A 56,587-nucleotide genomic window follows, 5' to 3' on the forward strand; every position below is an offset into this window, starting at 1 on the left:
TGAAACGGGTACCAAAGTCATTTTGGCGAATGCCCATCTTGCTCCTGATTCGTCCATTCCTTCATCGGAAACGGGGATGCGCCATCGGACGGCTGAGAGAGTCGCCAGGCAAACGAATTCATTAGTCATTGCGATTTCACAAAGAAGAAATGTCATTACTTTATATCAGGGAAAGTTCCGTTACGCGCTAAAAGACATTGGAGTCATTTTGACTAAAGCGAATCAAGCCATACAAACTTTGGAAAAATATAAAATGGTCCTCGATCAAGCCATTGCCAATTTGACCATGCTGGAATTTGAGGAATTGGTTACATATAGCGATGTTTTGCAAGTTCTCCATAAAATTGAAATGGTTCTGCGGATTAAAAAAGAATTGTTGGCTTATTTAAACGAGCTTGGTGTGGAGGGGCGTCTGATACAACTGCAGATGAATGAATTGCTGTCTGACATGGAAGACGAGGCCATGCTGATTATTCGCGACTATTCAAAAGACCGTCAAGTTAAACCATTTGAAGTGCTCTCCAAATTTCAAGAGCTGGTGACGAATGAACTGCTGGATGATTCGGTTTTATTAAAGCTTCTTGGTTTTTCGGGCCACGTTCCGATCGAAGAAGGAATATGTCCCAGAGGCTATCGTGCTTTAAGAAAAATTCCGCGCCTTCCTATCGTTATCATCGAAAATTTAATTTCAAAGTTTAAATGGCTGCCGGAAATTGTGAAAGCGGATGTCGATAAACTGGATGACGTAGAAGGGATTGGAGAAGTGCGGGCGCGAAAAATAAAAGAAGGATTAAAGTTAATAAAGGATCAAATGTTAGCTGATCGTCAATTATAGAGAGAGGCATTCATTTAAATTGACAGTTGCATTGTGGGATGTTACTCTCAAGTTACTAAGATTTTCCTGAAATCAGGCGGCAAATTTTTCAAATGTAAAGAAAATTTTTCATCTATGTTATAATAAAAAATTATTCTCTTTGCAAAGGTTATAATAAAAGAAAAGTGTTTATAATGGTAAAGAGGAGGTGAATGTTGTACATGCTAAGACGTATTGTGCAAGCCATTTTTATCATTTTGGGTGGAACATTAGGTCTGTTTGTTTTGCCGGAATTATTTCATTTATTGAAATTGCCTGAGGCAAGATTATTGTACAATCCATACACAACTACTGTTTTAGGAGCCATTATATTTTATTTATTGACTTTCTGGGCTGTGGATTATGTTGTGAATTTTGTAAAATGGATCGAAGACCGGTTGGTTAAAATGCCGGTTGTGGATATGATATCAGGATGTGTTGGGTTGATTGTGGGGTTGATTGTCGCTTATTTATTAGGGATCCCGCTCAACAAAATTGAAATTCCCATCATTAATACAGTTGCCCCGATTTTTTTGACTTTGCTTTTAGGGTATTTAGGTTTTCAAGTGGGTTTTAAGAAAAGAGATGAAATCAAAGCATTATTTACGTCGAATAGAGTAAGCAGAAGAAAGGAAAGCGAGCCCGAATCGCCCGAACGGAAAACATTTAAAATTTTGGATACGAGTGTCATCATTGATGGCAGAATTGCGGATATTTGCCAGACTGGATTTTTGGAAGGTGTGATCGTGATCCCTCAATTTGTTCTCGAAGAGCTTCAGCATATCGCCGATTCGGCGGATGCGCTGAAAAGAAATCGGGGACGAAGAGGGCTGGATGTATTAAACCGAATTCAAAAAGAACTCCCTATTGAAGTTCAGATTTACGAAGGAGATTTTGAAGAAATCCAAGAAGTGGACAGCAAGCTTGTGAAACTGGCAAAAGTAATGAACGGAATCGTTGTCACAAATGACTATAATTTAAACAAAGTATGTGAATTTCAAAAAGTTCCGGTTTTGAATATTAATGATTTAGCTAATGCCGTGAAGCCAATTGTTCTTCCGGGTGAAGAAATAAACGTTCAAGTGATTAAAGATGGGAAAGAACATAATCAAGGCGTTGCTTATTTAGATGACGGAACCATGATTGTGGTAGAGGAAGGAAAAGACTTTATCGGAAAACAAATTGACGTTCTAGTCACAAGCGTTTTGCAAACATCTGCGGGACGAATGATTTTTGCCAAACCTAAATTATTAGAAAAAGCATTATAAGCGATAATGGAGTTGGATAAGTATGAATTATCAAGTAGTCATTCCGGCAGCCGGGCAAGGAAAACGGATGAGAGCCAAAAAGAACAAATTATTGATGGAATTGCGCGGCTTGCCGGTGATTGTTCATACTTTAAAAGTTTTTGAAAGCGATCCTTGGTGTGAAGGGATTATTTTAGCCACTCAACCAGAGGAAAAGGAAATATTTTTATCATTGGTGAAACAACACGGAATTACAAAGGTTCAGTCCATCGTTGCGGGCGGGCGAGAACGACAGCATAGTGTTCGAAGCGGCTTGAATATGTTAAAAAACTGCAAGGCTGTTCTTGTCCATGATGGAGCCCGTCCTTTTATCACCATCAACGTCATTCATCGATTAGTGGATCGGTTAACGGAGTTTCCTGCTGCGATCGCTGCTGTTCCTGTGAAAGATACGATCAAAAAAGGGGCAGATGGTTTGGTGTCTGAAACGATTGATCGATCAAGCTTGTGGTCAGTACAAACGCCACAAGCTTTTCGTGTGCCAATTTTGTTAGAGGCACACGAAGCGGCAGAACGGGATTCTTTTCTAGGCACGGATGACTCTTCCTTAGTAGAAAGGCTTGGAATTCCGGTTCAAATTGTCGAAGGAGATTATGATAATATTAAATTGACGACTCCAGAAGATTTATTTTTTGCTGAAGCTATTTTAAACAAACGTTTGAATGAACAATGACAAAGGAGTTAAAAGAAATGTTTCGAGTGGGACAAGGATTTGATGTTCATCAATTGGTGGAAAACCGGCCTTTGATAATAGGCGGTGTCCATATTCCTTATGAAAAAGGACTGCTGGGTCATTCAGATGCGGATGTTTTGCTGCATGCCATAGCAGACGCCTGTTTAGGGGCTATTGGAGAAGGAGATATAGGATCCCATTTTCCTGATACAGATCCTGCTTTTAAAGATGCTGACTCATCTTTTTTGCTTTCCCATGTATGGAAATTGGTGCAAGAAAAGGGGTTCCGATTGAGCAATGTCGATGGCACTATCATCGCTCAAAAGCCTAAAATGGCCCCTTACATTGGACAAATGCGGGAAAACATTGCAAGAATTTTAGAAGCAGATATCAGCCAAGTAAATATCAAAGCTACGACCACGGAAAAACTGGGATTCCCCGGGAGAGGCGAGGGGATTGCTTCTTTGGCTGTGGTCCTGATTGAGAAAGAATGAGAATAACCTTTATTCAATAAGGCAAAGATGATAAAATACTACAGGAAGAAAACGTATAGAGAATTTTTATTGATCAGGATAGATGGCAGTTTCTGTTTTCTGCTTTTTCAGCAAAAGAGTCGAAACAACGGCGGCAGAAACATACATCGAATCGATTAGCGCTTGAATTCAAGAGGAGGCATTCAAATAATGGCTAGTGAAATACGTGTGCGATATGCTCCGAGCCCGACAGGACATTTGCATATTGGAAATGCACGCACCGCATTGTTTAATTATTTATTCGCCAGAAGCCGAGGCGGAAAGTTTGTGATCCGGATTGAAGATACCGACCAAAAACGGAATATAGAAGGCGGCGAGCAAAGTCAGCTAAAATATCTAAAATGGCTTGGAATGGACTGGGATGAAGGCGTTGATATCGGCGGTCCATATGGGCCATACCGTCAGTCGGAACGCACGGATATATACAAAAAATATTATGAAGACCTGTTGGAAAGAGGTCTTGCTTATAAATGTTATTGTACGGAAGAGGAATTAGAAGCAGAACGGGAAGCTCAGCTTGCCCGAGGAGAAATGCCGAGATATTCGGGTAAATGCCGCCATTTAACAAAAGAACAGCAGGAAGCTTTGGAAGCGGAAGGACGTCAGCCTAGCATTCGTTTTCGCGTGCCAGAAGGAAAAATATATGAATTTGATGATATTGTCAAAGACCATGTGTCTTTTGAATCGGACGGAATCGGCGATTTTGTCATTGTGAAAAAAGACGGAATGCCGACATACAATTTTGCGGTTGCGATCGATGATCATTTAATGGGCATGACTCACGTTCTCCGCGGTGATGACCATATTTCTAATACGCCTAAACAATTGATGATTTACGAAGCTTTTGGTTGGGAACCGCCGAAATTTGGTCATATGACTTTGATCGTCAATGAAAACCGCAAGAAATTGAGCAAACGCGATGAATCCATTATTCAGTTTATCGAACAGTATGAAGAACTTGGCTATCTGCCGGAAGCGTTGTTTAATTTCATTGCATTATTGGGATGGTCTCCAAAAGGAGAAGAAGAAATTTTCTCAAGAGAAGAGTTCATCGAAATTTTTGACCCGGCCCGTCTTTCTAAATCTCCTGCTGTTTTTGACAAGCAAAAGCTTATGTGGATGAATAACCAATATATGAAACAGCTGGAATTGGACAAGGTAGTGGAGTTGTCTCTTCCACATCTTATTAAAGCAGGTCGCGTTTCGGAAAACTTGTCTCCGGATGAAGAACAATGGATAAGAAAATTAATCGCTCTTTATCAAGAACAAATGAGTTATGGAGCGGAAATTGTAGAGCTATCCGAGCTGTTCTTTAAAGATAAAATTGAGTATAATGAAGATGCAAAGGCCATTCTTTCCGAAGAGCAAGTGCCGGAAGTCCTAGAATCCTTTTTAAATAAAATTCGTGAACTCGATGTGTTTGAAGCTGCTGAAATTAAAAAGACGATTAAGGCTGTTCAAAAAGAGACAGGCCATAAAGGGAAAAAGCTGTTCATGCCGATTCGTGTGGCTGTGACAGGGCAAATGCACGGTCCTGAACTTCCGAACACGATTGAGCTTCTCGGAAAAGACAAAGTGGTTGAACGAATTGAAAATCTTCTTCGTTAACATTATTTTTCGAAAAACAATATATTGAATACCATAAAGGATAAAGCGTTGATGAGGAGAAGTAGAAACCGATGTTTGACAGAGAGAACCATCATCGGCTGAAAGTGGTTTAAACCTCTCGGTTTTCGAAATGCACCTCGGAGTCCGCATCTGAAATGCCTGATAGGGTTAAAGTAAGATGCGGCGGCAGCCTCCGTTACAGGAATTGAGTTTGGGGAACAGGTCAGTTGGCTGATGTTCTCAAACAGAGTGGAACCGCGCTGAAAGCGTCTCTGTCTTTTACAGGGACGCTTTTTTGCATAAAGGGAAACCTTTAAATGAGGGGGGTTCTTGTTTGCAGCTGGCTATTTAAAAAGCTGAATGCTTTGCCAAATTAGTCTCCTTTTTTGCATGAAAATAAAAATCGGGATGAAGAAAAAGCACCTAATAAACGAAAATAAAAGTCATAGCCGAATACAGGATCTGCTTTTATTGCCAATCTTGATATAAGGAAGCAAGAGCGGTAATTAGCTGTACAAAATCATGAATGTAAAGGAGGAGAGATGAATGTTTAAAACATTAAAAGAAGATATTGAAGTGGTTTTCGAACAGGATCCAGCTGCAAGAAGCTATCTTGAAGTCATCTTGACTTATTCTGGCTTGCACGCCATTTGGGCTCATCGGATTGCGCATGCCTTGTTTAAAAGAAAATTTTATTTTCTTGCGAGAGTGATTTCGCAAATAAGCCGCTTTTTTACCGGAATTGAAATCCATCCTGGAGCCAAAATTGGCCGCAGATTATTTATAGATCATGGAATGGGAGTTGTGATTGGCGAGACTTGTGAAATTGGTGATAATGTGACACTTTATCAAGGCGTTACTCTCGGCGGCACAGGGAAGGAAAAAGGAAAACGCCATCCAACCGTCAAAGATAATGCGCTGATTGCAACGGGTGCAAAAGTGCTTGGTTCCATTACAATTGGAGAGAATTCAAAAATAGGGGCTGGTTCGGTTGTTTTAAAAGATGTTCCCCCGAATTCTACGGTTGTTGGCATTCCCGGAAGAATTGTCGTACAAAATGGGAAAAAAATCAAAAAGGATTTAAATCACCGCGACTTGCCGGATCCGATTGCAGATCGTTTACGTGAAATGGAACAGGAAATAAAAAGACTTCGAGAGGAAATCGAAAACTTGCGGAAAGGGGAAAAAGAAAATGTCAATTCAACTTTATAATACGCTTACTAGGCGCAAGGAGCCTTTCGTTCCCCTGGAAAAAGGGAAAGTGAAAATGTATGTATGCGGCCCGACTGTATACAATTATATTCATATTGGAAACGCCCGCCCCGCGATCGTCTTTGATACAGTGCGAAGATATCTGGAATTTCGTGGATACGATGTCCAATACGTTTCCAATTTCACAGACGTGGATGATAAATTGATACGGGCGGCAAGAGAACTGGGAGAAGATGTCCCGACACTTGCCAATCGGTTTATCCACGCTTATTTTGAAGATGTAGAAGCCCTCGGTTGCAAACGGGCGGACATTCATCCTCGAGTTACGGAAAATATGGACATCATCATTGAATTTATTCGAACGTTGGAAGAGAAAGGTTATGCTTACGAAGTAGACGGTGATGTTTATTACCGCACGAGAAAGTTTAAAGACTACGGGAAGCTTTCCCATCAATCCATTGATGAATTGAAAGTGGGAGCCCGTATCGAGGTTGGCGAGAAAAAAGAAGACGCTCTTGATTTTGCGTTGTGGAAAGCGGCAAAGGAAGGCGAAATTTCTTGGGATAGCCCGTGGGGAAAAGGACGTCCCGGATGGCATATTGAATGTTCGGCGATGGCTCGCCATTATTTAGGAGATACTATTGATATTCATGCGGGTGGGCAAGATTTAACGTTCCCTCACCACGAAAACGAAATTGCTCAATCAGAAGCTCTTTCCGGCAAGACATTTGCTCGTTATTGGATGCATAACGGTTATATTAATATTAATAATGAGAAGATGTCCAAGTCGCTAGGAAATTTCGTTTTGGTCCATGATATTATTCAAAAGCATGATCCCGACGCGTTGAGGTTTTTTATGCTGTCTGTCCATTACCGCCATCCGATCAATTACAGCGAAGAATTGCTGGAAAACGCTAAAACATCGCTGGAACGGTTGAAAACTTCTTATCAAAATTTAAAACACAGGAAAGAAGCCAGTACCAATTTAACCGAAAATGATCATGAATGGATAGAAAAAATTCAAAAGCTTCACGATGAGTTTGTGAAGGAAATGGATGATGATTTCAACACGGCGAACGCCATTTCGGTTTTGTTTGAACTGTCCCGGCAAGCCAATTACTATTTGATGGAGAAACATACGTCTGAAAAAGTCATTTCCGCATTTATGAAAGAATTCGAAGATCTCTTTTCCGTCTTGGGATTGAAGCTGGAAGTGAATGAGTGGCTGGATGAAGAGATCGAGCAGCTGATTGAAAAGCGGAACCAAGCACGCAAGGAGCGCAATTTTCAGCTGGCGGATGAAATTAGGGATCAATTAAAGAATATGAATATTATTTTGGAAGATACGCCGCAAGGGACGAGATGGAAAAGAGGATAAAAGAATGATGGAATTTGAACAAATGGAGGACGCTGAACAATTAAATGGCCTGGCGCTGGCTTATATGGGCGACGCGATCTATGAAGTATATGTTCGCCGACATCTTTTAGTAAACGGATATGTCAAACCGAATCGTCTGCACAAAGCTGCCACTCATTATGTTTCAGCCAAAGCGCAGGCTATGATTTTGAAAAAATTGATCGATGATCACGTTCTTTCCGAAACGGAGTTGTCTATAGTAAAAAGGGGAAGAAATGCAAAATCCGGCACGGTTCCGAAAAATACCGATGTGCAAACCTATCGCTACAGCACTGCTTTTGAAGCATTGATCGGCTATTTGTTTTTAACGGGGCAGTCATCCCGATTGAATGACATCATCGATCAATCTTTACAAATACCAACAGATTAAAAGGAGGAGGAGCCCCATTGGATAAGGAATTAATTGCCGGCAGGAACACTGTGTTGGAAGCCCTTCGATCCAAGCGGGAGATCAATAAAATATGGATTGCGGATGGTGCTCAAAAAGGATCTATGACGCCGATCATTAAAGAAGCAAAAAAGGCGAACATTCTCGTTCAATTTGTCCCGAAACAAAAGATTGATCAACTAGTGAACGAAAACCATCAAGGTGTTGTCGCACAAGTGGCAGCATACAAGTATGCAGATATAGATAAATTGTTTCAAGTGGCCGCTGAAAGAAAGGAAACGCCTTTTCTTTTAATTTTAGATGAAATCGAAGATCCGCATAATTTAGGCTCTATCATGAGAACGGCCGATGCTGTCGGTGTCCATGGAATTATCATTCCGAAACGAAGAGCGGTAGGGCTAACGACGGCGGTAGCGAAAGCTTCCACCGGTGCCATAGAATATATCCCTGTTGCCCGCGTTACGAACTTGGCCCGGACAGTGGACGAGCTTAAAGAGAGAGGCCTTTGGATTGCGGGGACAGATGCTCAAGGCAATGAGGATTATCGAAGTCTTGACGGAAAGCTTCCGCTTGGTTTAATTATTGGCAGTGAAGGGCGAGGAATGAGCAGGCTGCTAAAAGAAAAATGTGATTTTCTGTATCGCCTTCCGATGAGAGGCCATGTAACCTCATTAAACGCATCGGTTGCAGCCGGATTGCTCATGTATGAGATTTTTAGAAATCGTTATCCTTTAGGGGATTAAGATGAACATCCTATTAGTCGACGGCTACAATATTATCGGAGCCTGGCCGGAACTTCAGGAATTGAAGAAAAAAGATTTAGCGGCAGCAAGGGACCGTTTAATTGAAAAAATGGCAGAATATCAAGGATACAGCGGATTTAAAGTGATCGTCGTGTTTGATGCCCACTATGTAAAGGGGATTGAAAAAAGATATCAAAATTATCAAGTCGAAGTCGTCTTTACGAGAGAAAATGAATCTGCCGATGAATGGATTGAAAAAAAGGCGATTGAATTGACGAATATTCGCAATCAAGTATATGTAGCAACATCCGATTATACGGAACAATGGGCCGTTTTTGGGCAAGGGGCGCTTCGTATTTCAGCACGGGAATTGCTGATCGAGATGAAAGAAATCGAGAAAAAAATAAAAAAGAAAGTGAAGAAAACGCAAGAAGCGAAATCTGTTTCAAAAATCTTTCTTAGTGACGAAGTGGCGGAAATTTTTGAAAAATGGCGCCGTGGTCAAAAATGATTCGTTGACGTTCAAAAAATTTCTACTGTATAATATTTCTAACTATGTTTTTGCGGTCGAGGGGATGGTGTGAGCTTGAATAATCGGAGCTTAAACGGCGGGGTATTGGAAAAGATGGATGACGAAGAAATTATCGAATTGGTTCATCAAGGGAATAGTGAAGCATTGGATTTTCTGATTCACAAGTACAAAAACTTTGTAAGGGCCAAAGCTCGTTCTTATTTCCTGATTGGCGCCGATAAGGAAGATATTGTTCAGGAGGGAATGATTGGCCTTTACAAAGCCATCCGTGATTATAAAGAGGACAAGCTTACAACCTTTAAAGCTTTTGCGGAGCTTTGCATTACAAGACAAATTATAACCGCTATTAAAACAGCTACGAGGCAAAAACATATACCTTTAAATTCTTATGTATCACTTGATAAGCCGATTTATGACGAAGAATCAGACCGGACGCTTATGGACGTCATTTCGGGGACAAAAATGCTTGATCCGGAAGAGCTGTTAATCAACAGAGAAGAATTTGACAGCATCGAGGAAAAAATGAATGAGCTATTGAGCGATCTTGAAAGAAAGGTATTGGCACTGTATTTGGACGGTCAGTCTTATCAAGAGATTTCCGAAGAGCTGAACCGCCACGTCAAATCGATTGATAATGCTTTACAAAGGGTAAAAAGAAAACTTGAGCGCTATCTTGAAATAAAACAATTATCTCAAGTGTGAGTAAAATGTTTGTGGGAGAAATTCTTAGAATTCCCCGATGAGGGGGTTGGGAACGTAGGTTCGCAATCCCCCTCATCGGGGCCACCAAGCGAAGCGCGGTAGGATCCCAAGCAGGAAACATGAAAAAAGGACTCTCTCCCTGGTAAGATGATCATTGCCAAACCATCAAACAGGAGGAGAGAGTCCCATGAATATTCAACAACATCTTACCACAAATTCGTTGTCATGGAAAGAGATCGAACTTGATTTGTTTCGAGCCTTGCAAAACGCCTTCGCCGAACTGTTTACGGCTTTGTTGGAGGACATCGACCGACAATTGGCGGAAACCCGGGACAAGCGCCGGTACCACTTGAAAGACAAACGACGCATCACGATTCAAACCCTGTTTGGCGAAGTTACCTTTGAGCGGAACTACTATTTAGACCGGGAACAAAACCGTTACACGTTTTTGCTTGATTCCTTTTTAGCGTTTGATGGATCGCAGTCAATCAGCCCTTGTCTAGAAGAAACAGCGGTGGGATTGGCGGTGGAGTGCTCTTCTTATCGCAAAGCGGCTCGTACGCTTGCCCAGATGGTCGGGTATCCGGTGATGAGCCATGAGGCGATCCGCCAGTTGGTGCTCGAAGCTGAAGCTCCGCTGCACTGCCCGGTCAACCAGCGATATGGACGGGTGCTGTTTGTGGAGGCCGATGGACTGTTTGTTTCTCGCCAAGGGAAGGGAAAACGGGCCAAGGAAGACAAGATCCTAACCGTTCACGAAGGGTGGAAGCGCAACGGCTCACGGATCGAATTTGTCAATCAGCGCCATTACGTCCATGAGGGCAAGGGGGAGGTGTGGGAAGGCTTCGAGGAATTTTTGATAAATGAATATGCCTATGATCCGTGTCGGGATCTTCTTGTCATCAACGGGGACGGCGCTCCATGGATTACCGCGTGCCGGGAGTATTTCAAGGGACGGGTCTGCTTCCAATTGGATCGATTCCACGTGGCGCGTGAGTTGCGCCAATGCCTCTCGGGCCATCCACGGTGGCAGGCGATTCGGCAAAAGCTGGCGAAGCAGGATGAAGAGAAGCTGCTTGTGGAACTGAACAGCGCCCTCGGCACGCTGGGGGACGAAGCGAAAGAACAACAGCTGGCTGCCTTGATCCACCGGATCGAATCGATGCCGGGATGCATCCGTGATTACCGGGAATGGCTGAAGGAGCAAGGAGTGGACACAACGGGCATGTATCCGATGGGGAGGGCTGAAAGCGTGATGAGCCAGTTGGCGTATCGGGTGAAATACCGCCGCAGTTGGACAGACAAGGGACTTAGGGCGTTTTTCAAGGCAATGATTGCCCGGATGGATGGGATTCGTCTTTTCGGACGTCGTTTAGGAGAAGAATCGTCGCATCCGGCGGAGGAAACGGTGTCGACGGCATCCACCAAACAGACGATCGTGAACAAGGCGAAACAACGCGTCCGCCGTCTTTGGCCGGAGATCACGCGGAATAACGTGCCATATTTACAGCAATCGTCCGGGACACCGATCTATCATGCCCTGTCTGAACTCAAGGGATGGTAAAAAAAGGTATACATATCGGTCTGTCATGGCAAGGGATGAGAGTCCGAAAGCGCTTACGGATGATATTTAAAAAAATGGTTCGCTAACCTATGACTTACACCTGTTTTTTAGCGAACCAAAAAAGTTCCCACAAAATCTTGACTGACTCACGTTTGTTTGACATTTTACAATTATAGTGATATTTTTTTAACATTTCAACGTTATAATCTTATTAGGTGACCAAAAATGAGAAAAAAAGTCGTTTTAGCTTGCTCAAAATGCGGTTCAAGAAATTATTCTGTTAACGGGAGCAACTCGGCTCAGCGTTTAGAAGTGAAAAAGTTTTGCAAATATTGCAATCAACATACGATTCATAAGGAGACGAAATAATCGTAAGAGCAAGCATTATATGGAGGTTTCGACATGTCACGTATTGCCCAATTTTTCCGTAACGTCACATCTGAGATGAGAAAGGTCAGCTGGCCTAATCGGAAAGAATTAACGAACTACACCATAACAGTTATCGCGACCGTCGCGTTTTTGGCCGTTTTTTTCGCGGTCGTGGACTTGGGAATTTCTTCGATCGTTCGCTGGATATTAAAATGATGGTAAAATCTTTTTATTTCCCTTGAATATACCTTCTTCATACATGGTATAATGAAAACAAAATAGTCAAGATGCAGAAAAAGCCCGGGATATTCGGGTTTTTTCATTTGGATAAAAAGAGCGAACTGACCACATGTGTTTTCATCGAAAGTCTAAAACAATGAAAATACAGATATTTCTTTGCGGTTTTCAATCGAACGCACTAATAAGCTAATGTGGCAGGTCTGTAGAAAATGATCTTCCTGCAATGAAAGATGATCCGTGGCTGTCCACAAAGAGCTGTATAACTTGGAGGAGGGAAGGACGCTAAGTCCCTTGGAAATGGAGAAAAATTGGTATGTAGTACACACGTATTCAGGCTACGAAAATAAAGTAAAAGCAAATTTAGAAAAAAGAGTTGAATCAATGGGAATGCAAGACAAAATTTTCCGTGTGATTGTGCCGGAGGAAGAGGAAACGGATGTAAAAAACGGGAAAAAGAAAGTAGTAAAAAGAAAAGTTTTCCCCGGTTATGTACTGGTGGAGCTGGTCATGACTGACGATTCTTGGTATGTAGTACGAAATACTCCTGGTGTCACCGGTTTTGTCGGATCTTCTGGTTCTGGATCCAAGCCGACTCCTCTTTTGCCGGAAGAAGTAGAGGCCATTTTAAAACAAATGGGCATCGAGGAAAAACGCCTTGACGTTCACTTTGAAATTGGTGAAGTGGTAACGGTGAAAGAAGGTCCGTTTGCGAATTTTGCCGGAACCATTGAAGAAATTGACTATGACAAAGGAAAATTGAAAGTTCTTGTGAATATGTTTGGTCGGGAGACGCCAATTGAGCTTGATTTTGATCAAGTAGAGAAATAATTTTGTAACCAACTTGAATTTTCGCTAAAAAAATGGTACTATTTCATAAGTCAGTGTGTCTCTCGATTGGGAGGCTGATTTTGATAGATGACTGCATGAGTGGGAGGAGATTGGATTCTCCAAGTACCACATCACGGACTTAAGGAGGTGTGTCTCGTGGCTAAAAAAGTAATCAAAGTAGTTAAATTGCAAATCCCTGCAGGTAAAGCAAATCCTGCTCCGCCAGTAGGTCCTGCGCTTGGTCAAGCTGGTGTCAATATCATGGGATTCTGTAAGGAATTTAATGCTCGTACAGCAGACCAAGCAGGTTTAATCATTCCGGTTGAAATTACGGTTTTTGAGGACCGTTCATTTACATTCATCACCAAAACACCGCCTGCTGCCGTATTGCTTAAAAAAGCAGCCGGTATCGAATCCGGTTCTGGTGAGCCAAACCGCAACAAAGTAGCAACAATTAAACGCGACAAAGTACGCGAAATCGCTGAATTGAAAATGCCGGACCTTAATGCAGCCAGCGTGGAAGCAGCTATGCGAATGGTTGAAGGTACTGCACGCAGCATGGGCATTGTGATTGAAGACTAACGCTTAAGTGATTGTTGACAAGGTTGCGAAGTTGAATGTATTGGATTACTTTCACTCGCAGCCTTTATTAGTGGGAGGATTTCCGTTAATACCACATAAGGAGGATATTGAAATGGCTAAAAAAGGAAAGAAATATTTAGAAGCTCTTAAGCTTGTTGATCGTTCGAAAGCTTATTCTATTGAAGAAGCAATTGACTTAGTAAAGAAAACGAACTATGCCAAATTCGACGCTACGGTTGAAGCTGCTTTCCGTCTTGGCGTTGATCCGAAGAAAGCGGACCAACAAATTCGCGGAGCTGTTGTACTTCCAAATGGAACTGGTAAAACAGCGAAAGTTCTTGTGTTTGCGAAAGGTGAAAAAGCAAAAGAAGCGGAAGCGGCAGGCGCAGACTACGTTGGCGATACAGAATATATCAACAAAATCAGCGAAGGCTGGTTTGATTTTGACGTGATTGTGGCAACCCCGGACATGATGGGTGAAGTTGGTAAACTAGGTCGTATTTTAGGTCCTAAAGGTTTAATGCCGAACCCTAAAACCGGCACTGTTACTTTTGATGTAACGAAAGCAGTTCAAGAAATTAAAGCCGGTAAAGTAGAATACCGTGTAGATAAAGCTGGAAACATTCATGTTCCTATTGGTAAAGTTTCATTTGATAATGAAAAGCTTGTTGAAAACTTTGCAACGATCTTTGAAACTTTATTAAAAGCAAAACCAGCTGCTGCTAAAGGAACATATATGAAAAATGTTTCCGTTACTTCTACGATGGGACCTGGAATTAAAGTAGATCCAGCTTCCGTTGCTGTAAAATCAAATTGACAATTTGCGTAAGTTATAATATAATCAAACACGTTTGAAAAACGAATAACATTTGTACCGTAGACAGCAGGTGCTTTCTTTGAAGCTTAATTTCCTGCCGAGGTAAGATTGGATAGATGTATGTCCTTTTGACATTGTCTTCTTTGCCTCCGTGTCTACGCATGGAGGTTTTTTATTGGCTCGCGCGGTATAAATGTTCATCTGCCATATATAGGAGGTGTAAAGATGAGCACTGCAATCGAAAAAAAGAAACAAATTGTGGAAGAAATTACGGAAAAATTTAAAAACAGCGTTTCGACCGTTGTGGTAGATTACCGTGGATTAAACGTTGCGGAAATTACAGAACTTCGTAAACAACTTCGTGAAGCAGGTGTGGAATTTAAAGTATATAAAAATACTTTAACACGCCGTGCTGCTGAAGCGGCTGAATTGGCGGAAATCAACGATGTGTTGACAGGTCCGAACGCCATCGCTTTCAGCAACGATGATGTTGTAGCTCCGGCTAAAATTTTAAACAACTTCGCTAAAGAAAACGAAGCGCTTGAAATTAAAGTTGGGGTCATCGAAGGAAAAGTTGTTTCCGTAGAAGAAATCAAAGCGTTGGCTGAACTTCCGTCTCGCGAAGGTCTGCTTTCAATGCTGCTTAGCGTGCTTCAAGCACCAATCCGCAACTTTGCTCTTGCGGCTAAAGCTGTGGCTGAACAAAAAGAAGAACAAGGCGCATAATCCTTATTGCTATGATTATATGACTGCATTGTGATAAAATAATTTAAGGAGGAAAATAAAGATGACGAAAGAACAAATCATCGACGCTATCAAAGAAATGAGCGTTCTTGAATTAAACGACTTAGTAAAAGCTATTGAAGAAGAATTTGGCGTAACGGCTGCTGCTCCTGTGGCTATCGCTGGTGCTGCTGCTGGTGGCGCTGACGCTGCTGAAAAAACAGAATTCGATGTAATTCTGACTGATGCAGGTTCACAAAAAATCAAAGTTATTAAAGTGGTTCGTGAAATCACAGGTCTTGGACTTAAAGAAGCAAAAGAACTTGTTGACAATACTCCAAAACCAATTAAAGAAGGCGCTTCTAAAGAAGAAGCTGAAGAAATCAAAGCGAAACTTGAAGAAGTTGGAGCTGGCGTTGAAGTTAAGTAATTACAATTTTATGAAAAAGCTCGCTGAATCAGCGGGCTTTTTTGCACTTTTTCTTCTTAAACCAATTCTTCGCAATCACTCCTTTGGAGGGGATACAATTTGGCAGATCATTATTTTTCGCGTTCCCCCGAAATCAAAAGCAACCCGATTTACTGGGATTATCAATTAAAAAATCACTCCTTTCATTTTAAAAGCGATGCCGGAGTTTTTTCTAAAAAGGAAGTCGATTTTGGTTCGCGTTTACTAATCGAAAGTTTTCGAGCGCCTCGTTTAGAAGGTCCGGTACTCGACGTCGGATGCGGCTACGGTCCTATCGGGTTGGCGGTTGCTGCTTATTGTCCCGAAAGAACGGTGCATATGGTCGATATCAATTTGCGCGCTTTGTCGCTCGCGAAGGAAAACGCAGATATGAATGGCATTGAAAATGTACAGATTTATGAAAGCGATGGTTTGGATAACGTAAAAGAGTACGGCTTTGCTGCTATACTGACCAATCCCCCGATAAGAGCGGGCAAGGCGATTGTCCATAAAATTTTTTCGCAAAGCTATGATAAACTTCAACCCGGAGGAGAGTTTTGGGCGGTGATCCAAAAAAAACAAGGCGCCCCATCAGCAATGAGAAAACTGGAGGAACTGTTTCAATCCGTTTCCGTTGAAGAGAAAAAGAAAGGTTATTACGTTTTAAAAGCAGAAAAACATTGACGACAAATAATGGTTGTGTTAATATTATAAAATGCCAATATATTATCCAAGTCTTAATTGAAAAAATAAGCTGATGGTTAAATTTTGGGTATTATGGAAAAGATAATATAATAACTAGTTCATGTGAATTTGAGGTTTTCTAAGAAAAAACCTTTTTCTTTTTGCCTTAGTTGTTAGGGGCTATCCCCGACATAAAAGGATAGATGCAACTAAAACGCTTGATTTGAGGGGTGAATCAGTTGACAGGTCAACTAGTTCAATACGGACGACACCGCCAACGCAGAAGTTATGCACGTATCAGTGAAATTTTAGAATTGCCGAATCTTATTGAAATTCAAACATCCTCTTATCAATGGTTTCTTGATGAGGGACTAAGAGAAATGTTCCAGGATATTTCGCCGATCGAGGATTTCACTGGAAACTTATCTTTGGAATTTATCGACTATAGTCTCGGTGAACCAAAGTATTCGGTGGAAGAAGCGAAACAGCGAGATGCAACTTACTCTGCTCCTCTTCGAGTAAAGGTGCGTTTAGTCAATAAAGAAACAGGCGAAGTGAAAGATCAAGAAGTATTCATGGGTGACTTCCCGCTTATGACGGAAACGGGAACGTTTATCATTAACGGTGCTGAACGGGTCATTGTTTCCCAATTGGTCCGCTCGCCAAGCGTTTACTTCAACGGTAAAATGGACAAAAACGGAAAACAGGGATTTACAGCAACTGTTATACCGAACCGCGGAGCTTGGCTTGAATACGAAACAGATGCCAAAGATATCGTATATGTACGTATTGATCGGACAAGAAAACTGCCTGTTACGGTTCTTCTACGGGCTCTTGGTTTTGGCTCTGATCAAGAAATCATCGAGTTGCTTGGTGACAACGAATATCTTCGAAATACATTAGAAAAAGATAATACAGACAATACGGAAAAAGCTCTTATTGAAATATATGAACGCCTGCGTCCGGGCGAACCGCCGACGGTTGAAAACGCTAGAAACTTATTAATTTCCCGCTTTTTCGATCCGAAACGGTATGATTTGGCCAATGTAGGACGCTATAAAATTAACAAAAAACTTCATATTAAAAACCGCATTTTCGGTCAACGTCTGGCAGAAACACTTGTTGATCCTGAGACGGGAGAAATTATTGCCGAAGAAGGAACCGTTTTAGATCGCCGGACTTTAGACAAAATTTTGCCTAACATCGAAAATGGTATTGGTTTTAAAACCTATCGCCAAACGGGCGGTGTCTTGGAAGACGATATCGTGGTCCAATCCATAAAAGTTTATGCCCCCAACAGTGATGAAGACAAAGTAATCAACATTATCAGCAATGCGGTGCCGGATGAGAATGTAAAACACATCACTCCAGCTGATATCATTGCATCTATTAGTTATTTCTTTAATTTGCTGTATGGTGTGGGACATACTGATGATATTGACCATTTAGGAAACCGTCGCTTGCGTTCGGTAGGTGAATTGCTGCAAAATCAATTCCGCATTGGTTTATCGAGAATGGAACGTGTTGTTCGTGAAAGAATGTCCATTCAAGATACCAATACGATTACGCCTCAGCAATTAATTAACATTCGACCAGTCATCGCGTCGATCAAAGAATTTTTCGGAAGTTCTCAGTTGTCTCAATTTATGGATCAAACCAACCCTCTTGCAGAATTAACACATAAACGTCGTTTATCAGCATTGGGACCAGGTGGATTGACGAGGGAACGTGCGGGCTTTGAAGTACGGGATGTTCACTATTCCCACTATGGTCGTATGTGTCCAATTGAAACCCCTGAAGGTCCGAATATCGGGTTGATTAACTCTCTTTCTACTTACGCAAAAGTCAATCGTTTCGGTTTTATTGAAACTCCGTATCGCCGCGTAGATCCGGAAACCGGAAGAGTGACTGACCAAATTGATTATTTAACGGCTGATGAAGAAGATAATTATGTCGTTGCACAGGCAAATGCCCGTTTAGATGAAAATGGAGCGTTTGTTGATGATGAAGTCGTTGCGCGTATCCGAGGCGAAAACACGGTCGTCAAGAAAGAACGTGTTGATTACATGGATGTTTCGCCAAAACAAGTTGTGTCTGCGGCAACGGCATGTATCCCGTTCCTTGAAAACGACGACTCCAACCGTGCTTTAATGGGAGCCAACATGCAGCGTCAAGCAGTACCGCTCATTCAGCCTGAAGCACCAATTGTTGGAACAGGAATGGAACATGTTTCAGCAAGAGACTCAGGGGCTGCTGTTATCTGTAAGCATGACGGTATTGTTGAACACGTAGAGGCAAGAGAAATTTGGGTTCGTCGTGTATCAGAAGTGGATGGCCAAGAAGTAAAAGGCGACTTGGATAAATACCGTCTTCTGAAATTTGTTCGTTCTAACCAAGGTATGTGCTACAACCAACGTCCTATTGTCCAAGTCGGAGATCGAGTGAAAAAAGGTGAAATTTTAGCTGACGGTCCGTCCATGGATAAAGGTGAATTAGCGTTAGGTCGTAATGTTTTGGTCGGATTTATGACTTGGGAAGGTTATAACTATGAAGACGCTATTATCATGAGTGAACGCCTCGTAAAAGATGATGTTTATACATCAATCCACATCGAGGAATATGAATCCGAGTCACGCGATACAAAACTTGGACCGGAAGAAATCACCCGCGATATTCCGAACGTTGGGGAAGATGCGCTGAAAAATCTAGATGAACGTGGAATTATCCGCATTGGCGCTGAAGTAAAAGACGGTGACCTTCTAGTAGGAAAAGTAACTCCTAAAGGCGTTACAGAATTAACGGCTGAAGAACGTTTGCTGCACGCCATTTTTGGTGAAAAAGCCCGCGAAGTCCGAGATACTTCTTTAAGAGTGCCTCATGGCGGCGGCGGAATTGTCTTGGATGTAAAAGTCTTTAACCGTGAAGATGGAGACGAACTACCACCTGGCGTCAATCAGTTGGTTCGTGTTTATATCGTTCAAAAACGGAAAATCCATGAAGGAGACAAAATGGCTGGACGCCATGGTAACAAAGGGGTTATCTCACGCATTTTGCCTGAGGAAGATATGCCGTTTTTACCGGACGGAACCCCTCTCGATATCATGCTTAACCCATTAGGGGTGCCATCACGGATGAACATCGGGCAAGTGTTGGAACTCCATTTGGGTATGGCTGCCCGTAAGCTGGGAATCCATGTTGCAACTCCTGTATTTGATGGTGCCCGTGAAGATGACGTATGGGAAACGATCGAAGAAGCAGGAATGCCTAGAGATGGCAAAACCATTCTTTACGATGGCCGGACTGGGGAACCGTTCGATAACCGTGTATCAGTTGGTATCATGTATATGATCAAACTGGCTCACATGGTCGATGATAAACTGCACGCTCGTTCAACAGGACCATACTCACTCGTCACCCAACAACCACTTGGTGGGAAAGCACAGTTTGGTGGACAACGCTTTGGAGAAATGGAAGTGTGGGCGCTGGAAGCATATGGTGCAGCTTATACGCTACAAGAAATCCTCACGGTGAAATCCGACGATGTAGTCGGCCGTGTAAAAACATACGAAGCTATTGTTAAAGGAGAAAATGTTCCTGAACCGGGAGTTCCTGAATCTTTCAAAGTATTGATCAAAGAACTTCAAAGTTTAGGTTTAGATGTCAAAATTCTTTCAGGTGATGAAAAAGAAATTGAAATGAAAGAGCTGGAAGATGAAGACGATATTCAGCAAGTTGACTCTTTAAACATTGTGACGGAAGGCAATGAAGAATCGGAAAAAGTCGGCACTAAAGAATGATGCTCGGTCGTTCTATAGACTCAGAAAAGATTTTTGGCAGATAGGTCGTTCCTCCCGGATGACAAAATAGGGAGGAACGATTTAAAACTTGCAAAGCTCTATATAAAAAGGGAGGTAGGCCCCTTGCTAGATGTAAATAATTTCGAGTATATGAAAATCGGTCTAGCGTCTCCGGATAAAATCCGGTCTTGGTCTTACGGTGAAGTAAAAAAACCCGAAACGATTAACTATCGAACTCTCAAGCCAGAAAAAGACGGCTTATTCTGTGAACGTATTTTCGGTCCAACAAAAGACTGGGAATGCCATTGCGGAAAATATAAAAGAGTGAGATATAAAGGTGTTGTATGTGATCGTTGCGGTGTGGAAGTCACCAAATCGAAAGTTCGTCGGGAAAGAATGGGCCATATTGAATTGGCTGCGCCAGTGTCCCACATTTGGTATTTCAAAGGAATTCCAAGCCGCATGGGACTTGTCTTGGACATGTCGCCTAGAGCCCTAGAAGAAGTTATTTATTTTGCTTCTTACGTTGTGACGGATCCTGGGGAAACAACATTAGAGAAAAAACAACTCCTCTCTGAAAAAGAATACCGTACGTATAGAGAAAAATACGGAAATAAATTCCAAGCATCAATGGGTGCAGAAGCTATTAAAAAGCTTTTACAAGACATCGACTTGGATAAAGAAGTAGAGACATTAAAAGAAGAATTAAAAACAGCTCAAGGGCAAAGAAGAACACGTGCTATTAAACGATTGGAAGTATTGGAAGCTTTCCGTAATTCCGGCAATAAACCGGAATGGATGGTTTTAGATGTTCTTCCGGTTATTCCTCCTGAACTGCGCCCAATGGTTCAACTTGACGGAGGACGTTTTGCTACTTCGGACTTAAATGATCTGTACCGGCGGGTTATCAACAGAAACAATCGGTTAAAACGTCTTTTAGATTTAGGTGCTCCAAATATTATTGTCCAAAATGAAAAGAGAATGCTGCAAGAAGCAGTCGATGCTCTTATCGATAACGGACGTCGCGGTCGACCTGTAACTGGACCTGGAAATCGCCCGCTCAAATCTCTTTCTCATATGCTGAAAGGGAAACAAGGTCGTTTCCGTCAAAACTTGCTAGGAAAACGTGTTGACTATTCTGGCCGTTCTGTTATTGTTGTAGGTCCGAACTTAAAAATGTATCAATGCGGACTGCCGAAAGAAATGGCGCTTGAACTCTTTAAGCCTTTTGTAATGAAAGAGCTTGTTGAAAAAGGATTAGCGCACAACATTAAAAGCGCTAAAAGAAAAATTGAACGAGTTCAACCAGAAGTATGGGATGTACTAGAAGAAGTCATTAAAGAACATCCTGTATTGCTGAACCGTGCCCCAACGCTTCACCGTTTAGGAATTCAAGCGTTTGAACCAACATTGGTAGAAGGTCGCGCCATTCGTCTTCATCCGCTTGTTTGTACAGCTTATAATGCGGACTTCGATGGAGACCAAATGGCTGTTCACGTTCCGTTGTCTGCGGAAGCACAAGCAGAAGCTCGGATGTTGATGTTGGCCGCTCAAAACATCTTGAACCCTAAAGATGGTAAACCAGTCGTAACGCCATCTCAGGATATGGTGCTTGGTAACTATTATTTAACGCTTGAACGGGAAAATGCAGTCGGAGAAGGAATGGTCTTCAAAGATGCGAACGAAGCTTTGATCGCTTATCAAAATGGCTATGTCCATTTGCACTCTCGTATTGCGGTTCATGCCGGTTCGCTTCATAACCAAACCTTTACAGAAAAACAAAATAAACAATTATTGATTACGACTGTTGGAAAACTTATTTTCAACGAAATTTTGCCAAACACATTCCCATACATTAATGAGCCAACAAAAGAAAATTTGGAAGGTAAAACACCTGAAAAATATTTTGTTGATCCAACGGTGGATGTGAAAGAACATATTAAAAAACAACCGCTTATCCAACCGTTTAAGAAAAAAATCTTGGGAAGCATCATTGCGGAAGTGTTTAAACGTTTCAAAATTACGGAAACTTCGAAGATGCTTGACCGGATGAAAGACCTCGGTTTCAAATATTCTACAAAAGCAGGAATTACGATCGGTATTGCCGATATCGTCGTATTGGCTGAAAAACCGCAAATTTTGCAAGAAGCTCAAGCTAAGGTCGATACGGTCATGAAACAATTCAAACGAGGTCTTATTACAGAAGATGAACGTTATGATCGGGTTATTTCCATATGGAGTGCTGCCAAAGATCAAATCCAAGGCAGACTGATGGAACACTTAGATAGAACAAACCCAATCTTCATGATGAGTGATTCCGGTGCCCGTGGTAATGCTTCGAACTTTACGCAGTTAGCTGGTATGCGCGGTTTAATGGCAAACCCGGCTGGCCGGATTATTGAATTGCCGATTAAATCCAGCTTCCGTGAAGGTTTAACCGTACTCGAATACTTCATTTCCACTCACGGTGCTCGTAAAGGTCTTGCTGATACGGCGTTGAAAACTGCCGACTCTGGTTATTTAACACGACGTTTGGTCGACGTAGCGCAAGATGTCATTGTCCGTGAAGAGGATTGCGGAACGGATCGTGGTTTGTTAATTTCTTCGATCAAAGATGGTACAGAAGTAATCGAGCCTTTAGAAGAACGTCTTGTTGGCCGCTACTCCAGAAAAACGGTCAAACATCCGGAAACAGGAGAAATTCTTGTTCGCGAAAACGAATTGATTACAGAAGATACAGCAAGAGCTATTGTAGATGCTGGAATTGAACAAGTTTGGATTCGTTCTGCCTTCACTTGCAACACACGCCATGGCGTATGTAAAAAATGTTACGGAAGCAACTTGGCGACTGGACAGGAAGTGGAAGTCGGCGAAGCTGTCGGTATTATTGCTGCTCAATCCATCGGGGAACCTGGTACGCAATTAACAATGCGTACATTCCATACAGGTGGTGTAGCAGGAGACGACATCACGCAAGGTTTGCCACGTGTCCAAGAGTTGTTTGAAGCCCGTAATCCGAAAGGGCAAGCGGTTATTTCTGAAATTGACGGTGTCGTTACAGCGATTAACGAAGGTCGAGATCGTCAATACGAAATAGTGGTTCAAGGCGAAGTTGAAACTCGGACTTATACAGCTCCTTACACCGCAAGATTAAAAGTAAGTGTGAATGATAAAGTAGAACGTGGACAGGAAATCACGGAAGGATCCATCGATCCGAAAGAATTGCTCAAAGTTCGCGATGTGTCTGCGGTTCAAGAATATCTGTTGAAAGAAGTTCAAAAAGTTTATCGTATGCAAGGGGTTGAAATCGGCGATAAACACATTGAAGTTATGGTAAGACAAATGCTTCGGAAAGTACGTGTCATTGATGCCGGTGATACTGATGTACTTCCAGGTTCATTACTGGATATACATCAATTTAAAGAAGCAAACCGAAAAGTATTATTGGAAGGTAAGACCCCTGCAACCGGTCGTCCGGTGCTGTTAGGAATCACAAAAGCATCTTTGGAAACAGAATCTTTCTTATCCGCAGCTTCGTTCCAAGAAACAACTCGCGTGTTGACAGATGCTGCCATCAAGGGCAAACGGGACGAATTGCTTGGATTGAAAGAAAATGTCATCATTGGTAAGCTTGTTCCAGCAGGTACGGGAATGCAGCGTTATCGCAAATCAGAACCGGTTGTTACAAAAAAAGCTAAAGAAAAAGAGGAACAGCCTGTAGCACAAGATTAATCACCTATCCGGCGCCGGTCTTCACCGGTGCCGGATGAAAATTTTCATTCTGACGTTGACATTAAAAATTGAAAGTGTTACTATATTCAAGGTGCTCCTATCTATACCTTGTTACTTTGGAGGATGTTTCAATATGTCTTATGAAAAAGTAGCACAGGCAAAAAAAGTGATTATAGGAACAAAACAAACAGCAAAAGCCATCAAGAATAATCGTGCCCTAGAAGTAGTCGTTGCTTCCGACGCTGATAGCAGAGTCGTCGAAGTAGTGATTCAAGAAGCGAAACAATCGAATGTACCTATTACTTATGTCAGTTCGATGAAAAAGCTCGGAAAAGCTTGTGGGATCGATGTTGGTGCAGCGGCTGTTGCTATTGTCAATGAATAGCGTTTTTGTAGATGACTACAAAAACTTTGTTTTTGCCAAAAAATGAACCACCTGGATGTGTGGGCTTAAACAAAAACGAAGGGAGGAAAATTTCATGCCTACAATTAACCAATTAGTACGCAAACCTCGTAAATCTAAAATAACTAAATCTAAATCTCCGGCGCTTAATAAAGGATTAAACAGCTTTAAGAAAGTACAAACAGATGTATTTTCGCCTCAAAAGCGCGGAGTATGTACACGTGTTGGTACAATGACTCCGAAAAAACCGAACTCTGCATTGCGTAAATACGCTCGTGTTCGTTTGTCAAACGGTATTGAGGTTACTGCTTATATTCCTGGTATCGGACATAACCTCCAAGAACACAGCGTTGTGCTCATTCGTGGAGGACGTGTAAAAGACTTACCAGGGGTTCGTTATCATATTATTCGTGGAGCATTAGATACTGCGGGTGTTGAAAACCGCAAACAAGGCCGCTCAAAATACGGTACGAAAAAACCAAAAGAGAAAAAATAATGCACAAATAATCAGTATCGAAAGGAGGAAATCATATGCCTCGTAAAGGACCAGTGGCAAAAAGAGACGTTTTGCCAGATCCCATTTACAATTCAAAGCTAGTCACTCGTTTGATCAATAAAATTATGATCGACGGAAAAAGAGGAAAAGCGCAAAAAATTCTTTACTCTGCATTTGATATCATTCGCGAACGTACAGGCAAAGATCCTATGGAAGTGTTTGATCAAGCACTTAAAAATATCATGCCTGTATTAGAAGTAAGAGCACGTCGTGTTGGTGGAGCCAACTATCAAGTTCCGGTTGAAGTTCGTCCAGAACGTCGCACCACTTTAGGACTTCGTTGGTTAGTGAACTATGCTCGTCTTCGTGGTGAAAAAACAATGGAAGAACGTTTAGCCAACGAAATTATGGATGCTGCCAACAACACAGGTGCAGCAGTGAAAAAACGCGAAGATACTCACAAAATGGCTGAAGCTAACAAAGCTTTTGCACATTATCGTTGGTAAGAATGGACCGACACTTGCTGTTTCTTGAAATTCCGTCAGAGGGGATTTCTTTATCCCCTTATGATGGATAAGGGTGTTGGACTTGAATTTTTGTTCTGAATCTCCTTGAAACTTACGAGATGATTGGGAGATTGCAAGCGGGATTTATTTTATTATTTTGTGAAGGAAGGAGAAAGACAACATGCCAAGAGAGTTCTCCTTAGAAAAGACTCGCAATATCGGTATCATGGCTCACATTGACGCCGGTAAAACAACAACAACTGAGCGTATTCTTTTCTATACGGGACGCATTCATAAAATTGGGGAAACCCATGAAGGTGCATCCCAAATGGACTGGATGGAGCAAGAACAAGAACGCGGTATTACGATCACTTCTGCCGCTACGACTGCTCAATGGAAAGGTCATCGTATTAATATTATCGATACTCCTGGGCACGTGGATTTTACTGTAGAAGTTGAACGTTCCTTGCGCGTACTTGACGGTGCCGTAGCTGTTCTTGATGCCCAATCCGGGGTTGAACCGCAAACAGAGACTGTTTGGCGCCAAGCTACTACATACGGAGTTCCCCGTATTGTGTTTGTCAATAAGATGGACAAAATCGGAGCAGACTTTTTATATTCTGTTAAAACGCTTCATGAGCGTCTTCAAGCAAATGCGCACCCTGTCCAACTTCCAATTGGTGCGGAAGATCAATTTGAAGCGATTATTGACCTGATTGAAATGAAAGCATACTATTATGCTGACGATTTAGGTTCTAGTATCGAAGAACGTGAAATTCCAGATGACTACAAAGAACAAGCAGAAGAATATCGCAACAAACTAATCGAAGCTGTTGCGGAACTGGATGAAGACTTAATGATGAAATACCTTGAAGGTGAAGAAATCACAAACGAGGAATTAAAGGCTGCTATCCGTAAAGGAACAGTAAATGTTGAGTTCTTCCCAGTATTCTGTGGTTCTGCGTTTAAAAACAAAGGTGTTCAGCTAATGCTGGACGGTGTGATCGATTATCTTCCGTCTCCAGTGGATATTCCATCTATTAAAGGAACGATCCCGAATACAGACGAAGAAGAAGAACGCCATGCAAGTGATGACGAACCATTCTCTGCTTTGGCGTTTAAAGTAATGACTGACCCTTATGTTGGTAAATTAACGTTCTTCCGTGTTTATTCTGGAACGTTGAACTCTGGTTCTTATGTATTGAACTCGACGAAAAATAAACGTGAACGCGTTGGACGTGTTCTTCAAATGCACGCTAACCACCGCCAAGAAATCTCAACCGTTTATGCGGGAGATATTGCAGCGGCTGTTGGTTTAAAAGATACTGGAACTGGCGATACTCTATGTGATGAAAAGAACCCAATTATTTTGGAATCCATGGAATTCCCGGATCCGGTTATTAAGGTTGCTATTGAGCCGAAATCAAAAGCCGACCAAGATAAAATGTCCATCGCATTAAGCAAGCTGCAAGAAGAGGACCCAACATTCCATGCCCATACTGATACGGAAACAGGTCAAACCATTATCGCAGGTATGGGAGAACTTCATCTTGATATTATCGTCGACCGTATGAAACGGGAATTCAAAGTAGAAGCGAATGTAGGCGCTCCTCAAGTTGCTTATCGCGAAACGTTCCGTAAATCTGCTCAAGTGGAAGGAAAATTCGTTCGTCAATCCGGTGGTCGTGGTCAATACGGACATGTTTGGATCGAATTTTCGCCAAATGAAGAAGGAAAAGGTTTCGAGTTCGAAAATGCGATTGTCGGAGGAGTTGTTCCTCGTGAATATATCCCAGCTGTACAAGCCGGTTTGGAAGACGCTATGCAAAACGGTGTTTTAGCTGGTTATCCTTTAATTGACATCAAAGCAAAACTCTTTGATGGTTCTTACCATGATGTCGACTCCAGTGAAATGGCGTTCAAAATTGCGGCGTCTATGGCGTTGAAGAACGCTGCTTCAAAATGTGATCCGGTTCTTCTTGAACCAATCATGAAAGTAGAAATTGTTATTCCTGAAGAATATTTAGGAGATATCATGGGCGATGTCACTTCCAGACGCGGAAGAGTGGAAGGCATGGAAGCTCGCGGAAATGCTCAAGTTGTAAAAGCGTTTATACCGCTTGCTGAAATGTTTGGTTACGCAACATCCTTGCGTTCCAACACTCAAGGTCGCGGAACATACACTATGCACTTCGATCATTACGAAGAAGTTCCGAAGAGCATCGCTGAAGAAATTATTAAAAAAAATAAAGGCGAATAATTGATTTATAGTGAGCAATAAAGTATAAATAACATTGTAAGTTATGGTATCTTTGAAGATAGGGACACTTCTATCTTCAAAGCCCCATATATATATATACTTAACCTTATTTTATAAAAGGAGGATTCCCTAATGGGTAAAGCAAAATACGATCGCTCAAAACCACACGTTAATATTGGTACAATCGGTCACGTTGACCATGGTAAAACAACTTTAACTGCTGCTATTACCACTGTTCTTGCTAAACAAGGTAAAGCAGAAGCTCGCGCATATGATCAAATCGACGGTGCTCCTGAAGAACGTGAACGCGGTATTACTATTTCTACTGCACACGTTGAATATGAAACAGACAACCGTCACTATGCACACGTTGACTGCCCAGGACATGCTGACTACGTTAAAAACATGATCACTGGTGCTGCTCAAATGGACGGGGCTATCCTTGTTGTATCTGCAGCTGATGGTCCTATGCCTCAAACTCGCGAACACATTCTTCTTTCTCGTCAAGTAGGTGTTCCTTACATCGTTGTATTCTTAAATAAATGCGACATGGTTGACGACGAAGAATTACTTGAATTAGTTGAAATGGAAGTTCGCGATCTTCTTTCTGAATACGAATTCCCTGGTGACGACATTCCTGTCATCAAAGGATCTGCTCTTAAAGCTTTAGAAGGAGATCCTGAATGGGAAAGCAAAATTATTGAATTAATGGATGCAGTAGACGAATACATCCCAACTCCAGAACGTGAAGTTGACAAACCGTTCATGATGCCAGTAGAAGACGTGTTCTCTATCACTGGACGCGGTACTGTTGCTACTGGTCGTGTAGAACGCGGTCAATTAAAAGTTGGTGACGAAGTAGAAATCATCGGTCTTTCCGACGAACCTAAGAAAACTACAGTTACTGGAGTAGAAATGTTCCGTAAACTTCTTGACTATGCTGAAGCTGGTGACAACATCGGTGCCCTTCTTCGTGGTATTTCCCGTGAAGAAGTTCAACGTGGTCAAGTATTAGCAAAACCAGGAACTATCACTCCTCATACAAAATTTAAAGCACAAGTATACGTTTTGTCTAAAGAAGAAGGTGGACGTCATACTCCATTCTTCTCTAACTACCGCCCTCAATTCTATTTCCGTACAACTGACGTAACGGGAATTATCACTCTTCCTGAAGGCGTAGAAATGGTTATGCCTGGAGACAACGTTGAAATGACTGTTGAATTGATTTCGCCAATTGCGATCGAAGAAGGAACAAAATTCTCTATTCGTGAAGGCGGACGTACAGTAGGTGCTGGTTCTGTATCTAGCATCCTTGAATAATCGATAGTCAGGTAGTATTTATAATATGAAGCAACAGCACGACTAATGTCGTGCTGTTGCTTTTTTGTGTGCGCCCGGCATGGGTGTAATCTATAGGGTGAAAGTCCCGAGCTGCGAAGGCAGAAGTAGCAGTTAGCTTAACGCAAGGGTGTCCGTGGTGACGCGGAATCTGAAGGAAGCGGGCGGCAAACTTCCGATCTGAGGAACACGAACTTCATATGAGGCTAGGTATCACTGGGTGAGTTTGCACAACAAAACAAAGCCCTTTCTGCCGAAGGTGATACAGAGTAAATGAAGCAGATGGATGGAAGGAAAGATTACACTCTTACCCGGGGAGGTCTGATGGATACGTGAAGTACCCTTCATAACCTACTTAGTGATAAGTAGCTGAGCCATCAGAAGTCAGCAGAGGTCATAGTACGAATTGGTCTAGAACAATTCGGAAGGACTGAACAATTAAGAGAGAATAGCCCTTTGCATTCAGTGTGTCATGTCGAACACAGAAAACGTAGTACCTCACTTGAGGAAGGAAACGGTGAATCCCGTGGGGGACCTCTTGGAGGGTGGAGTGACCACTGGCATAAGAAGATAAGCTATTCACGGAAGGAAGAATAACAATGCTTTTGAATCAAATCCTGTCACGGGAGAATATGCTTTTAGCTTTACAAAGAGTAGAAAAGAACAAAGGTAGCCATGGAGTAGATATGATGCCCGTACAAAACCTACGTCAGCACATAGTCGAAAACTGGATATCCATTAAAGAAGCAATTCTCAAGGGTACCTATGAACCAATGCCTGTTCGAAGAGTCGAAATCCCGAAACCTGATGGCGGTGTTCGGTTACTAGGTATTCCAACCGTAACAGACCGTTTGATTCAACAAGCAATTGCCCAAGTATTATCGAGGATATATGACCCTATGTTCTCCGAACATAGTTATGGGTTTCGTTCAAATCGAAGTGCTCATGACGCAGTTAGGAAAGCAAAAGGCTATATCAGAGATGGTTATAGATGGGTAGTAGACATGGATTTAGAAAAGTTCTTCGATCGAGTGAATCATGACAGGCTGATGAGTACATTAGCCAAGACTATTAAAGAAAAGCCACTATTGAAGCTAATCCGCAAATATCTACAAGCTGGTGTCATGATTAATGGTGTGGTATCTAGGACAGAAGAAGGGACGCCGCAAGGTGGCCCCCTAAGCCCTTTACTTTCGAATATTGTACTAGATGAACTAGACAAAGAATTAGAGAAAAGAGGGCATAAATTTGTTCGTTATGCCGATGACTGTAATATTTACGTGAAGTCAAAACGGGCTGGTGAAAGAACCATGGCTAGTGTCAAACGATTTATTGAGGGAAAACTTCGTCTAAAAGTCAACGAGAAGAAATCTGCGGTTGACCGACCATGGAAACGAAAGTTTCTAGGATTTAGTTTTACACCTTCAAAAGAGCCAAAAGTTCGGATTGCCAAGCAAAGTCTAAAACGAATGAAGAAAAAGGTGCGAGAAATCACGTCAAGAAAAATACCATACCCAATGGAATATCGGATTAAGAAACTTAACCAATATCTACTTGGATGGTGTGGATATTTTGCATTAGCAGACACAAAGAGTATCTTTGAAGATTTGGATGGCTGGATTCGACGAAGACTCCGGATGTGTTTATGGAAAAACTGGAAGACCTCAAAGACCAGGATACGCAACCTCATAAAACTAGGAGTTCCTGAATGGAAAGCTTATGAATGGGGGAACAGTCGCAAAGGTTATTGGCGAATCTCAAAAAGTCCCATATTACACAGAACCCTTGGAAACTCCTATTGGAGTAACCAAGGGCTTAAAAGTCTACAGAAACGTTATGAATTCTTGCGTCATTTATCTTGATTGAACCGCCGTATACGGAACCGTACGTACGGTGGTGTGAGAGGACGGGGGTTAATCACCCCCTCCTACTCGATTTCATCGTTTTTATCCTTACAAGTTAATCTGCGGCCATTGATTATCCACTATCTTGAATTTGCGGCAATACCCCAGTATAATAGTGGAGGCTATTTCTATTGTCTGTTTAAATTGTGTTGCATTTGCACCACTTTTTATGTATAATAGACAATGTTGGTTTTTGACTGCGATGAAGTGGAAGGTTGCTGACACACCCGGCCGCTTTGCCATGGCGAGTGTGTGAGGAAATTTCCATGGAGAATGTCTATTTGAAAATAGGCGGAGAAGGAGGGAAAATAATGGCAAAACAAAAGATTCGCATTCGTTTAAAAGCTTATGATCACAGAATTTTAGATCAATCTGCTGAAAAGATTGTGGAAACTGCGAAACGCTCTGGTGCTGCAGTATCTGGTCCGATTCCGTTGCCAACGGAAAAATCGGTTTATACAATTCTTCGTGCGGTGCACAAATATAAAGATTCTCGTGAACAATTTGAAATGCGTACTCATAAGCGTCTGATTGATATTGTGAATCCAACACCACAAACTGTTGATTCACTTATGAGATTAGATCTTCCATCTGGTGTTGACATTGAAATTAAATTGTAAAGATAAAGCAGATCATTATTAGGAGGTGTGACTGATGACCAAAAAAGGAATCTTAGGAAGAAAAATTGGCATGACGCAAGTGTTTGCAGAAAATGGTGATTTAATTCCGGTAACTGTTATTGAAGCAACTCCGAATGTTGTGTTGCAAAAGAAAACAGTTGAAACGGACGGTTACGAAGCTATTCAATTAGGATTTGAAGATCTACGCGAAAAATTAGCTAACAAACCGCAAAAAGGCCATGCTGCAAAAGCAAACACTGCTCCTAAGCGCTTCATTCGCGAAATTCGCGGGGTTGATCTCAGCCAATATGAAGTTGGTCAAGAAGTCAAAGTTGATATTTTCGCTGAAGGCGATGTTGTAGATGTTACAGGAGTAACTAAAGGAAAAGGATTCCAAGGGGCTATTAAACGCCACGGACAATCTCGCGGTCCAATGGCTCACGGTTCTCGTTATCATCGTCGTCCTGGTTCGATGGGTCCAATTGCTCCAAACAGAGTATTTAAATCAAAAGAACTTCCTGGACGCATGGGCGGAGAACAAGTAACGATTCAAAATCTTGAAATCGTAAAAGTGGATCCTGAACGTAATGTGATCCTTATTAAAGGCAATGTTCCTGGACCGAAAAAATCGTTAGTAAAAATCCAAACTGCGGTTAAATCATTATAAAATCTGACGAAAGAAAGGAGGAAACAGGAATGCCAAAAGTAGCTTTATACAATCAAAGCGGAACTAAAGTAGGAGATATCGAATTAAATGATTCCATCTTTGGTATTACACCAAATGAACATGTATTGCATGAAGCGGTCGTAATGCAAAGAGCTTCATTGCGCCAAGGCACACATAAAGTGAAAAATCGCTCCGAAGTAAGCGGTGGAGGACGCAAACCATGGCGTCAAAAAGGAACCGGTCGCGCTCGTCAAGGTTCGATTCGTGCACCTCAATGGCGCGGAGGTGGTACCGTATTTGGACCAACACCACGCAGCTACAGCTATAAACTTCCGAAGAAAGTTCGTCGTTTGGCTATCAAATCTGCACTTTCTTCTAAAGTGAATGAAAATAACATCGTAGTAGTGGATACGTTGAATTTCGATGTTCCAAAAACAAAAGAATTCACTAAAGTCCTTAAAAATCTTTCCGTAGATACTAAAGCACTTGTTGTAACGGACGGTTCCAACGAAAACGTGGTTCTGTCAGCTCGCAACATTCCTGGTGTGACTGTCATTGATACGAACGGCATCAATGTATTGGACGTACTTGGTCATGACAAATTAATCATGACGAAATCTGCCGTTGAAAAAGTAGAGGAGGTGCTTGCATAATGGATGCTCGTGATATTATTAAGCGCCCCGTTATTACTGAACGTTCAATGGAACAAACTGCCGAAAAGAAATATACTTTCGAAGTTGACGTAAAAGCGAACAAAACTCAAGTGAAACAAGCTGTCGAAGAAATTTTCGACGTGAAGGTAGCAAAAGTCAACATTATGAACTATAAAGGAAAATTCAAACGCATGGGACGTTTCGCTGGATATACAAACAAACGTCGCAAAGCGATTGTTACATTAACTCCTGATAGTAAAGAAATCGAATTATTTGAAGCTTAATTTAGCAGAAGAGGAGGGAATCAAGAATGGCGATCAAAAAGTATAAACCAACCAGCAACGGTCGTCGCGGCATGACGGTATCTGATTTTGCTGAAATTACGACTGATACCCCGGAAAAATCCTTGCTTGCGCCTTTAAATAAAAAAGGCGGCCGCAACAACCAAGGAAAAATTACTGTTCGTCATCAAGGCGGCGGTCATAAACGCCAATACCGCATTATCGATTTTAAACGCGATAAAGATGGCATACCAGGACGCGTTGCTACGATCGAATATGATCCAAACCGCTCCGCCAATATTGCTTTAATCAACTATGTAGATGGAGAAAAACGTTATATCTTAGCTCCTAAAAATTTAAAGGTCGGCATGGAAGTAATGTCTGGACCTGAAGCGGATATTAAAGTCGGAAATGCATTGCCGCTTGCTAATATCCCAGTTGGTACAATCATTCATAATATTGAATTAAAACCGGGTAAAGGCGGACAATTAGTTCGTTCTGCCGGAACATCTGCACAAGTACTTGGGAAAGAAGGAAAATATGTACTTGTTCGTTTGACTTCCGGTGAAGTAAGAATGATTTTAGCTGCTTGCCGTGCTACGATCGGCCAAGTTGGTAACGAACAACATGAATTAATTAATATCGGAAAAGCCGGACGTTCTCGTTGGCTTGGTAAACGCCCAACTGTTCGCGGATCTGTTATGAACCCGAACGACCATCCACACGGTGGTGGGGAAGGACGTGCTCCAATTGGACGTAAAACTCCTGTTACGCCATGGGGTAAACCAACTCTTGGATATAAAACTCGCAAGAAAAATCATAAAGGCGATAAATTTATCGTTCGCAGACGCAAAAAATAATAAGATTGCACTACGGTTCGATTTAAGAGCCGTAGAACAATCGAGAAGGGAGGTACCAATATGGGTCGCAGCTTGAAAAAAGGACCTTTTGTTGATGACCATTTAATGAAAAAGATCGAAAAATTGAATGAAAGTGATAAGAAGCAAGTAATTAAAACTTGGTCTCGTCGTTCAACAATTTTTCCATCTTTTGTCGGACATACAATTGCTGTTTACGATGGCCGCAAACATGTGCCTGTATACATTACTGAAGATATGGTAGGCCATAAGTTGGGTGAATTTGCACCAACTCGTACTTTCAGAGGCCATGCCGGTGACGACAAGAAAACAAGACGTTAATGAGAGGAGGTTATCCTAATGCAAGCAAAAGCTGTTGCAAAAACAGTTCGAATTGCTCCTCGTAAAGCTCGCTTAGTGGTTGATTTGATCCGAGGAAAGCAAGTAGGTGAAGCTGTTGCGATTTTACGCCTTACTCCAAAAGCAGCATCTCCTATCGTTGAAAAAGTATTAAAATCTGCTGTTGCGAATGCAGAACATAACTATGACATGGACGTAAACAACCTTGTGGTTTCTGAAGCCTATGTGGATGAAGGCCCGACTTTAAAAAGATTTCGTCCTCGCGCTATGGGAAGAGCAAGCCAAATTAATAAACGTACAAGCCACATTACGATCGTGGTATCAGAAAAAAAGGAGGGATAATTCGTGGGTCAAAAAGTACATCCTAACGGTTTGCGTATTGGTGTAATCCGTGACTGGGATTCGAAATGGTACGCAGAAAAAGATTACGCAGACCTTTTACACGAAGACTTAAAAATTCGTGAATATATTGCAAAACGCCTAGAAGATGCATCCGTTTCCCGTGTGGAAATCGAACGTGCGGCAAACCGTATCAACATCACGATTCATACTGCAAAACCTGGAATGGTTATTGGTAAAGGCGGTACTGAAGTTGAAGCTCTCCGCAAAGCTTTAAACGATTTAACCGGAAAACGAGTTCACATCAACATTGTCGAAATTAAGAAAGCTGATTTAGACGCTAAATTAGTTGCAGAAAACATCGCTCGTCAACTTGAAAACCGTGTATCTTTCCGTCGTGCACAAAAACAAGCAATCAGTCGTGCTATGCGTGCAGGCGCTAAAGGAATCAGAACAATGGTTTCAGGACGTTTAGGCGGTGCTGATATTGCTCGTTCTGAACATTACAGTGAAGGAACTGTTCCTCTTCATACTCTTCGCGCTGACATTGATTATGCTCATGCAGAAGCTGATACAACTTATGGAAAACTCGGCGTGAAAGTATGGATTTATCGTGGAGAAGTCCTTCCTGCTAAGAAGAAATCTGAGGAAGGAGGAAATTAATATGTTAATGCCAAAACGTGTTAAATATCGCCGTGAACATCGCGGAAAAATGCGCGGACGAGCAAAAGGCGGTACAGAAGTTTCATTCGGAGAATTCGGCCTTCAAGCTCTTGAATCGGCTTGGATCACAAACCGTCAAATCGAAGCTGCCCGTATTGCGATGACTCGTTATACTAAACGTGGCGGTAAAGTTTGGATTAAGATCTTCCCTCATAAACCGTATACGGCTAAACCGTTGGAAGTACGGATGGGTTCCGGTAAAGGGGCTCCTGAAGGATGGGTAGCTGTTGTAAAACCAGGCAAAATCATGTTTGAAATTGCCGGTGTATCAGAAGAAGTTGCACGCGAAGCGCTTCGTCTTGCATCTCACAAACTGCCGATTAAGTGCAAGATTGTAAAACGTGAAGAAATTGGTGGTGAATCAAATGAAGGCTAATGAAATCCGTGAACTTACCACTGCCGAAATTGAACAAAAAATCAAGTCTTTAAAAGAAGAGCTCTTTAACCTTCGCTTTCAATTAGCGACTGGTCAGCTTGAAAATACTGCTCGTATTCGTGAAGTACGTAAAGCGATCGCTCGTATGAAAACTGTTATTCGCGAAAGAGAGATCGGTGTTAACAATCGATAATTGAAAGGAGGTTTGCCTAATGAGCGAACGTAATAACCGAAAAGTTTATACTGGACGCGTTGTTTCTGACAAAATGGATAAAACGATCACCGTTTTGGTGGAAACATACAAAAAACATTCACTTTACGGGAAACGGGTTAAATACTCGAAAAAATATAAAGCTCATGATGAATTAAATGAAGCAAAAGTAGGCGATATTGTTCGTATTATGGAGACTCGCCCGCTCTCTGCTACGAAACGTTTCCGCTTAGTGGAAATTGTTGAAAAAGCTGTTATCATTTAATTAATTTGTTCGGATTGATGCTCATTCCGAAGGGAGGTTACACAAATGATCCAACAAGAATCCAGATTAAAAGTTGCTGACAACTCTGGAGCTCGCGAAGTTCTTACGATCAAAGTTTTAGGTGGTTCCGGACGCAAAACCGCTAATATTGGTGATGTGATTGTGTGTACGGTTAAACAAGCAACACCAGGAGGCGTTGTCAAAAAAGGCGACGTTGTAAAAGCGGTAATTGTACGTACAAAACGCGGTGTTCGCCGTTCTGACGGTTCCTACATCCGTTTTGATGAAAATGCTTGTGTCATTATTCGTGATGACAAGAGCCCTCGCGGAACTCGTATTTTTGGACCTGTGGCACGCGAATTGCGCGACAATAACTTTATGAAAATCGTATCTCTTGCTCCAGAAGTAATTTAATAAACCAAATATTTTTCAGGCCTTTCAAGGAGGTGCTACAAAATGCATGTAAAAAAAGGCGATAAAGTAATGGTGATCTCCGGTAAAGATAAAGGAAAAACTGGGGTTATCCTAGCGGCATTTCCTAAGAAAAACCGCGTGATTGTGGAAGGGGTAAACATTGTTAAAAAACATGCGAAGCCTTCTCAATTGAATCCTCAAGGCGGTATCATCAGCCAAGAGGCACCTATACATGTATCAAATGTTATGCCTTTAGATCCGAAAACGAATGAGCCTACCCGAGTAGGCTATCAAATTGTGGACGGTAAGAAAATTAGAATTGCTAAAAAATCTGGTCAACCATTAGATAAATAGTTTTTAGATGAAGGGAGGTATTCTAAATGAACCGCCTAAAAGAAAAATATCTTAAAGAAATTACTCCTGCATTAATGAAAAAATTCAACTACAAATCTGTTATGCAAGTACCTAAAATCGAAAAAGTAGTTGTCAACATGGGTGTAGGTGACGCTGTACAAAATGCTAAAGCATTAGACAATGCTGTAGAAGAATTGTCACTTATTACGGGACAAAAACCTCTTGTTACCCGTGCAAAAAAATCAATTGCTGGATTCCGTCTTCGCGAAGGAATGCCGATTGGTGCGAAAGTTACCCTTCGCGGCGAACGCATGTATGAATTTCTTGATAAACTAATTTCCGTTTCTCTACCTCGTGTAAGAGACTTCCGTGGTGTTTCTAAAAAAGCGTTTGACGGCCGTGGCAACTACACATTAGGAATTAAAGAACAATTGATTTTCCCTGAAATTGATTACGATAAAGTAAGCAAAGTGCGCGGAATGGATATTGTTATTGTTACGACTGCCAATACAGACGAAGAAGCACGTGAACTGTTGACTGAATTTGGAATGCCATTTCAAAAATAATCGCTCTTAACATACAAAAAGGAGGCGACATCGTGGCTAAAAAATCAATGATCGTGAAACAAAAACGGCCTCAAAAGTTTAAAGTGCGTGAATATACACGCTGCGAACGCTGCGGACGTCCACATTCCGTTTATCGCAAATTTAAACTTTGCCGTATTTGTTTCCGTGAACTCGCATATAAAGGTCAAATTCCTGGCGTGAAAAAAGCTAGCTGGTAATACCCGAATTAGGGAAGGAGGTAAAAACCTATGGTAATGACAGATCCAATTGCAGATATGTTGACTCGTATCCGTAATGCGAATATGGTTCGTCACGAAAAATTAGAACTTCCGGCTTCAAAAATCAAAAAAGAAATCGCTGAAATCTTAAAACGTGAAGGTTTTATTCGTGACGTTGAATACATTGAAGACAATAAACAAGGCATTATCCGTATTTTTCTGAAATTCGGACCGAACAACGAACGCGTAATTACTGGTTTGAAAAGAATCAGTAAACCAGGTTTGCGTGTTTACGCAAAAGCGGACGAAGTGCCTAAAGTGTTAAACGGCTTAGGAATCGCAATTGTTTCCACTTCTCAAGGTGTGTTAACAGACAAAGAAGCACGTGCTAAAAAAGTGGGCGGAGAAGTTTTAGCTTACATTTGGTAATAATTCTCTTTATGAATGGAGGTGCAGCTTAAATGTCTCGTATCGGAAAAAAACCTATTGAAATTCCATCAGGCGTTACTGTTACCGTTGAAAAAAATACCGTAACAGTAAAAGGGCCGAAGGGAAGTCTTACCCGGACCTTTAACCCAGATTTGAACATTGAAGTAGGAGAAAAAGAAATTATTGTAACACGGCCTTCTGATTCAAAAGAACACCGTGCTCTCCACGGAACGACTCGCGCACTTCTGGCCAATATGGTCGAAGGTGTTTCAAAAGGATTTGAAAAATCCCTTGAATTGATCGGGGTTGGATACCGTGCGCAAAAACAAGGTAAAAAACTTGTTTTAAACGTAGGTTACTCACATCCAGTAGAAATAGAACCTGAAGAAGGCATCGAAATCGAAGTTCCTTCTAATACGAAAATCGTCGTTAAAGGGGTAAGCAAAGAGCGTGTAGGCGCCCTTGCTGCCAATATCCGCGATGTTCGTCCACCTGAACCTTACAAAGGAAAAGGTATTCGCTATGAAGGAGAATATGTACGCCGCAAAGAAGGTAAAACAGGGAAGTAATGCCGCTTAGGTAAAGAAAGGAGTGAGCTTTGGTGATTACAAAACCAGATAAAAACAAAGTGCGCAAAAAAAGACATGCACGTGTACGTACGAAAATTTCCGGTACTTCTGCTCGTCCGCGTTTAAATGTTTATCGTTCCAATAAACACATTTATGCTCAGCTGATCGATGATACGAAAGGAGTAACTCTTGCCAGCGCTTCAACATTAGAAAAGGATTTCGATTTAGAATCCACTGGTAATGTCGAAGCTGCAGCGAAAGTGGGAGAACTTATCGCTAAAAAAGCTGTTGAGAAAGGAATTACTTCTGTTGTATTTGACCGTGGTGGATATTTATATCATGGTCGTGTAAAAGCATTGGCTGATGCTGCACGCGAAAATGGCTTGCAATTTTAAGATAAAAGGAGGGAAACTTGAATGCGTCGCATTGATCCAAACAAGCTTGAATTAGAAGAACGCGTTGTTACCGTAAACCGTGTTGCGAAGGTTGTAAAAGGTGGTCGCCGTTTCCGTTTTTCTGCTCTTGTGGTTGTAGGTGACAAAAACGGCCATGTTGGATTCGGAACTGGAAAAGCGCAAGAAGTTCCGGATGCTATTCGTAAAGCGGTTGAGGATGCAAAGAAAAATCTTTTTGAAGTACCAAGAGTAGGAACGACGATTCCTCACGAAGTAATCGGACACTTTGGTGCAGGGGAAATTCTTTTAAAACCTGCATCTGAAGGTACGGGTGTTATCGCCGGCGGTCCTGTTCGTGCCGTATTGGAACTAGCAGGTGTAGGAGATATCCTTTCCAAATCCTTAGGTTCCAACACGCCGATCAACATGGTTCGTGCAACAGTAGACGGATTGAAACAATTAAAACGTGCTGAGGATGTAGCGAAATTGCGCGGTAAATCAGTAGAAGAACTGTTAGGATAAGGAGGGAGTAAAATGGCAAACAAGTTAGCAATTACCCTCACTCGCAGCTTGATCGGTCGTCCAAAAGATCAACGTGAAACAGTTAAAGCATTAGGGCTTCGTAAACTGCATCAAACCGTTGAACATGATGATAATCCAGCCATTCGTGGTATGATCAACAAAGTGTCTCATCTTGTAACTGTGAAAGAACAATAAGGATCGATCATTGAATAAGGAGGTGCTCGAAAAATGAAACTTCATGAGTTAAAACCTGCTGAAGGGGCTCGCAAAAAACGCAATCGTGTAGGCCGTGGTATTGGTTCAGGGAACGGAAAAACGTCCGGAAGAGGTCAAAAAGGACAAAACGCTCGTTCCGGCGGTGGTGTGCGTTTAGGTTTTGAAGGTGGGCAAACACCTTTATACAGAAGACTTCCAAAACGCGGCTTTACGAATATCAATCGAAAAGAATATGCTATTGTGAACCTAGAAGCATTAAATCGCTTTGAAGACGGTACAGAAGTAACTCCAGAACTTCTGATTGAAACAGGGGTTGTCAGCAAAGAAAAAGCAGGTATCAAAATTTTAGCGAAGGGTGCTATTGAGAAAAAATTAACGGTAAAAGCTCATAAGTTCTCTTCCGCTGCTAAAGAAGCTATTGAAGCTGCCGGCGGTAAAGCCGAGGTGATTTAATGTTTCGTACAGTCTCCAATTTTATGCGCGTGGGTGATATAAGAAAAAAAATTATATTCACCCTTCTTATGTTGATTGTGTTCCGTATCGGAACCTTTATCCCAGTGCCGAACGTTAATGCCGATGTATTTAAAATGCAAGAGCAGGCTGGACTTGTTGGCTTTTTAAATACTTTCGGGGGCGGTGCATTGAAAAACTTCTCCATTTTTGCAATGGGGATCATGCCCTACATTACTGCCTCCATTATTGTTCAATTGCTTCAGATGGATGTAGTTCCGAAATTCACGGAATGGTCGAAGCAAGGTGAAGTAGGAAGAAGAAAACTGAATCAGTTTACTCGTTATTTTACGATTGTACTAGGCTTCATTGAAGCTCTGGGAATGTCGTATGGATTCAATCGTTTATATGGAGGGCTATTAATTGTAGGTAATGGCATTGGCACCTATCTCCTGATTGCTCTTGTATTGACGGCCGGCACCGCCTTCTTAATGTGGCTGGGAGAGCAAATTACCGCTAAAGGGGTCGGCAACGGAATCTCAATCATTATTTTTGCGGGAATCGTAGCAGGTATTCCAAACGGTATTAACCAAATTTATGCGCAGCAACTTCAAAATGCTGGAGATCAATTGTTCTTAAAAATTATTGTCCTACTTCTGATTGCTGTCGCCGTCTTAGCGATTGTGGTCGGTGTTATTTTTGTTCAGCAGGCTTTGCGAAAAATTCCTATTCAATACGCTAAACGTCTTGTTGGAAGAAGCCCTGTTGGAGGACAATCTACGCATTTGCCGTTAAAGGTTAATGCAGCCGGAGTAATCCCGGTTATCTTTGCGATCTCGTTTCTCATTGCTCCTCAAACGATTGCAACTTTCTTTGGAAACGAGAAAGTCACAAGTACGATCCATAATATTTTTGATTATACAAAACCTGTCGGCATGTTGATTTATGTCGCATTGATCATTGCGTTTTCTTATTTTTACGCTTTTGTGCAAGTGAATCCAGAACAATTAGCAGATAATCTAAAAAAGCAAGGCGGGTATATTCCGGGTATTCGGCCCGGCAAAAATACGCAAGATTATTTAACACGCGTTTTGTATCGTCTTACCTTTGCAGGGTCCATATTCCTTGCAGTGGTAGCTGTACTTCCTGTTTTCTTTGTTGATATTGTAGGACTTCCCCCTTCATCACGCATTGGAGGCACCAGTTTGTTGATCATTGTCGGGGTTGCCTTGGAAACGATGAAACAATTAGAAACGCAGCTTGTAAAACGTCACTACAAAGGGTTTATCAAATAGCTTGTTTCGATGATATATATGAACTTATTTAACCTGAGGGGGTAGAAGAGTGAATCTTGTTTTAATGGGGCTGCCAGGTGCCGGAAAAGGTACGCAAGCCGAAAAAATTGTCGAGAAATACGAAATCCCTCATATTTCTACTGGAGATATGTTCCGTGCAGCTATGAAGGAGGGTACGGAGCTGGGTTTAAAAGCCAAGTCTTATATGGATAAAGGCGAGCTAGTTCCCGATGAAGTGACTATTGGCATCGTTCGCGAACGTCTAAGCAAAGACGACTGCAAAAAAGGATTTCTATTAGATGGATTTCCAAGAACCGTTGCTCAGGCTGAAGCGTTAGAGTCCATTATGAGCGATCTTGGAAAAAAGATCGATTATGTGATCAACATTGATGTCGATAAAGATTTACTGTTGGAACGGTTGACAGGACGCAGAATTTGCAAAAGCTGCGGATCCACCTATCATTTAGTCTTTAATCCTCCTAAAGTGGCTGGCAAATGTGACCGATGCGGAGGAGAACTGTATCAACGGGCTGACGACAATGCGGAAACGGTTCAAAACCGCTTGGATGTCAATTTAAAACAAGCAAAACCTTTGCTTGATTTTTATGGTGAAAAAGGCTATTTGAAAAATATTGACGGCACGCAGGAAATAAATAAGGTATTTGAAGATATTGATCAACTGCTAGGCAAGCTTGCTGATTAATATATTTTTGTTTAGGCTTGATCACAAGTTTCTTGTTGAAAAGCGACCCGTTTATCGGCTATGAAACGTCTTTCAAATTGGTCATCAAGATGAATTCATCATGTGTAGCTGATAGTGGAGTGGTCAACAATGAAAATGAACATTTTCAAGATCGGTTCCACTAGGATGGTGCCGCTTCCTGTTGTGTTTTACAGGAAAGATCGCTTTTATTGACCGTTGCGATAAGAGTTGATTTGTGATGAATTGGGTGATAAAATAAGTGTTTGATCGCCTTGTAGTTTCATTTTCATGAGTGAATCTGTTTTAGGCGGTTGCTGTTTTGTTTGACCACCTGATCAAACGGCTTAAACATACCCTTTTTTAAGTGGTTTTACTTCATATAGATGGTTGTGGCTGTCAGCATGTTTTTTGCAGCTTCGAGCAATGCTTAGACGATGAATCGTGAAGCGGGTCCTACAAGAAGGAAGAAGGGAGACGATACGATGGCGAAAGACGATGTTATTGAAGTAGAAGGTACCGTTACTGAGACTTTGCCAAATGCGATGTTTAAAGTGGAATTAGAAAATGGTCACACGGTGCTTGCGCACGTTTCTGGGAAAATCCGTATGCACTTCATCCGGATTTTGCCCGGGGATAAAGTAACGGTTGAGTTATCTCCGTACGACCTGACACGCGGTAGAATTACGTACCGTTATAAATAGTTTTGCACTCCGAAATAATTAAGGAGGTTTGGAAAATGAAAGTAAGACCGTCTGTTAAACCGATCTGCGAAAAATGCAAAGTCATTCGCAGAAAGGGAAAAGTTATGGTAATCTGTGAAAATCCAAAACATAAACAAAAACAAGGTTAATTTTGAAGGAGGTGCTCTTATATGGCACGTATTGCTGGTGTAGATATCCCGCGTGATAAACGTGTTGTGATTTCTTTAACTTATATTTATGGTATCGGTAAATCTACTGCTCAAAAAATCTTGGCAGAAGCTGGTGTTTCTGAAGATACTCGCGTTCGTGATTTAACAGATGAAGAAGTGAACAAAATCCGTGATCTTGTCGATAAATTAAAAGTTGAAGGAGATCTTCGCCGCGAAGTATCGCTGAACATTAAACGTTTAATGGAAATCGGCAGCTATCGTGGACTTCGTCATCGCCGCGGTTTACCTGTTCGTGGACAAAATACGAAAAATAATGCCCGCACACGTAAAGGTCCGCGCAAAACTGTAGCGAACAAGAAAAAATAATAGGTAAAGGAGGTAACACCAACAATGGCTCGTAAAACAACTACTCGTAAACGTCGTGTCAAAAAGAATATTGAAACTGGAATTGCGCACATTCGCTCTACATTTAACAATACGATTGTCACTATTACTGACGTCCATGGGAATGCTGTCGCTTGGTCAAGTGCAGGGGCTCTTGGTTTCAAAGGTTCCCGTAAATCCACTCCATTCGCAGCACAAATGGCAGCAGAAACAGCTGCAAAAGCTTCCATGGAACATGGAATGAAATCTCTTGAGGTAACAGTAAAAGGACCCGGTGCTGGACGTGAAGCTGCGATTCGTGCACTTCAAGCTGCCGGACTGGAAGTTACAGCAATTAAAGATGTGACTCCTGTACCTCATAATGGATGCCGTCCGCCAAAACGTCGCCGTGTTTGATTTTTCTGTATATTATTTGTATCTCTGTCAATAATGGGATACTAATGATATTTTTGTTTAAACAGAAAAAATCTTTTCATTGTGCACAATCGGGAACGAAAACATGGGGAATTTCGGTGATTGTTCTAGCCGGGGTTTCGACGTTTTAAAGGAGGGTATAATTGAATGATCGAGATTGAAAAACCAAAAATTGAAACGGTTGAGATCAGCGATGATGCCACTTATGGGAAGTTCGTCGTAGAACCACTTGAGCGTGGATATGGTACAACTTTGGGTAACTCCTTACGTCGTATCCTATTATCCTCACTCCCAGGTGCCGCTGTCACATCTATTCAAATAGACGGAGTTTTGCACGAGTTTTCAACAGTTGAAGGCGTCGTTGAAGATGTAACATCCATCATTTTGAACATAAAAAAATTAGCTTTAAAAATATATTCTGATGAAGAAAAGACGCTTGAAATTGATGTGCAGGGTGAAGGTGTTGTGACCGCTGCAGATATTACCCATGACAGCGATGTGGAAATTTTAAACCCTGATTTACACATTGCTACATTGGCGGAAAACGGCAGTTTGCGCATGCGGTTAACAGCGCGGCGTGGGCGCGGCTATACTCCAGCTGATCAAAACAAACGCGAAGATCATCCAATCGGCGTGATCCCGATAGATTCTATTTATACTCCAGTTTCAAGAGTGAACTATCAAGTAGAAAAGACGAGAGTTGGTCAAGTCGCCAACTACGATAAACTTTCGCTTGATGTCTGGACTGACGGCAGTATTGGACCGAAGGAAGCCGTTTCCCTTGGCGCCAAAATTTTAACAGAGCATTTAAATATCTTCGTTAATTTGACCGATGAGGCTCAAAATGCTGAAATTATGGTCGAAAAAGAAGAAGATCAAAAAGAAAAAGTTCTGGAAATGACGATCGAGGAATTGGATCTATCCGTTCGTTCCTACAACTGTCTAAAACGTGCGGGCATCAATACAGTACAAGAATTGGCAAATAAAACGGAAGAAGATATGATGAAAGTCCGAAACCTTGGACGAAAATCATTAGAAGAAGTAAAAGCCAAGTTAAATGAACTTGGGCTAAGTTTGCGTAAAGACGATTAATCATACGATTTTGTTATAGATAGCTCAACAAAGGAGGGAATCTTCATGTCTTATAGAAAGCTAGGACGTACAAGCGATCAGCGGAAAGCATTGCTTCGCGATTTGACAACAGATTTAATCATTAACGAACGCATTGAAACAACAGAAGCGCGTGCAAAGGAATTGCGCTCTGTCGTAGAAAAAATGATTACACTTGGCAAACGCGGAGATTTGCATGCTCGCCGTCAAGCAGCTGCCTTCTTGCGTCATGAAGTAGCAGATACTATTGAAGTAGAAGGTGCAGATGGAAAGAAAAAGGAAAAACCGGTTTACGCTTTGCAAAAATTGTTTAACGACGTCGCACCTCGTTATCAAGAACGCCAAGGCGGTTACACTCGCATTATGAAAATCGGACCTCGTCGTGGCGACGGTGCACCTATGGTCGTTATTGAATTAGTTTAATGACGAAGGTAGACCATTGGGGCGGGACAGTTGACAGCAACTGACCACTGCCCTTTTTCTATATTTTTAATGTACGCGATTGCAACAAAGCTTGAGCGTTATGATGAGCAATGATAAGACTCGTCTAGCTCGTGCGCCTCTTTCATTCGACATTCGTGAAAAGAGGCGCGGGCTTTTTTTGTATTTTGCGAAAATTATAATAAGATCTTGCTGCTCTGCGGGCTGCAAAACAACGGTTTGATGGCGGGCTGATCTTCAGAGAAGAGATAATGCTTAGCCTGTTAAAGAAGTACTTAGCAGTGGATGTTTGGTTTATTTTGCAAGATTCATGTTTTTCGCCGGTTGTGCGGCAATCTGAGGACGCTTTTCGTCTCTTTAGAATCGTGTTAAATGAACCAAATATCTACTTGGGGCGCGCCAGCTTTTTATGGCACGTTTTAATGATGTCGATATGTGTCCGACTTTTGCTTCATCGTTTTGTCAAACTGTGGTATAAAGGAAAAGAAAGCAGGGACGGGTTCGTTTAGGGGGGATTCGAATTGAAAAGAGAAATAGTTGTTCAGATTGAGCACGTATTTTTTCGTTATCCTGAACAACCGAGATATGCTCTTGAAGACGTAAGTCTATCGATCGTGAAAGGGGAATGGCTGGCGATCGTCGGCCATAACGGATCCGGGAAATCTACTTTGGCCAAATTACTAAACGGTCTTCATTTTCCTGAAAAAGGGAAAATTGTGGTGGGCGACATTTTGTTAGGGGAAGAAACCGTTTGGGACATTCGCAAAAAAGTGGGGATGGTGTTTCAAAATCCTGACAATCAATTTGTAGGTACAACGGTGGAAGATGATGTCGCGTTCGGTTTAGAAAATAATGGTGTAGATCATGATGAAATGGTCATAAGAGTGCAAGAATCCTTGGAGAAAGTAGGAATGAGCGCTTTTGCCAGACAAGAACCGCATCATCTTTCTGGAGGGCAAAAACAGCGTGTGGCGATTGCCGGCGTTCTGGCGTTAAGACCGGATATTATTCTCCTAGACGAGGCTACATCTATGCTGGATCCCCGTGGCAGAGAAGAAGTTTTGGCTACGGTAAGAGAATTGAAGGAGGATCGCAATCTAACCGTTGTGTCGATTACACATGACTTGGAAGAAGCGGCAAAAGCGGATCGCGTGATCATTTTAAATAAGGGAAAGGTTTATAAAGAGGGAACTCCTGAGGAAATTTTTCAAATGGACGAAGAGCTGATAGCGCTCGGTCTTGATATCCCCTTTTCGGTCAGAATGAGCAAAGAGCTACGTTCACGGGGACTTCATATTCCCCAAAATCATTTGACAGAAGATGAGTTGGTGAATGATTTATGGACATTAAACTTCAACATGTAGAATATCGATATTCGGCCGGAACTCCATTTGAACGTTTTGCGCTCAAGGATGTTTCATTCGATATACCGGAAGGGACATTTCTTGCTGTCATCGGCCATACCGGTTCCGGGAAATCAACTCTTTTGCAGCATTTAAATGCTCTTTTGCAACCGACAAGCGGGCAAGTGAAAATAGGAGAGCGAGTGGTTGAGGCAGGCAGAAAAAATAAGAATTTAAAACCGATAAGGCAAAAAGTAGGGATTGTCTTTCAATTTCCGGAACACCAATTGTTTGAGGAAACCGTTGAAAAAGATATTTGTTACGGACCGATCAATTTTGGGGTGCCGGAAGAAGAGGCGAAACGGCGAGCACGTCTGGCAGCTAAGAAAGTAGGGCTGCCGGAGGATGTACTGCAGAAATCTCCATTTGACCTGTCAGGCGGCCAAATGAGAAGAGTGGCGATTGCTGGCGTACTGGCGATGGAACCGGAAGTGCTCGTTCTTGATGAACCGACCGCCGGTTTGGATCCGCGGGGAAGGCGGGAAATCATGGATCTCTTTTACAAGCTTCACCAAGAGAAAAAAATGACAACCATTTTAGTCACCCACAGTATGGAAGATGCTGCCTTATATGCTGATGAAATCGTCATTATGCATCAAGGAAAACTGGCCAGAAAAGGAAAGCCAGAAGAGATCTTTTCTTCCCCCGAGGAATTGTTTGGCTTAGGATTAAACGTGCCTGATGTTGTGAAGTTTCAATGCATGTTTGAAAAAAAATCAGGAATCCGTTTAGGAAAAACGTGTTTATCCGTTCAAGAATTAGCTGATGAGTTGGAGCGGTTGTACAAGCGGGGTGGTCAGCCATGATGGAAAAGATGATTTTTGGACGCTATGTACCGGGAGATTCCATTGTACATAGGCTGGATCCGCGCTCAAAACTTGTCTTTGTGATTGCTTTTGTGTGTATTGTGTTTTTGGCCAATAATATGGCGACCTATGGCATTTTAACCGCATTTACGGTTTTCCTTATCTTTTTGTCCCGCATTCCGTTTCGTTTTTTGCTGGCGGGGTTGAAGCCGATTTTATGGTTGATCTTGTTTACGTTTTTACTTCAACTCTTTTTTACAAGAGAAGGGCCTCTCGTTTTTCAGCTGGGATTTATCAAATTTTATCAAGTGGGAATCCAGCAGGGAGTTTTTATCTCGTTGCGCTTTTTCATTCTGGTGTTGGTCACATCTTTATTGACGCTGACGACGACACCGATTTCGATTACGGACGGGCTGGAAAGCCTTCTTGGACCGTTTAAAAAAATCAAGCTTCCTGTCCACGAACTGGCGTTGATGATCTCGATAGCACTGCGGTTCATCCCTACTCTTATGGATGAGACAGAAAAAATTATGAAGGCGCAGACGGCTAGAGGAACTGATTTTTCCGGAGGGCCGCTTAAAGAAAGGATCAGAGCGGTTGTACCGCTATTAATTCCGCTGTTTGTCAGTTCTTTTAAACGTGCGGAAGATCTTGCCGTGGCCATGGAGGCGCGAGGCTATAAAGGCGGAGAAGGACGTACCAAATATCGTCTGTTGACTTGGGAACTTCGCGATACTTTTGTTCTTGTGATCATCGTTATTTTTGCTGTGGTGCTATGGCTATTAAGAAGCTAGATGGAGTGTCCTATATGGTTAGAATGAAATGTGTGATTTCGTATGATGGTTCAGGCTTTGCCGGTTATCAAATTCAACCGGCTAAAAGAACGGTCCAATCGGAAATAGAATCAGCATTAAAGGTCCTACATAAAGGAGAAGCAGTAAAAGTGACAGCATCGGGTCGGACCGATGCTGGCGTTCACGCTCGTGGCCAAGTGATCCATTTTGATACGTCCCTTCCGATTCCGGAAACAAAGTGGGTGCAAGTGTTAAATAGCATTTTTCCTGAAGATATTGCAGCCATTCAAGTAGAAGCGGTCGACGATGCCTTTCATGCCCGCTTTTCTGCAACGGGCAAAGAATACCGTTACCGACTGTATACCACTCCCCACCGCGATCCTTTGAAGAGGTTTTATGCCTATCATTTCCCTTATTCATTAAATATAGAGGCGATGGAAGAGGCAGCTCGTTATTTAACGGGAACGCACGATTTTACGAGCTTCTGTTCAGCCAAGACGGAGGTCAAGGATAAAGTACGAACCATCCGCAAAATAGCGATTGTCCAAGAAGGGGAGGAGATTGTTTTTCAGCTGGTCGGAAACGGTTTTTTGTACAATATGGTCAGGATTATCGTCGGCACTCTTTTGGAATGTGGGACAGGAAAACGATCTCCAGGAGAAATCCCTGAAATCTTAGAAGCGAAGGACAGATCGAAAGCCGGGAAAACCGTTCCGCCAGAGGGATTGTATTTATGGAACGTATTCTATGACAACTAATCCAGGCGTAACATTTTCTTGACATTGCTTTTAGAAACCTTTATCATAGATACGGTATGTTATTTAGCCCCACGATAAGCCCCGGAAACTTATTCGTGTTTTTAAATAAATCATATGAAACGACTTTGATTATATGGGAGGGTAAAAAACATGCGTACGACGTATATGGCGAAAGCAAATGAAATCGAACGTAAATGGTACGTTGTAGACGCCGAAGGCCAAACTTTGGGACGTCTTGCAAGTGAAGTAGCATCTATTTTGCGCGGTAAGCATAAACCAACTTACACACCGAATGTTGATACTGGTGACCACGTAATTATTGTTAATGCGGAAAAAATTGAATTAACTGGAAAAAAATTAACGGACAAAATTTATTATCGCCACTCTCAACATCCAGGCGGATTAAAAGCTCGTACAGCTTTAGAAATGCGGACGAACTATCCTGAGAAAATGCTTGAATTAGCCGTTAAAGGAATGCTTCCAAAAGGCTCCCTTGGACGTCAAATGTTTAAAAAATTGCATGTCTATGCTGGTCCGGAACATCCACATCAAGCGCAAAAACCGGAAAATTATGAACTTCGCGGATAATTGAAAGAGGAGGGTATTAATTTGGCACAAGTTCAATATTACGGAACAGGTCGTCGTAAAAGCTCAGTTGCTCGCGTTCGTTTAGTTCCTGGCGATGGACGTATCGTCATTAACGGCCGCGATGTTGAAAATTATATTCCATTCGCAGCTTTACGTGAAGTGATTAAACAACCTTTAGTGATTACAGAAACGCTTGGAAATTATGATGTATTAGTAAACGTAAAAGGCGGCGGTTATACTGGTCAAGCAGGCGCTATTCGCCACGGAATCGCTCGTGCGCTGCTTCAAGCTGATCCGGAATATCGTCAACCACTAAAACGTGCAGGACTCTTGACTCGCGATGCACGCATGAAAGAACGTAAAAAATACGGTCTTAAAGGTGCGCGCCGTGCGCCGCAATTCTCAAAACGTTAATTGTACGTATCAAAGGCTCTCAACCTTCATGGTTGGGGGTCTTTTTTATTTAGAAGAAATTATATTCACTCTAGATGGCAGTAAAGATTCTCCCTTCTACGCCAAGGGAACAAGCATCGTATAGTTTCTTTTTTTTGTCGAAAAATAGGACAAAGGAGGATTCTATCGATGACTGTTATTACTTCCTTTACAGAACGATTGCGAAAAAAGGAAATTCAACTTGAACGAAGTCTGTTAAAGGAACTTTCTATCCAAAATTTGCAAAACAGCATTCGAATGTACTTTGGCACGATCCATCTTTTTGGAAATGTTTTGATGGATCCGGGATTTGAGGATGCTTGTTTTGATGTGGGGATCGAATCCTACTTATTAGGAGGAAAGTACAGCAAATTTGGATTTTATGGTGAAGACACCAATGTGGTGAAAAATAGGTGTCAGCAGGAAATCGAGTATTTGACGGATACGTTATATCATTTTTGGCTGTATTGGTGGAAAATCGGCGTGGCTGATAACATCGATGAATCCACTTTCTACAATTGCAGCCAGTTTGTTGATTACTGGTGGAATGAAGGGTACTCCCAAGGAAAGAAACGGTTAAAACTACGGCTTCATTAACTCGGTCATAAGAAAATAGCTTTCGGATTGTTCTAAAATCCCCCCTTGTCCCATATGTTGAAAAGTAGAGAGAACAAGGAGGGGACGCGCTCTATGCACCGGAGATTAAAGTGGGGAGTTTATATATTAGGCTGTGTGCTCATTTTTTTACTAATCCAGTTTAAATTTTTAGAAAACCACTCATGGAAACCTTGGAATTTGCCGTTATCGGGAAAAATCATTTATTTGGATCCTGGGCATGGCGGTCCTGACGGCGGCGCTACAAAAGACGGTACGCAGGAAAAAGACATTGCTTTAAATGTAGCCAAAAAGGTGAGAGATTATTTACAACAGCAGGGAGCGCTCGTCGTGCTGACACGGGAAAAGGATAAGGACTTAGCAAACCAAGATACGAGCGGACTAAGCCGACGCAAAACAGAAGATTTGAAAAAAAGACTGGATCTCATTAATAAATCGGATGCCGACCTTTTTATAAGCATTCATTTAAATTCTATCCCTTCCCCGCATTGGAGAGGAGCCCAGACGTTTTTTTCCCCGCATTATAAAGAAAATCAAAAAGTCGCAAAATTAATCCAAGACGAACTAGTTTTAAACTTGGAAAACACCAATCGTTTAGCGAAAGCCATTGACCATGTATATATTTTAAGATATGCGAAAAAGCCAGGAGCTTTAGTGGAAATCGGCTTTTTATCCAATCAAGAAGAAAGAGAACAATTAAAAACGGATGACTATCAGGAAAAGGTGGCAGCGTCCATTTATAAAGGAGTTTTAAGATATTTTACCGAATAGCCGGAGGGAGGAGAATCCAATGGCTTTTTATTTTGACCTTTTGCTTTCCGCCTAGAGAATCATAAAGTCAGGGCGGCGATAATTGTGGATGGCGGAGAGTACATTAACGTAAACGGCCATACGGGAAGATAGACATAGTAGCGAAGTTTTATGGATTGTCTGAATATATGCTATACTATTGAAAAGGAATGAAAAGGAAGGTGTAGAGCATGATTAGCGAACAAGAAGTTCGGGAGTTACTAAAAAAGGTACAAGATCCATTTTTACATAAAACGTTGGAAGAGACCAATGGAATTATGGAAGTCAAAATAAAAGAAGAAAAGAAACATGTAAGTGTGAAGGTGGCTATTTCCAAAACGGGAACCTCTGAGCAATTACAGCTTCAAATGGAAATTGTCAATCTCTTGAAAAATGCCGGGGCAGAAACGGTTGGGATTCGCTTTGCGGAACTACCGAAAGAAGTGCTGGAAAAATTCAAAGGACAAGCAGGGGATTCCGGACATGATTTGCTTTCTCCTGCCAGTAAAACGGAGTTTATTGCCATCGCGAGCGGTAAAGGGGGAGTAGGAAAGTCCACGGTATCGGTTAATTTAGCCGTTGCGCTGGCCCGCCTCGGCAAAAAGGTCGGACTTGTTGACGCCGATATTTATGGATTTAGTGTTCCGGATATGATGGGGATCACTCATCGCCCGCTCGTCAAAGGCAATAAGATTATACCTGTGGAACGATTTGGGGTCAAAGTCATTTCAATGGGATTCTTTGTAGAGGATAATGCGCCTGTCATTTGGCGGGGGCCGATGCTTGGGAAAATGCTCAACAACTTCTTTAAAGAAGTGGAGTGGGGAGAATTGGATTATTTGATTTTGGATTTACCTCCGGGAACAGGAGATGTGGCATTGGATGTTCATACGATGATTCCACACAGTAAAGAAATTATTGTATCGACTCCTCATCCGACAGCAGCCTTTGTAGCGGCCAGAGCGGGAGCAATGGCTTTAAGGACCGAGCATGAAATACTTGGTGTCATTGAGAACATGTCTTACTTTGAAAGTAAAAAAACGGGCGAAAGAGAATATATTTTCGGCAAAGGCGGCGGCGAAAAGCTGGCTGAAGAATTGCAAACCGATCTTTTTGGCCAAATTCCGCTTCAACAGCCTGACTGGAATGAAGCAGATTTTGCTCCGTCAGTCTATTCAGAAGATCATCCGATCGGAAAAATTTACATGGATATTGCAAAGAAAGTGGATCAAAAACTGGTCAGCCAAAATTAAGCAAGAAAAGCCGGCAACTTTAGAGCCGGCTTTTTTCTATGGACTAAATTTTTGGCCGCCGCTCGTTGTTTGGTTTTGCTGATCGTTTTTGCCGTTGAGCTGATCATTAGCCTCTTTCACCAGTAAATCCGCTACTTTCTTTTTATATAAAGGGCTCTCAAACGTCTCGAGCATGATTTTTTGAAGGTGCTGTCTGAAATCTTTGCTTTTTAAAAGCTTCATGACTTCTTGTTCATAGGACGGATCTTTTAAAATATCCAACATCATCGTTTGGTACTCAGGGTCTTTCATTAAACTTTTTAATAACTTTTCGTTTTCTGTTTTTACGCCATTCGCAAAAGAATTTGAAAAGTTAGGGTCTTGAAATGACTTTTCCCAAAATTTTTTGCCTTTTTCCGATGTTAGTGTTTGTTCGATCGTTTTTGTGATTTCCGGTTGCTCCATTACTAAATTTTTATTCAAATCTTTATCCTTCAATACCTCTTTTATGGCTTTTTTGCCGTCATCGGTTTTCAATATGTCAATGACCATTCTTTTCGTCTCATCATAATTCATGCGGCTGCTAATTTGTTCATCGCCAGAACAGGCCGTTAATAAAAAAAATACGAGAAGAAGAGGCCGTAAAATTCTCATGAAAAAAAGCTCCTTTCTAAGAACTTTCTTATCGTTAGGATAATCTAAGGGCCAAAATTTATTCTTTGGGAAGGATTTATCAACTGGATTTTTTGCTCCTCTGTTGGTAAAATCAATACAATACTGGAAAAATGGGGGAACTCGGTGTGACGATTCGAAATTGGGTTCGTTTTTTTATACATACGCTGTTTATTGGGGGAATAACGGCCGGAATAATGGGGTTTATAATTCGTTGGGATGAGTTTTCTCCCTTGTTTCAAAAAGGGGATGTTCTTAACATTTTCTCGGTATTTATATGGCTTGTCGGTGTAGGATTCACGTTTAGTGTTATCAGCCAAATGGGGTATTTTGCCTATTTGACCATTCATCAATTCGGACTGCGCATGTTTCGTTCCAATTCTCTTTGGAATGCTGTTCAAATGATTTTAGTGGCGTTTGTATTGTTTGATTTGGTGTATTTTCGCTTTCAAGCTTTTGCGGATAAAGGAGAATCACTTATCCCTTATTTTGGATTGGCGGCTTTTTTATTGTCCTTTGCGATTGTGGTCGCTTGGATCAAAACAAAACAATCCAATAAAAATATGTTTGCTTCTGCTCTCTTTTTTATGGTAGTAGCCACTGTTCTGGAATGGCTGCCAGTTTTAACGGTGAATGAAAAAAGCTGGCTGTATTTAATGCTGTTTGCTCTCCTGTTCTGCAATGCTTACCAGCTTCTTATGCTGCCTAAATACATTGAGAGATCCCAAGAAGAGATCTCCCGAAAAAAGAAGGCTATCGTCTATCCGCCAAATGAAAAAAATCACCCTGCCGCAAAAGGAAAATAGTGAATTTTCTTAAAATGAAAAGAACGAGCGGATGTTTACTGTATGGACTCTTTTGTTCGTAGTACCGATAAAAAGGAATGGCTTCCTTTTGGATGAAGGAAGCCAAACCTGTAGTTTACCCGCAAATGCCATATGTATATTCGGAGCTTTTTCCAATGCTCCCGCTAATTTTTAAAGTCTAATGAATGCTGTTCATGTTTTTTCCTCTTTCTCTTTTCAGCGGTTCTGTTTATTCTCCTGATTTATTTCTATTATCTTCCGATTTCAGGCAGTTTGTTGAAGGTGCTAATGAAGAATTAAGGGATTAATGTAGTATCGACATTGCCGTTTGCAATCATTTCCGAAATGGTCACAAATTTTCCTTTATGCTGAAGTGTCTTGAGGATCAAAGGCAAAGCTTTTTTGGTTTGTTTAGCGGAATCGGAAGCATGAAGCAAAATGATATCACCGTTTTTCGCCTTTGAAACATTTTTGACAATATGATCTACTCCGGGATTTTTCCAATCTTCAGAGTTAACGCTCCAATGAACAATCGTGAATCCGAATTGATCGGCTGTTTTAATCACTCTCTTGTCGAAGTGGCCGGTCGGTGTACGGAATAAATGAACATTTTTCAACTGAAGTTTTTTAAAAGTTTCTTTCGTTTTTAAAAATTCCTTTTTCAATTCTTCATCTTCCAAAGCGGTATAATCTTTGTAACTGTAACCTAACATTCCAATTTCGTATCCATGATCGGCTATTTTTTTGACTAAATCGGGATGTCTTTCTGCCCAAGAACCCGAAAGAAAAAAAGTGGCCGCCTTCACTTTGTTTTTAATTAAGGCGTTGATAATCGGCTCTGCTCTTTCATCTCCCCAGCCGATATCAAACGTTAAAGCAATTCCTTTTTCACCTCTGTAGATTGCTTGAGGACCTTCTTTTCCCGCCAAAACAGGAATATGGAGTATATTTTGAGTAAACAATAATAATGCAGTAAAAAATGAAATAATAACAATCAATAATGTTTGTTTCACTCTTTTATCCTTTATCACATACCAAAAATTCATTTTCGGCCCTCCATTAGACAAGTCTTTGCTTCTATTTGTATGACGGCCTTGCAAACGTTAGAACCAGTTCCCGGATTTTTCGCAGCGCATGAGACACTTATCAAAAGGAGTGACCTACATGATCGGAATACTAATAAATGAAAAGGAAAAAGAAGAGATCTATTATTTGTTGAAAAGGGAAATGGACGAAATTCTGTTTGATCTTAATGATCACAGAATTGATCATGTTGTGAAAAGGGCGATGAAGGAGAGGTATAACATTTTATTCAATTTATTTAAGAGAGTTGCGAGTCATCATGAATGTATGAAATATTTACGAGTAGGAAAAAGAACCAAAAGCAGAGAATAAATTTTTTTGAAAAAAGATGTTGACACTCCATCATTATGCTGATATAGTATTACTTGTCCTTGATGGACAGCATTAAACAAGAAAAAGTTATTGACATTCCTTTAGCGGGATGTTATACTAGAAAAGTCGCTTGTTAAAAACAGGCGGCGGACATGGATCCTTGAAAACTGAACAAAACGAAGCGTAAACCAATGTTTCGATAGAAACAAGCCAAGTCAAATTTCTTTTTGGAGAGTTTGATCCTGGCTCAGGACGAACGCTGGCGGCGTGCCTAATACATGCAAGTCGAGCGGACTTTCAAGAAGCTTGCTTTTTGAAAGTTAGCGGCGGACGGGTGAGTAACACGTGGGCAACCTGCCTGCAAGACAGGGATAACTCCGGGAAACCGGGGCTAATACCGGATAATATCTTCCTTCGCATGAAGGAAGGTTGAAAGGCGGCGCAAGCTGCCGCTTGCAGATGGGCCCGCGGCGCATTAGCTAGTTGGTGAGGTAACGGCTCACCAAGGCGACGATGCGTAGCCGACCTGAGAGGGTGATCGGCCACACTGGGACTGAGACACGGCCCAGACTCCTACGGGAGGCAGCAGTAGGGAATCTTCCGCAATGGACGAAAGTCTGACGGAGCAACGCCGCGTGAGCGAAGAAGGTCTTCGGATCGTAAAGCTCTGTTGTCAGGGAAGAACAAGTACCGTTCGAACAGGGCGGTACCTTGACGGTACCTGACCAGAAAGCCACGGCTAACTACGTGCCAGCAGCCGCGGTAATACGTAGGTGGCAAGCGTTGTCCGGAATTATTGGGCGTAAAGCGCGCGCAGGCGGTCTCTTAAGTCTGATGTGAAAGCCCACGGCTCAACCGTGGAGGGTCATTGGAAACTGGGAGACTTGAGTGCAGAAGAGGAGAGCGGAATTCCACGTGTAGCGGTGAAATGCGTA

General features: G+C 41.8%; 70 protein-coding genes, 1 rRNA gene and 2 other annotated features (2 of these 73 cut by a window edge). Of the genes, 69 read left to right on the forward strand and 2 right to left on the reverse strand.

Annotation, left to right across the window (positions count from 1 at the left end):
- The 66 genes from disA to N1I87_RS00885 form a co-directional block, all read left to right on the forward strand.
- On the forward strand, nt 1-835 hold the 3' portion of the coding sequence (gene disA, locus N1I87_RS00560; RefSeq protein ID WP_003354814.1) for a DNA integrity scanning diadenylate cyclase DisA. 233 nt of this gene lie to the left of the window's left edge; only the last 835 of its 1,068 coding nucleotides appear in the window; its start codon lies off the left edge, out of view; the stop codon is at nt 833-835.
- A 200-nt stretch (nt 836-1,035) separates the two neighbouring features.
- On the forward strand, nt 1,036-2,121 hold the full coding sequence (locus N1I87_RS00565) for a PIN/TRAM domain-containing protein (protein ID WP_003354813.1): 1,086 nt from the start codon (nt 1,036-1,038) through the stop codon (nt 2,119-2,121).
- 22 nt (nt 2,122-2,143) lie between these two features.
- Nucleotides 2,144-2,833: a 2-C-methyl-D-erythritol 4-phosphate cytidylyltransferase gene (gene ispD / locus N1I87_RS00570; protein ID WP_270583437.1), complete on the forward strand. Its 690-nt coding sequence runs from the start codon at nt 2,144-2,146 to the stop codon at nt 2,831-2,833.
- A gap of 17 nt (nt 2,834-2,850) precedes the next feature.
- Nucleotides 2,851-3,327 carry a 2-C-methyl-D-erythritol 2,4-cyclodiphosphate synthase gene (ispF, locus tag N1I87_RS00575; RefSeq protein ID WP_003354811.1) on the forward strand — a complete coding sequence of 159 codons (477 nt, stop codon included), beginning with the start codon at nt 2,851-2,853 and terminating at the stop codon, nt 3,325-3,327.
- Nucleotides 3,328-3,516: 189 nt separating this feature from the next.
- On the forward strand, nt 3,517-4,974 hold the full coding sequence (gene gltX, locus N1I87_RS00580; RefSeq protein ID WP_341100202.1) for a glutamate--tRNA ligase: 1,458 nt from the start codon (nt 3,517-3,519) through the stop codon (nt 4,972-4,974).
- Between the two features lie 39 nt (nt 4,975-5,013).
- Nucleotides 5,014-5,251 (forward strand) — a binding site (T-box leader).
- A 269-nt stretch (nt 5,252-5,520) separates the two neighbouring features.
- Complete coding sequence (epsC, locus tag N1I87_RS00585; protein WP_341100204.1) at nt 5,521-6,186, forward strand: serine O-acetyltransferase EpsC; 666 nt, start codon at nt 5,521-5,523, stop codon at nt 6,184-6,186.
- On the forward strand, nt 6,167-7,564 hold the full coding sequence (gene cysS / locus N1I87_RS00590; RefSeq protein ID WP_341100205.1) for a cysteine--tRNA ligase: 1,398 nt from the start codon (nt 6,167-6,169) through the stop codon (nt 7,562-7,564). The genes epsC and cysS overlap by 20 nt, the downstream gene beginning before the upstream one ends.
- Nucleotides 7,565-7,568: 4 nt before the next feature.
- Complete coding sequence (locus tag N1I87_RS00595; RefSeq protein ID WP_003354806.1) at nt 7,569-7,973, forward strand: Mini-ribonuclease 3; 405 nt, start codon at nt 7,569-7,571, stop codon at nt 7,971-7,973.
- Nucleotides 7,974-7,990: 17 nt separating this feature from the next.
- A complete protein-coding gene (rlmB, locus tag N1I87_RS00600; RefSeq protein WP_003354805.1) occupies nt 7,991-8,734 on the forward strand; it encodes a 23S rRNA (guanosine(2251)-2'-O)-methyltransferase RlmB in 744 nt (247 codons plus the stop codon).
- A 1-nt stretch (nt 8,735) separates the two neighbouring features.
- Nucleotides 8,736-9,245: an NYN domain-containing protein gene (locus N1I87_RS00605; RefSeq protein WP_048622364.1), complete on the forward strand. Its 510-nt coding sequence runs from the start codon at nt 8,736-8,738 to the stop codon at nt 9,243-9,245.
- A gap of 114 nt (nt 9,246-9,359) precedes the next feature.
- Nucleotides 9,360-9,968, forward strand: coding sequence for an RNA polymerase sporulation sigma factor SigH (sigH, locus tag N1I87_RS00610; protein WP_341103234.1), 609 nt, complete (start codon nt 9,360-9,362; stop codon nt 9,966-9,968).
- A 187-nt stretch (nt 9,969-10,155) separates the two neighbouring features.
- Entirely contained in the window at nt 10,156-11,532 is a 1,377-nt protein-coding gene (locus N1I87_RS00615; protein WP_341100208.1) for an ISLre2 family transposase, read from the forward strand.
- A gap of 225 nt (nt 11,533-11,757) precedes the next feature.
- On the forward strand, nt 11,758-11,901 hold the full coding sequence (gene rpmG / locus N1I87_RS00620; protein ID WP_040341604.1) for a 50S ribosomal protein L33: 144 nt from the start codon (nt 11,758-11,760) through the stop codon (nt 11,899-11,901).
- A 33-nt stretch (nt 11,902-11,934) separates the two neighbouring features.
- Nucleotides 11,935-12,117, forward strand: a complete 183-nt coding sequence (secE, locus tag N1I87_RS00625) for a preprotein translocase subunit SecE (protein WP_048622365.1) — start codon at nt 11,935-11,937, stop codon at nt 12,115-12,117.
- A 321-nt stretch (nt 12,118-12,438) separates the two neighbouring features.
- Complete coding sequence (gene nusG / locus N1I87_RS00630) at nt 12,439-12,969, forward strand: transcription termination/antitermination protein NusG (RefSeq protein ID WP_040341608.1); 531 nt, start codon at nt 12,439-12,441, stop codon at nt 12,967-12,969.
- 156 nt (nt 12,970-13,125) lie between these two features.
- A complete protein-coding gene (rplK, locus tag N1I87_RS00635) occupies nt 13,126-13,551 on the forward strand; it encodes a 50S ribosomal protein L11 (protein ID WP_003354800.1) in 426 nt (141 codons plus the stop codon).
- Nucleotides 13,552-13,663: 112 nt separating this feature from the next.
- Nucleotides 13,664-14,368, forward strand: coding sequence for a 50S ribosomal protein L1 (gene rplA, locus N1I87_RS00640; RefSeq protein ID WP_270583435.1), 705 nt, complete (start codon nt 13,664-13,666; stop codon nt 14,366-14,368).
- 39 nt (nt 14,369-14,407) lie between these two features.
- Nucleotides 14,408-14,551: a sequence feature (ribosomal protein L10 leader region), on the forward strand.
- Nucleotides 14,552-14,593: 42 nt separating this feature from the next.
- A complete protein-coding gene (gene rplJ, locus N1I87_RS00645; RefSeq protein WP_003354797.1) occupies nt 14,594-15,094 on the forward strand; it encodes a 50S ribosomal protein L10 in 501 nt (166 codons plus the stop codon).
- Nucleotides 15,095-15,155: 61 nt separating this feature from the next.
- Entirely contained in the window at nt 15,156-15,521 is a 366-nt protein-coding gene (gene rplL / locus N1I87_RS00650; protein ID WP_048622368.1) for a 50S ribosomal protein L7/L12, read from the forward strand.
- Between the two features lie 99 nt (nt 15,522-15,620).
- A complete protein-coding gene (locus tag N1I87_RS00655; RefSeq protein WP_270583434.1) occupies nt 15,621-16,223 on the forward strand; it encodes a class I SAM-dependent methyltransferase in 603 nt (200 codons plus the stop codon).
- Between the two features lie 239 nt (nt 16,224-16,462).
- A complete protein-coding gene (gene rpoB, locus N1I87_RS00660; protein ID WP_003354794.1) occupies nt 16,463-20,020 on the forward strand; it encodes a DNA-directed RNA polymerase subunit beta in 3,558 nt (1,185 codons plus the stop codon).
- A gap of 123 nt (nt 20,021-20,143) precedes the next feature.
- The gene (rpoC, locus tag N1I87_RS00665) at nt 20,144-23,752 is read left to right on the forward strand and encodes a DNA-directed RNA polymerase subunit beta' (RefSeq protein ID WP_003354793.1); all 3,609 of its coding nucleotides are present in this window, start codon (nt 20,144-20,146) and stop codon (nt 23,750-23,752) included.
- A gap of 133 nt (nt 23,753-23,885) precedes the next feature.
- The gene (locus N1I87_RS00670; RefSeq protein ID WP_341100212.1) at nt 23,886-24,137 is read left to right on the forward strand and encodes a 50S ribosomal protein L7ae-like protein; all 252 of its coding nucleotides are present in this window, start codon (nt 23,886-23,888) and stop codon (nt 24,135-24,137) included.
- A gap of 94 nt (nt 24,138-24,231) precedes the next feature.
- Complete coding sequence (gene rpsL / locus N1I87_RS00675) at nt 24,232-24,651, forward strand: 30S ribosomal protein S12 (RefSeq protein ID WP_003354791.1); 420 nt, start codon at nt 24,232-24,234, stop codon at nt 24,649-24,651.
- Between the two features lie 35 nt (nt 24,652-24,686).
- Entirely contained in the window at nt 24,687-25,157 is a 471-nt protein-coding gene (gene rpsG, locus N1I87_RS00680; RefSeq protein WP_003354790.1) for a 30S ribosomal protein S7, read from the forward strand.
- Nucleotides 25,158-25,338: 181 nt separating this feature from the next.
- The gene (fusA, locus tag N1I87_RS00685; protein WP_270583431.1) at nt 25,339-27,417 is read left to right on the forward strand and encodes an elongation factor G; all 2,079 of its coding nucleotides are present in this window, start codon (nt 25,339-25,341) and stop codon (nt 27,415-27,417) included.
- Nucleotides 27,418-27,549: 132 nt separating this feature from the next.
- Nucleotides 27,550-28,737, forward strand: a complete 1,188-nt coding sequence (gene tuf / locus N1I87_RS00690; protein WP_003354788.1) for an elongation factor Tu — start codon at nt 27,550-27,552, stop codon at nt 28,735-28,737.
- A 617-nt stretch (nt 28,738-29,354) separates the two neighbouring features.
- Nucleotides 29,355-30,617 (forward strand): group II intron reverse transcriptase/maturase, encoded by a 1,263-nt coding sequence (gene ltrA / locus N1I87_RS00695; RefSeq protein WP_003354109.1) that lies wholly within the window; start codon nt 29,355-29,357, stop codon nt 30,615-30,617.
- 353 nt (nt 30,618-30,970) lie between these two features.
- Nucleotides 30,971-31,279: a 30S ribosomal protein S10 gene (gene rpsJ / locus N1I87_RS00700; RefSeq protein WP_003354783.1), complete on the forward strand. Its 309-nt coding sequence runs from the start codon at nt 30,971-30,973 to the stop codon at nt 31,277-31,279.
- A gap of 34 nt (nt 31,280-31,313) precedes the next feature.
- Nucleotides 31,314-31,946: a 50S ribosomal protein L3 gene (rplC, locus tag N1I87_RS00705; protein WP_003354782.1), complete on the forward strand. Its 633-nt coding sequence runs from the start codon at nt 31,314-31,316 to the stop codon at nt 31,944-31,946.
- A 29-nt stretch (nt 31,947-31,975) separates the two neighbouring features.
- On the forward strand, nt 31,976-32,599 hold the full coding sequence (rplD, locus tag N1I87_RS00710; protein ID WP_003354781.1) for a 50S ribosomal protein L4: 624 nt from the start codon (nt 31,976-31,978) through the stop codon (nt 32,597-32,599).
- Complete coding sequence (rplW, locus tag N1I87_RS00715) at nt 32,599-32,883, forward strand: 50S ribosomal protein L23 (RefSeq protein WP_003354780.1); 285 nt, start codon at nt 32,599-32,601, stop codon at nt 32,881-32,883. Before rplD ends, rplW begins: the two co-directional genes overlap by 1 nt.
- Nucleotides 32,884-32,909: 26 nt before the next feature.
- On the forward strand, nt 32,910-33,740 hold the full coding sequence (gene rplB, locus N1I87_RS00720) for a 50S ribosomal protein L2 (protein WP_003354779.1): 831 nt from the start codon (nt 32,910-32,912) through the stop codon (nt 33,738-33,740).
- 60 nt (nt 33,741-33,800) lie between these two features.
- Complete coding sequence (gene rpsS, locus N1I87_RS00725; protein WP_003354778.1) at nt 33,801-34,079, forward strand: 30S ribosomal protein S19; 279 nt, start codon at nt 33,801-33,803, stop codon at nt 34,077-34,079.
- A gap of 18 nt (nt 34,080-34,097) precedes the next feature.
- A complete protein-coding gene (rplV, locus tag N1I87_RS00730) occupies nt 34,098-34,439 on the forward strand; it encodes a 50S ribosomal protein L22 (RefSeq protein ID WP_048622378.1) in 342 nt (113 codons plus the stop codon).
- 3 nt (nt 34,440-34,442) lie between these two features.
- Nucleotides 34,443-35,099, forward strand: coding sequence for a 30S ribosomal protein S3 (gene rpsC, locus N1I87_RS00735; RefSeq protein ID WP_003354776.1), 657 nt, complete (start codon nt 34,443-34,445; stop codon nt 35,097-35,099).
- A 1-nt stretch (nt 35,100) separates the two neighbouring features.
- Entirely contained in the window at nt 35,101-35,535 is a 435-nt protein-coding gene (gene rplP, locus N1I87_RS00740; RefSeq protein WP_003354774.1) for a 50S ribosomal protein L16, read from the forward strand.
- Complete coding sequence (rpmC, locus tag N1I87_RS00745) at nt 35,525-35,728, forward strand: 50S ribosomal protein L29 (protein WP_003354772.1); 204 nt, start codon at nt 35,525-35,527, stop codon at nt 35,726-35,728. The genes rplP and rpmC overlap by 11 nt, the downstream gene beginning before the upstream one ends.
- A gap of 19 nt (nt 35,729-35,747) precedes the next feature.
- Entirely contained in the window at nt 35,748-36,011 is a 264-nt protein-coding gene (rpsQ, locus tag N1I87_RS00750) for a 30S ribosomal protein S17 (protein ID WP_003354771.1), read from the forward strand.
- 45 nt (nt 36,012-36,056) lie between these two features.
- Nucleotides 36,057-36,425: a 50S ribosomal protein L14 gene (rplN, locus tag N1I87_RS00755; RefSeq protein ID WP_003354770.1), complete on the forward strand. Its 369-nt coding sequence runs from the start codon at nt 36,057-36,059 to the stop codon at nt 36,423-36,425.
- A gap of 42 nt (nt 36,426-36,467) precedes the next feature.
- Nucleotides 36,468-36,779, forward strand: coding sequence for a 50S ribosomal protein L24 (gene rplX, locus N1I87_RS00760; protein ID WP_003354769.1), 312 nt, complete (start codon nt 36,468-36,470; stop codon nt 36,777-36,779).
- A 26-nt stretch (nt 36,780-36,805) separates the two neighbouring features.
- Nucleotides 36,806-37,345 (forward strand): 50S ribosomal protein L5, encoded by a 540-nt coding sequence (gene rplE, locus N1I87_RS00765; protein WP_003354768.1) that lies wholly within the window; start codon nt 36,806-36,808, stop codon nt 37,343-37,345.
- 32 nt (nt 37,346-37,377) lie between these two features.
- Complete coding sequence (locus tag N1I87_RS00770; protein WP_003354767.1) at nt 37,378-37,563, forward strand: type Z 30S ribosomal protein S14; 186 nt, start codon at nt 37,378-37,380, stop codon at nt 37,561-37,563.
- A 30-nt stretch (nt 37,564-37,593) separates the two neighbouring features.
- Entirely contained in the window at nt 37,594-37,992 is a 399-nt protein-coding gene (gene rpsH, locus N1I87_RS00775) for a 30S ribosomal protein S8 (RefSeq protein WP_003354766.1), read from the forward strand.
- 32 nt (nt 37,993-38,024) lie between these two features.
- The gene (gene rplF / locus N1I87_RS00780; RefSeq protein ID WP_003354765.1) at nt 38,025-38,561 is read left to right on the forward strand and encodes a 50S ribosomal protein L6; all 537 of its coding nucleotides are present in this window, start codon (nt 38,025-38,027) and stop codon (nt 38,559-38,561) included.
- Nucleotides 38,562-38,593: 32 nt separating this feature from the next.
- A complete protein-coding gene (gene rplR, locus N1I87_RS00785) occupies nt 38,594-38,956 on the forward strand; it encodes a 50S ribosomal protein L18 (protein ID WP_003354764.1) in 363 nt (120 codons plus the stop codon).
- A 21-nt stretch (nt 38,957-38,977) separates the two neighbouring features.
- On the forward strand, nt 38,978-39,478 hold the full coding sequence (gene rpsE, locus N1I87_RS00790; protein WP_003354763.1) for a 30S ribosomal protein S5: 501 nt from the start codon (nt 38,978-38,980) through the stop codon (nt 39,476-39,478).
- Between the two features lie 12 nt (nt 39,479-39,490).
- Nucleotides 39,491-39,673 carry a 50S ribosomal protein L30 gene (rpmD, locus tag N1I87_RS00795; RefSeq protein WP_003354761.1) on the forward strand — a complete coding sequence of 61 codons (183 nt, stop codon included), beginning with the start codon at nt 39,491-39,493 and terminating at the stop codon, nt 39,671-39,673.
- Nucleotides 39,674-39,706: 33 nt separating this feature from the next.
- Nucleotides 39,707-40,147: a 50S ribosomal protein L15 gene (gene rplO, locus N1I87_RS00800; RefSeq protein ID WP_003354760.1), complete on the forward strand. Its 441-nt coding sequence runs from the start codon at nt 39,707-39,709 to the stop codon at nt 40,145-40,147.
- A complete protein-coding gene (gene secY, locus N1I87_RS00805) occupies nt 40,147-41,439 on the forward strand; it encodes a preprotein translocase subunit SecY (protein ID WP_003354759.1) in 1,293 nt (430 codons plus the stop codon). Before rplO ends, secY begins: the two co-directional genes overlap by 1 nt.
- Nucleotides 41,440-41,488: 49 nt before the next feature.
- A complete protein-coding gene (locus tag N1I87_RS00810; RefSeq protein WP_003354758.1) occupies nt 41,489-42,142 on the forward strand; it encodes an adenylate kinase in 654 nt (217 codons plus the stop codon).
- Nucleotides 42,143-42,624: 482 nt separating this feature from the next.
- Nucleotides 42,625-42,843, forward strand: coding sequence for a translation initiation factor IF-1 (infA, locus tag N1I87_RS00815; RefSeq protein ID WP_003354757.1), 219 nt, complete (start codon nt 42,625-42,627; stop codon nt 42,841-42,843).
- 35 nt (nt 42,844-42,878) lie between these two features.
- Entirely contained in the window at nt 42,879-42,992 is a 114-nt protein-coding gene (rpmJ, locus tag N1I87_RS00820) for a 50S ribosomal protein L36 (protein ID WP_003156543.1), read from the forward strand.
- Between the two features lie 21 nt (nt 42,993-43,013).
- On the forward strand, nt 43,014-43,379 hold the full coding sequence (rpsM, locus tag N1I87_RS00825) for a 30S ribosomal protein S13 (protein WP_003354756.1): 366 nt from the start codon (nt 43,014-43,016) through the stop codon (nt 43,377-43,379).
- A gap of 24 nt (nt 43,380-43,403) precedes the next feature.
- A complete protein-coding gene (rpsK, locus tag N1I87_RS00830; protein WP_003354755.1) occupies nt 43,404-43,793 on the forward strand; it encodes a 30S ribosomal protein S11 in 390 nt (129 codons plus the stop codon).
- 165 nt (nt 43,794-43,958) lie between these two features.
- Complete coding sequence (locus N1I87_RS00835) at nt 43,959-44,903, forward strand: DNA-directed RNA polymerase subunit alpha (protein ID WP_003354754.1); 945 nt, start codon at nt 43,959-43,961, stop codon at nt 44,901-44,903.
- Nucleotides 44,904-44,948: 45 nt separating this feature from the next.
- Entirely contained in the window at nt 44,949-45,344 is a 396-nt protein-coding gene (gene rplQ / locus N1I87_RS00840; protein ID WP_003354753.1) for a 50S ribosomal protein L17, read from the forward strand.
- Nucleotides 45,345-45,883: 539 nt separating this feature from the next.
- A complete protein-coding gene (locus N1I87_RS00845) occupies nt 45,884-46,726 on the forward strand; it encodes an energy-coupling factor ABC transporter ATP-binding protein (protein ID WP_327797719.1) in 843 nt (280 codons plus the stop codon).
- On the forward strand, nt 46,702-47,571 hold the full coding sequence (locus N1I87_RS00850; protein ID WP_341100215.1) for an energy-coupling factor ABC transporter ATP-binding protein: 870 nt from the start codon (nt 46,702-46,704) through the stop codon (nt 47,569-47,571). Before N1I87_RS00845 ends, N1I87_RS00850 begins: the two co-directional genes overlap by 25 nt.
- Nucleotides 47,568-48,365, forward strand: a complete 798-nt coding sequence (locus tag N1I87_RS00855) for an energy-coupling factor transporter transmembrane component T family protein (protein WP_341100216.1) — start codon at nt 47,568-47,570, stop codon at nt 48,363-48,365. The genes N1I87_RS00850 and N1I87_RS00855 overlap by 4 nt, the downstream gene beginning before the upstream one ends.
- Before the next feature lie 14 nt (nt 48,366-48,379).
- Nucleotides 48,380-49,123, forward strand: coding sequence for a tRNA pseudouridine(38-40) synthase TruA (truA, locus tag N1I87_RS00860; protein WP_270583949.1), 744 nt, complete (start codon nt 48,380-48,382; stop codon nt 49,121-49,123).
- Nucleotides 49,124-49,273: 150 nt separating this feature from the next.
- Nucleotides 49,274-49,711 carry a 50S ribosomal protein L13 gene (rplM, locus tag N1I87_RS00865; protein ID WP_341100219.1) on the forward strand — a complete coding sequence of 146 codons (438 nt, stop codon included), beginning with the start codon at nt 49,274-49,276 and terminating at the stop codon, nt 49,709-49,711.
- A gap of 21 nt (nt 49,712-49,732) precedes the next feature.
- Nucleotides 49,733-50,125: a 30S ribosomal protein S9 gene (gene rpsI / locus N1I87_RS00870; protein ID WP_003354745.1), complete on the forward strand. Its 393-nt coding sequence runs from the start codon at nt 49,733-49,735 to the stop codon at nt 50,123-50,125.
- 168 nt (nt 50,126-50,293) lie between these two features.
- Nucleotides 50,294-50,740 carry a DUF2521 family protein gene (locus N1I87_RS00875; protein WP_270584597.1) on the forward strand — a complete coding sequence of 149 codons (447 nt, stop codon included), beginning with the start codon at nt 50,294-50,296 and terminating at the stop codon, nt 50,738-50,740.
- Between the two features lie 93 nt (nt 50,741-50,833).
- Nucleotides 50,834-51,529, forward strand: coding sequence for an N-acetylmuramoyl-L-alanine amidase CwlD (cwlD, locus tag N1I87_RS00880; RefSeq protein WP_341100220.1), 696 nt, complete (start codon nt 50,834-50,836; stop codon nt 51,527-51,529).
- Nucleotides 51,530-51,738: 209 nt separating this feature from the next.
- Nucleotides 51,739-52,800: an Mrp/NBP35 family ATP-binding protein gene (locus N1I87_RS00885; protein ID WP_327825024.1), complete on the forward strand. Its 1,062-nt coding sequence runs from the start codon at nt 51,739-51,741 to the stop codon at nt 52,798-52,800.
- 36 nt (nt 52,801-52,836) lie between these two features.
- Here the strand turns inward: N1I87_RS00885 and gerD are convergent, their stop codons facing one another.
- Complete coding sequence (gerD, locus tag N1I87_RS00890) at nt 52,837-53,433, reverse strand: spore germination lipoprotein GerD (protein WP_003354738.1); 597 nt, start codon at nt 53,431-53,433, stop codon at nt 52,837-52,839.
- 146 nt (nt 53,434-53,579) lie between these two features.
- Between gerD and N1I87_RS00895 the strand changes: the two genes are divergently transcribed.
- Nucleotides 53,580-54,257, forward strand: coding sequence for a KinB-signaling pathway activation protein (locus tag N1I87_RS00895; RefSeq protein ID WP_341100223.1), 678 nt, complete (start codon nt 53,580-53,582; stop codon nt 54,255-54,257).
- A 296-nt stretch (nt 54,258-54,553) separates the two neighbouring features.
- Here the strand turns inward: N1I87_RS00895 and pdaB are convergent, their stop codons facing one another.
- Nucleotides 54,554-55,303 carry a polysaccharide deacetylase family sporulation protein PdaB gene (gene pdaB / locus N1I87_RS00900; protein WP_003354736.1) on the reverse strand — a complete coding sequence of 250 codons (750 nt, stop codon included), beginning with the start codon at nt 55,301-55,303 and terminating at the stop codon, nt 54,554-54,556.
- Between the two features lie 118 nt (nt 55,304-55,421).
- On the opposite strand from pdaB, the gene N1I87_RS00905 reads away from it, so the two are divergent.
- On the forward strand, nt 55,422-55,652 hold the full coding sequence (locus tag N1I87_RS00905; protein ID WP_003354735.1) for a hypothetical protein: 231 nt from the start codon (nt 55,422-55,424) through the stop codon (nt 55,650-55,652).
- A 224-nt stretch (nt 55,653-55,876) separates the two neighbouring features.
- A 16S ribosomal RNA gene (locus tag N1I87_RS00910) occupies nt 55,877-56,587 on the forward strand; it runs 844 nt beyond the window's last position.

It is taken from the genome of Bacillus sp. FSL W8-0102, assembly GCF_038007225.1.
Lineage (GTDB): Bacteria > Bacillota > Bacilli > Bacillales > DSM-4216 > Bacillus_O > Bacillus_O smithii.

Coding starts and splice junctions, on each gene's coding strand:
- N1I87_RS00835 (WP_003354754.1), top strand. CDS start 43,959: ATGATCGAGATTGAAAAACCAAAAATTGAAACGGTTGAGATCAGCGAT.
- rplA (WP_270583435.1), top strand. CDS start 13,664: ATGGCTAAAAAAGGAAAGAAATATTTAGAAGCTCTTAAGCTTGTTGAT.
- gerD (WP_003354738.1), bottom strand. CDS start 53,433: ATGAGAATTTTACGGCCTCTTCTTCTCGTATTTTTTTTATTAACGGCC.
- rpmD (WP_003354761.1), top strand. CDS start 39,491: ATGGCAAACAAGTTAGCAATTACCCTCACTCGCAGCTTGATCGGTCGT.
- fusA (WP_270583431.1), top strand. CDS start 25,339: ATGCCAAGAGAGTTCTCCTTAGAAAAGACTCGCAATATCGGTATCATG.
- rpsQ (WP_003354771.1), top strand. CDS start 35,748: ATGAGCGAACGTAATAACCGAAAAGTTTATACTGGACGCGTTGTTTCT.
- rplX (WP_003354769.1), top strand. CDS start 36,468: ATGCATGTAAAAAAAGGCGATAAAGTAATGGTGATCTCCGGTAAAGAT.
- rpsH (WP_003354766.1), top strand. CDS start 37,594: ATGGTAATGACAGATCCAATTGCAGATATGTTGACTCGTATCCGTAAT.
- cysS (WP_341100205.1), top strand. CDS start 6,167: ATGTCAATTCAACTTTATAATACGCTTACTAGGCGCAAGGAGCCTTTC.
- N1I87_RS00565 (WP_003354813.1), top strand. CDS start 1,036: ATGCTAAGACGTATTGTGCAAGCCATTTTTATCATTTTGGGTGGAACA.
- rplV (WP_048622378.1), top strand. CDS start 34,098: ATGCAAGCAAAAGCTGTTGCAAAAACAGTTCGAATTGCTCCTCGTAAA.
- rpsG (WP_003354790.1), top strand. CDS start 24,687: ATGCCTCGTAAAGGACCAGTGGCAAAAAGAGACGTTTTGCCAGATCCC.
- sigH (WP_341103234.1), top strand. CDS start 9,360: ATGGATGACGAAGAAATTATCGAATTGGTTCATCAAGGGAATAGTGAA.
- rplO (WP_003354760.1), top strand. CDS start 39,707: ATGAAACTTCATGAGTTAAAACCTGCTGAAGGGGCTCGCAAAAAACGC.
- rplD (WP_003354781.1), top strand. CDS start 31,976: ATGCCAAAAGTAGCTTTATACAATCAAAGCGGAACTAAAGTAGGAGAT.
- ispF (WP_003354811.1), top strand. CDS start 2,851: ATGTTTCGAGTGGGACAAGGATTTGATGTTCATCAATTGGTGGAAAAC.
- secE (WP_048622365.1), top strand. CDS start 11,935: ATGTCACGTATTGCCCAATTTTTCCGTAACGTCACATCTGAGATGAGA.
- N1I87_RS00850 (WP_341100215.1), top strand. CDS start 46,702: ATGGACATTAAACTTCAACATGTAGAATATCGATATTCGGCCGGAACT.
- rpmG (WP_040341604.1), top strand. CDS start 11,758: ATGAGAAAAAAAGTCGTTTTAGCTTGCTCAAAATGCGGTTCAAGAAAT.
- rplQ (WP_003354753.1), top strand. CDS start 44,949: ATGTCTTATAGAAAGCTAGGACGTACAAGCGATCAGCGGAAAGCATTG.
- rplE (WP_003354768.1), top strand. CDS start 36,806: ATGAACCGCCTAAAAGAAAAATATCTTAAAGAAATTACTCCTGCATTA.
- rplB (WP_003354779.1), top strand. CDS start 32,910: ATGGCGATCAAAAAGTATAAACCAACCAGCAACGGTCGTCGCGGCATG.
- nusG (WP_040341608.1), top strand. CDS start 12,439: ATGGAGAAAAATTGGTATGTAGTACACACGTATTCAGGCTACGAAAAT.
- cwlD (WP_341100220.1), top strand. CDS start 50,834: ATGCACCGGAGATTAAAGTGGGGAGTTTATATATTAGGCTGTGTGCTC.
- rpmJ (WP_003156543.1), top strand. CDS start 42,879: ATGAAAGTAAGACCGTCTGTTAAACCGATCTGCGAAAAATGCAAAGTC.
- rpsK (WP_003354755.1), top strand. CDS start 43,404: ATGGCTCGTAAAACAACTACTCGTAAACGTCGTGTCAAAAAGAATATT.
- N1I87_RS00885 (WP_327825024.1), top strand. CDS start 51,739: ATGATTAGCGAACAAGAAGTTCGGGAGTTACTAAAAAAGGTACAAGAT.
- N1I87_RS00855 (WP_341100216.1), top strand. CDS start 47,568: ATGATGGAAAAGATGATTTTTGGACGCTATGTACCGGGAGATTCCATT.
- rpsE (WP_003354763.1), top strand. CDS start 38,978: ATGCGTCGCATTGATCCAAACAAGCTTGAATTAGAAGAACGCGTTGTT.
- rpsS (WP_003354778.1), top strand. CDS start 33,801: ATGGGTCGCAGCTTGAAAAAAGGACCTTTTGTTGATGACCATTTAATG.
- tuf (WP_003354788.1), top strand. CDS start 27,550: ATGGGTAAAGCAAAATACGATCGCTCAAAACCACACGTTAATATTGGT.
- secY (WP_003354759.1), top strand. CDS start 40,147: ATGTTTCGTACAGTCTCCAATTTTATGCGCGTGGGTGATATAAGAAAA.
- rplJ (WP_003354797.1), top strand. CDS start 14,594: ATGAGCACTGCAATCGAAAAAAAGAAACAAATTGTGGAAGAAATTACG.
- rpsJ (WP_003354783.1), top strand. CDS start 30,971: ATGGCAAAACAAAAGATTCGCATTCGTTTAAAAGCTTATGATCACAGA.
- rplN (WP_003354770.1), top strand. CDS start 36,057: ATGATCCAACAAGAATCCAGATTAAAAGTTGCTGACAACTCTGGAGCT.
- N1I87_RS00605 (WP_048622364.1), top strand. CDS start 8,736: ATGAACATCCTATTAGTCGACGGCTACAATATTATCGGAGCCTGGCCG.
- rpsM (WP_003354756.1), top strand. CDS start 43,014: ATGGCACGTATTGCTGGTGTAGATATCCCGCGTGATAAACGTGTTGTG.
- rplM (WP_341100219.1), top strand. CDS start 49,274: ATGCGTACGACGTATATGGCGAAAGCAAATGAAATCGAACGTAAATGG.
- N1I87_RS00595 (WP_003354806.1), top strand. CDS start 7,569: ATGATGGAATTTGAACAAATGGAGGACGCTGAACAATTAAATGGCCTG.
- rplW (WP_003354780.1), top strand. CDS start 32,599: ATGGATGCTCGTGATATTATTAAGCGCCCCGTTATTACTGAACGTTCA.
- gltX (WP_341100202.1), top strand. CDS start 3,517: ATGGCTAGTGAAATACGTGTGCGATATGCTCCGAGCCCGACAGGACAT.
- ispD (WP_270583437.1), top strand. CDS start 2,144: ATGAATTATCAAGTAGTCATTCCGGCAGCCGGGCAAGGAAAACGGATG.
- truA (WP_270583949.1), top strand. CDS start 48,380: ATGGTTAGAATGAAATGTGTGATTTCGTATGATGGTTCAGGCTTTGCC.
- infA (WP_003354757.1), top strand. CDS start 42,625: ATGGCGAAAGACGATGTTATTGAAGTAGAAGGTACCGTTACTGAGACT.
- rpmC (WP_003354772.1), top strand. CDS start 35,525: ATGAAGGCTAATGAAATCCGTGAACTTACCACTGCCGAAATTGAACAA.
- N1I87_RS00875 (WP_270584597.1), top strand. CDS start 50,294: ATGACTGTTATTACTTCCTTTACAGAACGATTGCGAAAAAAGGAAATT.
- N1I87_RS00905 (WP_003354735.1), top strand. CDS start 55,422: ATGATCGGAATACTAATAAATGAAAAGGAAAAAGAAGAGATCTATTAT.
- rplP (WP_003354774.1), top strand. CDS start 35,101: ATGTTAATGCCAAAACGTGTTAAATATCGCCGTGAACATCGCGGAAAA.
- N1I87_RS00615 (WP_341100208.1), top strand. CDS start 10,156: ATGAATATTCAACAACATCTTACCACAAATTCGTTGTCATGGAAAGAG.
- N1I87_RS00670 (WP_341100212.1), top strand. CDS start 23,886: ATGTCTTATGAAAAAGTAGCACAGGCAAAAAAAGTGATTATAGGAACA.
- rpsL (WP_003354791.1), top strand. CDS start 24,232: ATGCCTACAATTAACCAATTAGTACGCAAACCTCGTAAATCTAAAATA.
- ltrA (WP_003354109.1), top strand. CDS start 29,355: ATGCTTTTGAATCAAATCCTGTCACGGGAGAATATGCTTTTAGCTTTA.
- epsC (WP_341100204.1), top strand. CDS start 5,521: ATGTTTAAAACATTAAAAGAAGATATTGAAGTGGTTTTCGAACAGGAT.
- pdaB (WP_003354736.1), bottom strand. CDS start 55,303: ATGAATTTTTGGTATGTGATAAAGGATAAAAGAGTGAAACAAACATTA.
- rplL (WP_048622368.1), top strand. CDS start 15,156: ATGACGAAAGAACAAATCATCGACGCTATCAAAGAAATGAGCGTTCTT.
- rplF (WP_003354765.1), top strand. CDS start 38,025: ATGTCTCGTATCGGAAAAAAACCTATTGAAATTCCATCAGGCGTTACT.
- rplC (WP_003354782.1), top strand. CDS start 31,314: ATGACCAAAAAAGGAATCTTAGGAAGAAAAATTGGCATGACGCAAGTG.